The sequence below is a fragment of the Kordia jejudonensis genome, from assembly GCF_001005315.1.
GTDB lineage: Bacteria > Bacteroidota > Bacteroidia > Flavobacteriales > Flavobacteriaceae > Kordia > Kordia jejudonensis.
Genome location: NZ_LBMG01000016.1, coordinates 1 through 57,671 on the forward strand (window position 1 = coordinate 1; position 57,671 = coordinate 57,671).

Consider the following 57,671-nt stretch of genomic DNA (forward strand, 5'->3'; position numbering starts at 1 on the left):
TGTTTCCACATGTATACGCTTGAGCATCAATTACAGCATGCCACAGGAAGCTGGGCGAGCCTATTAGGTTTTGCAGCTTAATTTCATGTGTTGTTTCAGTAGCAACAAAACTAAACCACACATCTGTAAAGTTAGCATTGTTTCCAAAACATTGCAACGAGTTAGAATTTGTTGCATTTACCATTGTTGCAGAAACTACATTGTTACACGTACCGTCACATACAGGAACGTTGATTGCGTTTACACATGTATCATTTTCAAGAAATCCGCAGTCTGTACTAAAATTAATTCCTGTATCAACATTAGTCCAATTGGCAGTACTGTATGCAACATCATCCACTTGTACACAGGCTAAATTTGGTGTATTTGTAGCGAGAAAGAAAGAAAGGTTAGAGTTATTACCATTTTGCATATTTACACTTGTTAATAAAGAACTGTCTTGGCATAAAAAGCTTATAAGATTTGTATTATTGGATGCATCTAAAGTTGTGAGTTGACTTCCAGCAATATTCAATCTTTCTAGTGCTAAATTAATCGACAAATTAATGGTTGTTATGGGACAATTTACAATACTTAAATTATCTAGCATTAGGTTATTTGACAAATCGATACTTGATATTTGCGTAAAACCAACATTTAATGTTTCTAAGTTTGTGTTAGCAGTCACATCGACACTTGATACTTGATTATTATTATTAATTTCCAATTCTCTTAACATCAAATTTTGACTCACATCTATAGAAGTGAGTTGATTATTCCAAGCTTCTATATCTTCTAAAGCGGCATTTTGTGTGAGGTCTAAACTCGTTATTTGATTGTAGTATATATCTAATTTTCTAATAAGTACATTTTGAGTAATATTTAAAGTTGATATGTTATTATTATTTATTCTAAAATCCTCTAATGCTACGTTTTGCGTAATATCTATACTTGTTAATTGATTGTTTGAAGCATATAGCGTTCTTAATGCAGTAAAATCTTCTATTCCAGTTAAGTCAGCAATGTTATCATTTGACACATCAATTCCAGTAATTGAATTGATATTTGCGGTGGTTACGTAATTATCCAATATTGTATCATATCCTTGATTAATTAGGTATTGTTCAAAATTATCATCTGGCACGAAGGTTTGCCCAGGAATTGTTATTTGGTGTTCCTTTAAACAAAACGAAATATCTCTGTACGAATCTTCTACATTACCAGCCGCCGTACCAGAGTTAATTATAAATACCCAATCATAAATTTGAATAATCAATTCATCTCCTACGTCCCATCCTGATAAGATGGTATTGTCTGGTGCAATTGTATCTGCACAGGTAATTTCATTTCCTGCGGTATCTCTAATAATAATTCCTGGATTTTCTGTGAGTCCCGTCCATGACAAAGCATTTGTTGTTGCTGTCCATGTAAAAAACTGATCATATCCTGTATTTGCGCCATTACACGTTCCGTCTAGTCCGCTATCTGTCGTTCCATCCGAGCTAAAAAACAGTGTGGTTTCAGTACAGTCGTCTGCAAGAGCCGTAGGTGTTATAGGAGTTGCTCCTGAGAGTATATTATTTGTTGGTGTTTCGTATTCTCTCAAGCAAAATGTAAGTGCATCATAGTGATAATTCTCATAGTTAAATAGTTGAATAATTAAGTCTTCTCCTATTTCCCAACCACTAAGTTTCACAGGATCTCCTTGATTTGTTACAATGCATCCATACTCTACACCTGTCGTGCTGCGAACTGAAATCCCTATGTTGTCTGGATTTTGTCCCCAAAGTAAACCTCCAGAAGTTGCTGTCCATGTAAAAAATTGGTCTACACCAGTATCGTTACCAACACAAGTATCCATTCCACTGTCTGTTGTAGTGTATGTATTTGTATTTAGAAATAGAGTTTGATTGTTTGTAGTTATGGTACAATCGCTTCCTGCCAAACCTGGTACGATTGGAATTGCGCCTGCAGGTAAATCATTATTTGGAGTTGAGAATGATTTTTCTTCTAAACAGAATCGTGCATCTGCAATTCCTGAAAAACCTTCTGATTTATATATTTGAATAATTAGATTATCTCCTACATTCCATCCAGTAAATATTCCATCATTGTTATCTAATGCTTTAGAACAATCTATAATTTCATAAGGCGCAGTTGCGTTTCTAATAATCATTCCTGCTCGTCCCACAAAAGAAGGCGTGCTGTATTTTAAACCGTTGGTTGTTGCTGTCCATGTAAAGAATTGATCTATTCCTTCAAAATCACCATTTAGACATCCGCCCAAACCGCTATCTGTAGTTCCCGAATTTGTAAAATCGAGATCAAATGTATATCCACTACTTGGACAACCTGTTCCTGCTACCGAAGGAACTATTGGAACAGCTAAAGCAATGGTATTTGGAGTTGCTACATTTGGCACACAAGAAACATTCATATCTACCGTACCTGTATCCGTAGAGTTGTATCCTGTAATGGTAATATAATATGTTGTTGTTCCGTCAGATTCAAAGGTTCCGTAGGAGCGAAATCCTGGTCCGCATACAGCATCATTAAAATCATTAGCCGCTACTAATGTCAAGTTTCCTGATGTTCCTGTATATACTAAATATGAAGTATCATATCCTGATGCACATAAATCTAAAGTTACAGTTTCTGGAGTTCCTGAACCTGTGTACGAATACCAAATGTTTGGAGCATCTAAATCTACCGCTTGCGGAGTAGTAGCATCTGGTGCGTTGTCTTCATCAATGGTTGCTGTAATTGTAGTAGCGGTGTAATTGTTTCCGCAAGTTACTGAAATGGCATTTGCAAAATTATCATTTACAGGTTGCGCTACTGTTTTGTGTATCCAAAAGATGTTTGTAAAAATTAGAAATGTAAGTAGTAATTTTAATCTCATTTAAAATGATTTAATTGGTTCGTTACAATGCATATAAAATCTTATCTGCTAAAGTAAATTAGAAGTTAGCATACATTGAGTTCATAATTTTTCATAGTGTAAAATGGCGTATTGAACAAATGTGCTCAGGGGAGAGATTTGCTGTTGCGAAAATACCTAAACTTCATTAGTTTTTATGTATTACAGCGATTAATTTACTCGTAATTTACAAATATCGATTGCTTATTTCATAGAAGAGTCGTTTCATACGTACATGAAACGACTCTTCTACTAAACAAATTGGCACGAACTTTACCGAATGTTTACTTCTTTTGTGATAATATCATTGTCTAAGTTTACTTTTAGAATATAAATACCTTCACTTAAAAATTCTGTAGCTATTTGAATACTATTTTTATTAAATGTTGTGTCCATCGCGATGTTAATTCTTCTTCCATTGATGTCATATAACAATGCTTCATTAAAGTTTTTCCCTTGATTCCACTTGATGGTAAAGATTCCTTCATTCGGATTTGGAAAGACTGCAATATTTGCAACGTCATCAACTTGATTTTCTGGAACACTTAATGTCAATTCAGGATTGAATAGTGTGTTTAAGTATCCATAAATCATCATAGTTTGCACCGTATTTTGATGAATGGTAAATTCTGATTGCAAGAAGTATACACGCGCGTCTAAGTTCATTTCCATATATGGCCAATCGTCAATTGGTGGCGACATGATGAAGTCTTCTTTTTTGTCTAAACTGTGTGTATATAATGGAATTCCTGGAATGGCATTTCCAGCGTTATTAATTGCCGCATCATGTAATGTTTCTCGCGAATAACGTTCGGCGCCAAATACATCCGCTCTTGTAATGTATACTTTGTTTTCAGGATTTCCGCCCAACATCATATCATTGCTTGATAGTATTTTGTTTAATAAGGTTTGATCTCCTGTATGATGATACGACATAATTTGCGGAATGACTTGCGGTGTTGAACCCGTAGTACCAAGAATTGGCGGTTGATATTGTGATTTGATGAATCGGATTGGTTTCATGGTAATATCATTTGTTCCCCAAACATCGCTCCAGTAATGAATTGCTTGAATTTGTGTGTTTTTTAGATTGATGGCATCATTGTCAAAGTTGTTCCATTTATCATTCGGAATTAAGCTGAAAATCCAATTTGCTAATGCTTCATCATGTATTTGATATTCGTATAGAAAAGTTGTAGCCGTTGTGACAACTGTATTGTTTTTGTAATAGTCTAAATATTCTTGTCCGCCCGTAACACTGTACAAAGCAGAAGCTGCCATTAGTTTTAAGTCTTTTACTTTTCCTGCATATCCAATTCCTTGAAAAAGCTGTTCCAAGTCTGTTGCTGTAGCGTTGTTATTTGCCCAAACATATGCAGCGATAGCTTCACTTTTGTATAAATCTGCCTGATTGTTTGGATCGCCAGCAATGTCTAACGCAGCTGAAAATAATGCTGCTGCGGTAGCATATGTATAGGAAGCCGCAGGATCTTCTTTGTAGACATACCACATTTGTTCCGATGAAGAATTGCCAGAACCATCATTGTACGAAGGTCCGTAATATCCGTTTGTTTCTTTTCCGCCACAGATGCCACCAGTTGGCCCTTTTGTTCGTTTGAAAAAGTCTAACGTCCATTGCACTTCATCCAACACATCTGGAACTCCATTATTACTTTCTGGAATGTTCAGTTGTCCGTCTAAAAATCCGCCAGGTGCCAATTGATAGAAAAGCGATGCATAAATTGGTAAGTTAAGATGTTGAATATACACATCAAAGTCGCCCGCGTCAAAATGTCCGCCACTTCCCCAAGGCATTCCGTCAGGTGAAGTCATCCACGCTGGTTGATTTGTTGGGTTTATGAATGAAGTTGCCTGCGCTGGTAATTGTACAAAGCTTTCTTGATCGCCATTTATATTGTCCATGCGTCTGTAATTGGAATAGGTAATTTGAAAATTATCAACTCCTGGTGTGTGATCTACAGGTTTTAGAAATGGCGCATATTCATTGCCACGATCAAATCCGCTACGTTGGTATAATAAACTATTGGCAACTGATTTGTAAATTTGGTCATAGGCTTTGTTTGATATTTTGAATGGAAATGAACTTCCAATACCTTCAATTACAATTTTGTATTCTTCATTTTCATCTACAGGAATTGTGTTTCCTACTGCTGAGAATTCAAATTGCCACATGGGCGAATTGTACCAATATTTAGTCGCAAAGTTTTCTGAATAATCCGCTAATGTGTTTGGCGCTTTGAATTGTAAACCATCAGTTCCTGTTCCGGTGTATATAATTTGATTGTCTGAAACCCGCACTACATGACCTGTTGCGCCTTCAAAACTTGAAAAGTCTTCAAAGTGACTGTTGCTAAAATTATTTTTTCCTAACCATTGTGAAATGTATGCAAATTTTTCTGTCGCACTCGGAATCATTCCAACTTGATTGACATGAATACTTTCAGAAAAGTTAGCGAATGCATCAAAAGTTAAGGTGTACGAACTTTGTTGTGTATTGATATTGGACACATTTACGGTGTATGTTTTGCCGTTTTCCATCGGATTTGGCAATCGGACATATACATAATAGTCTTGCAACGCTACTTGTTCTTTTGCTTTAAAGAATGTTGCCGTAGCTTGTTGCGCTGTGTTGTAAAATGTATCATCGGTACTTGTAATGCTGAAATTGGCAGGCAGTAACGCTTGCGCTTCGTCAATTTGACCGTAATAGACAGCATTTGGCGCACTGTAAAAGTAGAATTCATCAAAGTTTGTGAAATCTTTTTCGCCTTCATCAAATCGTAATAAAATGGTGTTATTACTAACAGGCGTTATGGACGTAAGTTGCTGTGAAAATATTAAGATGGGAAATAAGCAACTTATTAGATATGTAATATTTTTCATAGGCTTCCTTTTTCTATTAAAGATACGAATTGTTTAAATCCGCAAGAATAGAATTGGGAATTTTTTAACCAAAGTATTTGATTATCAAACCTATAAATAAAATTTATGATGTATATTCTAAAACGGTTGGTTGTGGTAAAAACAACTCTATTAAGAATACCAAACTGTCTCTGGATATGATTGTAATGGAGATTAAAATGGTACTGAGTAGTATTGCGACAGCTAAGTTATTTTTTTTCAACTCGCCTACTTCATCTACATGTTTTGTGAGCGATTTTGCCAACATGAACGAACTGAAATGAATTAATCCTGCTAATAAGAATCCTACAAATAATGATAAGGAAGAGTATTTTAAGATTTCTACAAATAGGTTTTCTTTGGCATGAATTTTCAACATTTCTATCGCACTGATTATTGACGGAATGATGCCACTTAGCAAATATCCTGTACTGAATATAATTCCTGAAAAGAAGATACTTAGTGCCAAGTTGGAATCGTTTAGGTTTTCTTCTTTTAGTTTGAAAATTTTGATCAATACTTTGTATGAGATAAAGAATATGATGATGGCAAGCACAATGGACAATACCAATTGACTAAGAGCAAGATAAAGTAGTTCTGTATTCATGAGATTTCTTTTTTTAATTGACTAACACAAAGTCCCAATAACGCAAGCTTGATACGTCTTTAGGTAGATATCCTATTGGACAACCTTTGGCAGTAGTTTCTACGAAATAATATTTTTTTCTGTTGTATGTTTTGTATTTTCCTCGTGCAGGCACATTGATTCCTAATACCGAATGTTTGTATTCATCACTGTTTAGAATGGCAACGTCATAATTAAATTTTGATAGCAATACGAAAAGTAAAACCGTCCGCGAATCGCAATCGCCTTTAAGGTTTGAGCCAAATTCTACAGGCGCAAATATTCCTAAACGCACATTTCCCACACATGGATAGTCTTCATTTCCATTGCATGGCACCGTTTTTATGTAATTGTATTGAATGTTTTGAATGCTGGTAATGATGAATTCGGCAAATTTTTTCCTGTTCATCCTTTTTTCTTGCTGAATTTTACTGAAGGATGTGTACAAATGTTCTAATAATGGCGCATCATGAGTTGCCATATGTTTGTAAAATTCTCCCCAATTGAAGTTACGCGTTATTGTGTATGCCAATCGATTTCGTTTTGATTTGGGCACATTGTCTTTTTCAATTTTGAAATTCATCCGATACCGATCGCCGTCGAAGTCTTTCCAATTCATTTTATTGATAATGTATTCCACTGTTTTTTCTCCTTCCGTAGTTGTGACAACTTCCGTTTTTTGAGTGTCATCTTCTACTTTAGTGGAATCGTCTTCAATGACATATCCTGCATTTTTCATCAGAATTGTCATGATGACTGAAAATAGGATGATAACACCTACTGTTCGTAAGAGATTGTAAAGAATACTTTTGAAAGCACCTGCATTTGATACTGAATTTTGCATTGCTTTTTTCCAGAGATATCGCACTATAAAGAAGCCGCAGATTGTAATTACTAATAAAGACATGCCTTCTATTTTGACTTCAGTTGCCAAAAAGAATATCACAATTCCCAAAAAACCTGTAACTATCAACGCCAAACAACCCGAAAAGAGTTTTTGTATGGCTTTGACGCATCCGTGCGGTTTTTTTTGTTCTGTCATAATGTGTTAAAGATACTATCTTTTTTGAGTTTTGAAAATACAATGAATTACTGATTTTTGGACTGGAAAATTTACAGCTAGAATTGTATGAATTTGTATTCCAATTAATTACGGTAAAACCATAATTGAGCTATTAAATTTTTTTATAACTTTCTGTAAACCAATACATTCAGAATTATGAAAAAAAAGAATTTAAAAAATTTAGTGTTACGCAAGCAGTCGGTTAGTAATTTAAACCATGTTTCTGGTGGAACTGATGTGGCACAAACTGTTGTAGATATTATTACAACATTGACCAAAATTACACGTGAGTTTTCGTATTGTCCGCATGTAAGTTGTGGCTGTCCAGATCCGACAATACCAGCATTAACCGAAGGTATTTTGACCTGCAGACGAACTGCTTGTGACGAATTGACCTGTGTTACTTGCGCATAAATACAAAAAAACCGCTTACGAATTCGTAAGCGGTTTTTTGATATATAACTTAATGTGTTATTTTATTTTGAATGCTTTGTCTTGCGGATAGTAAGCAACTTCTCCCAATTCTTCTTCAATGCGCAATAATTGATTGTATTTCGCCATTCTGTCTGAACGTGAAGCAGAACCCGTTTTGATTTGTCCTGTGTTTAACGCAACTGCTAAATCAGCAATCGTATTGTCTTCTGTTTCTCCAGATCTGTGTGACATTACCGAAGTATATCCTGCATTGTGCGCCATATTTACGGCTGCAATAGTTTCTGTAAGCGTCCCAATTTGATTTACTTTGATTAGGATAGAGTTTGCTGTATTGTTATCAATTCCTCTTGATAAACGCTCAACATTGGTTACAAATAAATCGTCTCCGACTAATTGTACTTTGTCTCCGATTTTCTCAGTTAGGTATTTCCAACCTTCCCAATCGTTTTCATCCATTCCATCTTCGATAGAAATTATTGGATAGTTTGCTGCTAATTCTGCTAAGTAATCTGCTTGTTCTTTAGACGTTCTCACTTTTCCAGTACTTCCTTCAAATTTGGTATAGTCGTATGCGCCATCAACGTAAAATTCTGCCGCAGCACAATCTAACGCAATCATAATTTCATCGCCAAGTTTGTAACCTGCATTTGCAACTGCTTTTGAAATAGTGTCTAAAGCATCTTCCGTTCCGTCTAATGTTGGTGCAAAACCACCTTCATCTCCAACAGCTGTACTTAAACCTCTGTCGTGTAATACTTTTTTTAAGTGATGAAAGATTTCAGTTCCCATTTGCATCGCATGTGTAAAGTTTTCCGCTTTTACAGGCATGACCATGAATTCTTGAAACGCAATTGGTGCATCAGAATGTGAACCTCCGTTGATGATGTTCATCATTGGCACAGGAAGTGTGTTTGCCGAAACGCCGCCAACATATCTGTATAATGGCATTCCAAGTTCGTTTGCCGCAGCTTTTGCCGCAGCTAATGAAACACCTAAGATTGCATTGGCTCCTAAGTTGCCTTTGTTTGGCGTTCCATCTAAATCGATCATAGCTTTGTCGATATGATTTTGCTCAAATACAGAAACACCAATTAAGGCTTCTGCGATCGTTGTATTTACATTTTGAACAGCTTTACGAACTCCTTTTCCCATGTAAGCGTCTCCGCCATCTCTCAATTCTACAGCTTCATGTTCTCCTGTGGAAGCTCCTGAAGGCACAGCGGCTCTTCCTAAGATTCCATTTTCAGTTACTACATCTACTTCAACAGTTGGATTTCCTCTTGAATCTAATATTTGTCTTGCGTGAATGTTTATAATTCTGCTCATTTCTTTTTTTCTTTTTATTTCTTCTAGGCTAATTTACGAAACTAACGCTAGTTTTTTATGGTTGTGCATCGCTTTTATGGATATGTTAGCAATGCTGTATTTTTGGTTCTTTTTTTAAAATGCGAAAACGTTTTCCCTGAGAAATACCGCAACTACTTTTTGCTCAATAATTGAGATTCATAGCGTTTTAAGGCTTGACTCCCTATTTTATTTTGAATTTCTTGCCTACACTTCATGAACTTATGTTACCGTGATTTGCTAAACAGTATAATATTTTCTGTGGATTTGAATGCATACGCTAACGATTTGTTCATGAACGATTTGGACGCATCATAGTTTACCAAAGCCGTTGTATTCGGAACTTTTAGTTTCCATGAACCAGAATTTGTCAGTTTTCCTGGTGTAATCATCGCCACTTGTCCGTACAATTCTGACACATCTATTGCAATCGTTGCGTTTCCATTGTTTGCGGCTTCTTGTGCTTTGTTTAATGCTTCTTGATCATTTGCATTTCCAAGTTGTATCCAGTTTTCGGATCTTCTTACGATAGACTGAATACTGTCATATAGTATATAATCGCCATTTGTATTTTTAAAATCATCAATAGTATAGAATTCAGAAATCATTTTTGTAATACTGTTTCGACAATCGTTTCTGTCTGTTGCATTTGCTTTACAGTTTTTGAAATAGGCAATTGTGGTAGCCAAGAATTGTTCTTTGTCAACCGAAAGTTTTGCATTTGCAGTTTCTGTAGTTGTAGCCTTTTCTGTTTTCGTAGTTGACTTTTCAGGTTTTGTATCATTTTTACATGATACTACACATATGAATGTCAATATTAGAATAATGATTCTGTTCATCCTTATATAGTTTATATTATAAGATTCTCTAAAAATTTTAAAAACGTCATTCTGAATTTAATTCAGAATCTCATCATACTGATTTTCAAAGCTTATGTGAAACTGAATCAAGTTCAGTTTGACGAAAATTATACTTTTTAGATAGCCGTATTAAACCGTTTTTACTTTTTTAATGTTTTCAATGAATTGATCAAATAAGTATTCTCCATCGTGCGGTCCAGGACTTGCTTCTGGATGGTATTGTACTGAGAAACAGTTTTTATCTTTCACACGAATTCCTGCAACCGTATTATCATTTAGATGTACATGTGTTATTTCTACATTTGCATTGGCTTCCGTTTCTTCTCTGTTGATGGCAAAACCATGATTTTGAGAGGTAATTTCTCCTTTTCCTGTCAACATATTTTTTACAGGATGATTGATTCCTCTGTGTCCATTGTGCATTTTATACGTTGAGATTCCGTTAGCAAGTGCAATGATTTGATGTCCTAAACAGATTCCGAATAATGGTAAATCGCGTTTGATGACTTCTTTTGCGAATGTAATTGCGTCGCTTAATGGTTCTGGATCTCCTGGTCCATTAGATATGAAGTATCCATCAGGATTCCATGCGCTCATTTCTTCAAAGGTTGCATTGTATGGAAATACTTTGATGCAAGCATCACGCTTTGCAAGATTTCTAAGAATGTTCTTTTTACAACCAATATCTAACGCTGCAATTTTTACGGAAGCATTTTCATCTCCATATATGTATGGCTCTTTTGTAGATACTTTTGAAGCTAGTTCTAATCCTGCCATACTTGGTACCTTCGCAAGTTTTGCTTTGAGTTCGTCAATGTTATCAACATCTGTCGAGATGACTGCATTCATAGCTCCATTGTCTCTGATGTAGCTTACCAATGCTCTGGTATCAACATCTGATATTGCGAAAAGGTCATTTTGATCTAAGAATTCTTTTAGTGAACTATCAGCCGCATCACGTGAGTAATCGTAACTAAAGTTTTTACAAATGAGTCCAGCAATTTTAACGCCATCCGATTCCATTTCGGCAGTAGCCGTACCATAGTTACCGATGTGTACATTTGCCGTGACCATGAGTTGTCCGTAGTATGAAGGATCGGTAAAGATTTCTTGATATCCTGTCATTCCAGTGTTGAAACATACTTCTCCATATGCAGTTCCAGAATTTCCGATTGCTTTACCGTAAAAGATAGTTCCATCTTCAAGTAATACTATTGCTTTTTGTCGAGTTTGGTATTTCATATCTAGCTATACAATTTAGTTGTGTTGTGTTTTATATGAATTAATTGTTGTGTTGTATTGTTACTATAGTGTTGTTGTGTACTTTTCCAGTGATTTTATATCCTAGTGAAAGTATATTATTTTTGAACCAATCGTTTGATACTATGTCGTTGTGTGATAATATTTCGAGAATTAGAATTGGTTTGCATCGCTTGATGGTATTGATTGCACCTTTGAGCGCAGGAATTTCAAATCCTTCTAAATCGAGTTGAAGTATTGAAATATTTCTGTCTTCGGGAATCATACTGTCTAATGTTTCTATTTTGATTGGTACAAATTTACCATTTTCTGAATCAATTATTCTACTTGCGCCGCCTAATCGTCTTCCGTCTGCGGTTTCTATTTGTAATTTTACTTCAGATTTGACTTCTCCGAGTCCGACTTGCTGAAGATGTACATTGTTTAGATTGTTGAGTAGGATGGTAATTTGCGCGCATCGGAAGTATTCTAAGCTTGGTTCAAATGTCCAAACTTTAGCAGTTTCGGAAATGTTTTTTGCGATACCTGGAAGAAAGTCGCCAAAGTATGCACCTGCCTGAATAACATCTCCATTTCCGCAGTGATCTACAATGTACTGAATGGTTTCAGGTTCGTATACTTTTCCTTTTAGGATTTCTTGCACGACTGATTCTTGCTGTGCTGAGAAAGGTGTGCAATAACCGCCATATTTGTTGTAGGCAATTGTTGCATCTAATGTAAATTCATCTTTACTTAAAGAAGCTGCATGAACTGGTTTGTTAACGTATCCTTTTTTTAGGATTTTCCGTTTTACAAACTTTTTCAGCTTTTTAGGAATTAATGATTTTACGAGTTTGATCATTTTTTTGTAATTCGTTTTTAGGCTTTTAGAATTGAGTTTCTTTACTACAAAAAAAAGGATAAACTCAGAAAGTTTATCCTTTTTATATGTAATGAATTGAAAATCATTATTCTTCTTCGTTAGAAGCTTTAGTTTCAACTGGAGCAGGAGTTGCAGCTTTTTTACCACCTCTTCTACTACGTCTAGTTGTTTTCGCTTTTTTCTCAGTGTTGTACGTTTCGTTGTAGTCCACTAATTCGATTAATGCCATTTGCGCATTATCTCCAAGACGATTTCCTAACTTGATTATTCTTGTGTAACCACCTGGTCTATCAGCAACTTTAACAGCAACATCTCTGAATAATTCAGTTACTGCATATTTGTTTCTTAGTTTACTAAATACTAAACGACGATTGTGTGTAGTATCTTCTTTCGACTTAGTTACTAATGGCTCAACAAATTGCTTTAATGCTTTTGCTTTTGCTACTGTAGTGTTAATACGCTTGTGTTCGATTAATGAACAAGCCATATTTGCTAACATCGCTTTTCTGTGCGCTGTTTTTCTACCTAAGTGATTTACTTTTTTTCCGTGTCTCATGACATTTGTTTTTGACCGCTATCTTGCTACGACTCGTTTGAGGAGCAAATTATAGTGGAATTTTGAATTAATCTTTGTCTAATTTGTATTTTGATAAGTCCATTCCGAAACTTAATCCTTTAACATTTACTAGTTCTTCTAGTTCAGTTAATGATTTTTTACCGAAGTTTCTGAATTTCATTAAATCATTTTTGTTGTAAGATACTAAGTCTCCTAATGTATCTACTTCTGCAGCTTTTAAACAGTTTAATGCTCTTACAGAAAGGTCCATATCTACTAATTTTGTTTTTAGTAGTTGACGCATGTGTAATGATTCTTCATCATACGTTTCTGTTTGTGCAATTTCATCCGCTTCTAGAGTGATACGCTCATCAGAGAATAACATAAAGTGGTGGATAAGTGTTTTTGCTGCTTCAGTTAAAGCTTCTTTAGGATGAATAGATCCATCAGTAATGATTTCAAAAACTAATTTTTCATAATCAGTTTTTTGCTCAACACGATAGTTTTCTATGCTGTACTTAACATTCTTTACAGGTGTGTAAATAGAGTCTGTAAAGATCGTTCCTAATGGAGCGTTTGATTTTTTGTTTTCTTCGGCTGGAACATATCCTCTACCTTTTTCGATAGTGATTTCCATGTTTAGGTTTACTGAAGCATCCATGTTACAGATAACTAGATCTGGATTTAACACTTGGAAACCTGAGATAAACTTTTGGAAGTCACCTGCGGTAAGTTGTTCTTTACCTGAAACAGAAATTGATACAGATTCGTTATCGATATCGTCTATTTGTCTTTTAAAACGTACTTGTTTTAAGTTTAAAATAATTTCTGTTACATCTTCTACAACACCAGAAATCGTTGAAAATTCGTGATCAACTTTGTCCATACGAACAGAAGTAATCGCAAAACCTTCCAATGATGATAGAAGTACTCTTCTTAATGCGTTCCCGATTGTTAGCCCATAACCAGGTTCTAAAGGACGAAATTCAAATTTGCCATCGAACTCAGATGAGTCAATCATGATAACTTTATCGGGCTTTTGGAAGTTTAATAATGCCATATTAAGAATACTTTCTGATTATTTATTATTTAGAATATAATTCTACTATTAACTGCTCTTTAATATTTTCAGGAATTTGAAGTCTTTCTGGAGCAGTAACAAACGTACCTTCCATTTTTTCTCCGTTCCATGTAATCCACTCGTATACGTGGCTAGCGTTAGCTAAAGATCTTGAAACAATTTCTAAGGATTTAGATTTTTCTCTAACTCCTACAACATCACCAGGTTTTAAGCTGTATGAAGGAATATTTACTTTCTCTCCATTTACTGTGATGTGACGGTGCGATACTAATTGACGCGCTCCGCTTCTTGTTGGTGCGATTCCCATTCTGAAAACTACGTTATCTAAACGAGATTCACATAATTGTAATAATACTTCACCCGTAATTCCTTTGCTTCTATTTGCTCTATCGAACAAGTTTCTGAACTGACGTTCAAGGATTCCGTATGTGTATTTTGCTTTTTGTTTTTCCATCAACTGAACAGCGTATTCAGATTTTTTTCCTCTACGTCTGTTATTTCCGTGTTGACCTGGAGGATAATTTCTTTTATCAAAAGATTTATCATCTCCAAAAATTGCTTCTCCGAATTTACGAGCAATTTTAGTTTTTGGACCAGTATATCTTGCCATTTCTAATAGTTATTATGAGAGTGATTATGAATTAAGGCTTTCTCCTTCGATAATCGTTAATCTCTCAATGAAAATTAAATTAATTATACTCTTCTTCTTTTTGGAGGTCTACATCCATTGTGTGGTAATGGAGTAACGTCGATAATTTCTGTTACTTCAATTCCTGAATTATGGATTGTTCTGATAGCAGATTCTCTACCATTTCCTGGACCTTTAACGTAAACTTTTACTTTACGTAATCCTGCTTCGTGTGCAACTTTAGATGCTTCTTCTGCTGCAGTTTGCGCAGCATATGGAGTGTTCTTTTTAGAACCTCTAAAGCCCATTTTACCAGCAGATGACCAAGAAATCACATCTCCTTTTTTGTTTGTAAGTGATATAATAATGTTGTTGAAGGATGCAGTTACATGTGCTGCTCCAACTGACTCAACGATTACTTTACGTTTTTTTGTACTCTTGCTAGACTTTGCCATACTTTTTTAGTATTAAGATTTTAGTAGTTAGTAGTTAGATTCTTTATAATTAAATAAATAGTTCTCACTACTCAATACTAATTACCAACATCTATTTTAATTATTTAGTTGCTTTCTTCTTGTTAGCAACAGTTTTTCTTCTACCTTTTCTTGTTCTAGAGTTGTTCTTCGTTCTTTGACCTCTTAATGGAAGTCCAGATCTATGACGAATTCCTCTGTAACAACCGATATCCATTAAACGTTTGATGTTTAATTGAACTTCGGAACGTAATTCACCTTCAATTGTGTATGTTCCTACAGCTTCACGGATACGACCAATTTCATCATCGTTCCAGTCTGAAACTTTAGTGTCTTCACTTACTTTTGCGTTAGCTAAAACTTCTTTAGCTCTGCTTCTTCCGACTCCAAAGATGTAAGTTAATGCGATAACTCCTCTCTTATGCTTTGGAATGTCTACTCCTGCGATTCTTGCCATAACTATCCTTGTCTTTGTTTAAATCTAGGATTCTTTTTATTGATTACGTATAATCTCCCCTTACGACGCACAATTTTGCACTCGGGACTTCTCTTTTTTATTGATGCTCTTACTTTCATTAGTTTATTTATTTAATGATTGAAAATTAAAAGATTAAAAGATTTTTTCTCAACGAGTTATTCAATCTTTCAATTCTTGAATCATTTAATAGATTAATATCTATAAGTAATTCTTGCTTTTGTTAAATCGTATGGGCTCATTTCAAGTTTCACTTTATCACCAGGTAATAATTTGATATAATGCATACGCATTTTTCCTGAAATGTGAGCTGTTACGATATGCTCGTTTTCTAATTCTACACGGAACATTGCATTTGATAATGCTTCTATAATTGTTCCGTCTTGTTCTATTGCAGCTTGTTTAGCCATAATTATGCAACTACTTTACGGTTTTTACCAGTTTTCATTAAACCATCATAATGTCTGTTCAACAAGTATGAGTTTATTTGTTGCATAGTATCGATGGCAACTCCTACCATAATTAGCAACGATGTTCCACCAAAGAATAATGCCCAGCTTTGTTGTATACCTAATATATTACCAACGATTGATGGAAATATAGCGATCAATGCTAAAAAGATTGATCCTGGTAATGTAATTTGTGACATTATCTTATCTAAATATTCTCCTGTTTCTCCTCCTGGACGAATTCCAGGGATAAATCCACCACTTCTTTTTAAGTCATCTGCCATTTTGTTCGTAGGAACTGTAATTGCAGTATAGAAGTAAGTGAAAATTATAATTAAGAAAGCGAACAATACATTATACCATAATCCAAATACATCTTGGAAGTTAGCCTGCATCCATTGTCCTACAGTAGAATCGGTTCCTAAACCTTTTCCTATTGCAGAAGGTACAAACATTAATGCTTGTGCAAAGATGATTGGCATTACACCAGATGCGTTTAATTTTAATGGGATAAATTGTCTTGCTCCGAAGATATTTTTCTCGTATCCACCACTAGCAGTTCTTCTAGCATATTGTACTGGTATTTGACGAACCGCCATTACCAATAATACACTTGCCATGATAATTGCTAACCAGATTACAATTTCTATAAGAATAAGCATTGGCTTACTTGCATTTGAAGCAAGTTCTTGAACAAACGCTTGTGGCATGTACGCTATAATTCCTACCATGATTAATAGTGAGATACCGTTACCAATACCTTTGTCTGTAATTTTTTCTCCTAGCCACATCGCGAAGATGGTACCAGTTACAAGAATGATTACAGAAGGAATGATAAAGTCAAGTCCTTTACCCATTAAGAAAGCTTCATCAGGAACTCCTAATGCGCCTAATCCCCATAGGTAGAAAGGTGCTTGTACCAAACATATTACAATTGTTAACCATCTAGTGATTTGCGTAATTTTTTTACGACCACTTTCTCCTTCTTTTTGGAGTTTTTGTAGATAAGGAATTGCAATTCCCATCAATTGAACTACAATTGAAGCAGAGATGTATGGCATAATTCCTAAAGCGAATACAGATGCTTTAGCGAAAGCTCCACCTGTAAACATGTTTAGGAGGTTTCCGATTCCACCACCTTGAAAGTTACCGGCGAAATCTGCGCCAAGTTTTGTATAGTCCATACCTGGAAGACTTACTTGCGCACCGAAACGATACACGAGTAAAAGTCCTAGAGTTATTAAGATTTTATTCTTAAGTTCCTCTATGTTCCAAATATTTTTTATTGTGTCAATAAAATTTTTCATGCTTCTTTGTAGAAATTATAAAGTTACTGCTTCTCCTCCTGCTGCTTCGATAGCTGCTTTAGCTGAAGCTGTAAATTTGTGAGCGGTAACTTTTAATTTTGCTTTTAGTTCACCTCTTCCAAGGATTTTTACTAAATCAGTTTTTCTAGCTACTCTATTAGCTACTAATGTTTGTAAATCAACAGTATCTGTGATTTTACCTTCGTCTACTAGTTCCTGTAATCTATCAAGATTTACACCTTGATATTCTTTACGGTTAATGTTTGTAAATCCAAACTTAGGAACACGTCTTTGTAAAGGCATTTGACCACCTTCGAATCCAATTTTCTTTGAATAACCTGAGCGAGACTTAGCTCCTTTGTGACCACGTGTTGCCGTACCACCTTTTCCAGAACCTTGTCCTCTACCTACTCTTTTGTTATTACTTTGAACTGAACCGTCAGCTGGTTTTAAGTTACTTAAATCCATAACTAGTTGTTATTTTTAAGCTTCTTCAACAGAAACTAAATGTTTAACTTTATTTACCATTCCAAGGATGTTTGGTGTAGCATCGTGTTCTACAACCTGACCGATCTTTTTAAGACCTAGCGCTTCTAGTGTTCTCTTTTGATTTTGAGGACGACTAATTTTGCTTCTTACTTGTGTTACTTTAATTTTTGCCATTTTATCCTTGATTTATCCTTTAAATACTTTTTCTAAAGAAATTCCTCTTTGTTTTGCAACAATACCTGCGTCTCTTAATTGTAATAAAGCATCAAATGTTGCTTTTACTACGTTATGAGGGTTAGATGATCCTTGAGATTTAGATAATACATTGTGAACTCCGACAGCTTCTAATACTGCACGTACTGCTCCACCTGCAATAACTCCTGTACCTGAAGATGCTGGCTGAATGTATACTCTTGCTCCACCATATTTACCTTTTTGCTCATGTGGTAATGTTCCGTTTTGTAAAGGAATACGAACTAAGTTTTTCTTAGCGTCTTCAATTGCCTTTGCAATTGCTGTAGCAACGTCTTTTGATTTTCCTAAACCGTGTCCTACAACACCGTTTTCATCTCCAACAACTACGATAGCTGAGAAACCGAAGGCTCTACCACCTTTAGTTACTTTGGTTACACGTTGTACTCCTACCAAACGATCTTTTAATTCTAATCCACCTGGCTTTACTAATTCTGCGTTTTTGTATTTCTGATACATAGTTTCTTAGAATTTAAGTCCTCCTTCTCTAGCACCTTCTGCTAATGATTTTACTCTTCCGTGGTATAAGTATCCACCTCTATCAAATGCGATTGTTTCGACACCAGCTTTGAGCGCTTTTTCAGCAAGTGACTTCCCTACTAAGGCAGCAACTTCCGTTTTTGTTCCTTCAGCTTTGATATCTTTATCACGTGATGAAGCAGCAGCAATTGTTTTACCGTCTACATCATTAATGATCTGAGCATAAATTTCTTTATTACTTCTAAAAACAGCTAATCTTGGTCGTGCTTCTGTACCGCCAACGATTTTTCTTATTCTGTTTTTAATTCTTTGTCTTCTTTCAGTCTTTGATAATCCCATAGTTAATTATTAAGCTGATTTACCTGCTTTTCTTCTTAATACTTCTCCAACAAATTTAACTCCTTTTCCTTTGTAAGGTTCTGGCTTACGGAAAGCACGGATTTTAGCAGCAACTTGTCCTACTAATTGTTTGTCGTAAGAAGTTAATTTTATAATTGGGTTCTTTCCTTTCTCAGATATTGTTTCAACTTTCACTTCAGGAGCTAAGTTCATTACAATATTGTGAGAGAATCCTAAGGCTAATTCTAGTCTTTGTCCTTGATTACTTGCTCTGTAACCAACTCCAACTAATTCTAACTCTTTTGTGAACCCATTAGATACACCTTCAACCATATTGTTGAGTAATGCTCTATATAGACCATGTTTTGCTTTATGATCTTTGCTTTCAGATGGACGTTCTAGTACTAATTGACCTTCTTCTTGTTTGACAGTGATACCGTCTATTTGTTGTGTCAATTCTCCTAATTTACCTTTTACGGTTACCTGACCTTCTTTTATATCTACAGTAACTCCTGCTGGGATGCTTACTGGGTTTTTACCTATTCTTGACATTTTCGTAAGTCTTTTTTATTAGTAAACGTAACATAAAACTTCTCCACCAACATTTTCACGTTTAGCTTGCTTTCCTGTCATTACTCCGTGAGAAGTAGATACGATTGCAATTCCTAATCCGTTTAATACTCTTGGAAGTTCGTTAGCACCAGCATACTGACGTAAACCTGGTGTACTGATTCTCTGAATTTTCTTAATTACAGGCTCTTTCGTCATCTTATCGTATTTTAAAGCGATTTTGATGCTTCCTTGAACTGAGTTATCTTCAAACTTGTAGCTTAAGATGAAACCTTGATCAAATAAGATCTTAGTGATTTCTTTCTTTAGCTTCGAAGCTGGAATTTCCACAACTCTGTGTCCTGCTCTACTAGCGTTTCTAACTCTAGTTAAGTAATCCGCTATTGGATCTGTATACATATTTATGAATTTGCGGTTTTGGTTTTCGAATTGTTATCGAACCTGAAACCAATTTATAATTTTACCAACTTGCCTTTTTAACTCCAGGAATTAACCCTTTGTTAGCCATTTCTCTGAACATTACACGAGAAATACCGAATTGACGCATATACCCTTTTGGTCTTCCTGTAAGTTTGCAACGATTGTGCATACGAACTGGAGAAGCATTTTTTGGTAACTTTTGTAATGCTTCGTAATCTCCAGCTTCTTTTAAAGCTTTTCTTTTCTCAGCATATTTAGCAACCGTTTTTGCTCTTTTTACCTCACGGGCTTTCATTGATTCTTTAGCCATAATTAATTCTTTTTAAAAGGTAATCCTAATTGAGTTAATAATGATTTAGCTTCTTTATCGGTTGAAGCAGAAGTTACAAATGTAATATCCATTCCTGCAATTCTGTTCACTTTATCGATATTTATTTCTGGGAAGATAATTTGCTCAGTAATTCCTAAGTTATAATTACCTCTTCCATCGAATCCATTAGCTTTGATTCCTCCAAAATCTCTTACACGTGGTAAGGCTGAAGTAGTCAATCTATCTAAAAATTCGTACATCTTCTCTCCTCGTAACGTAACTTTTGCACCAATTGGCATTCCTTTACGTAATTTGAAAGAAGCAACATCTTTTTTAGATATTGTAGCAACTGCTTTTTGTCCAGTGATTTTTGCTAACTCGTCTGTAGCATGATCAATTAATTTCTTATCAGCTACAGCGCCACCAACACCTCTACTTAAAACTATTTTTTCAAGTTTTGGTACTTGCATTACGTTATTGTAACTGAATTCTTCTGTAAGAGCTTGGATAATTCTATCCTTGTACTCTTGTTTTAATCTTGGAACATACCCCATAGCTATATTACTTCATTAGATTTTTTAGAAAATCTCACTTTCTTGTCACCTTCCATTCTGTATCCAACTCTTGTTGTTTCTCCTTTTGAAGTTAACAAAGATAAGTTAGAAACATGAATAGGCGCTTCTTTTTCAACTATACCACCTTGAGGATTTTGAGCACTTGGTTTCGTGTGTTTCTTAACCATATTCACTCCCTCAACGATAGCTTTATTCTTTTCACGAAGTACAGTAAGCACTTTACCTTCAGATCCTTTGTGATCTCCAGCAATTACTCGTACTGTATCTCCTGATTTTATCTTTAGTTTTGTCATCTTAATAATGTATTAAAGTACCTCTGGTGCTAGTGATACTATTTTCATGAATTGTTTATCACGAAGTTCTCTTGCAACTGGTCCGAAAACACGTGTACCTCTCATTTCCCCAGTAGGGTTTAAAAGAACACAAGCATTATCATCAAATCTGATATAAGATCCATCTGGTCTTCTTACTTCTTTCTTAGTACGTACAACAACTGCTGTAGAAACTTGTCCTTTTTTTACACTTCCGTTAGGAGTTGCATCTTTTACAGTCACAACAATTTTGTCTCCAACTGAAGCATAACGTCTTTTTGTTCCACCTAGAACACGAATAGTTAATACTTCTTTAGCTCCTGTGTTGTCTGCTACTTTTAATCTTGATTCTTGTTGTACCATAATTACTTAGCTCTTTCAATGATTTCAACTAATCTCCAACATTTGGTTTTACTCAATGGACGTGTTTCCATTATTTTTACTGTATCACCAATGTTACAATCGTTCTGTTCGTCGTGCGCAACATATTTTTTTGTTTTTAACACGAACTTTCCGTACATAGGATGCTTTACTCGTTTTACTTCAGAAACCACGATTGATTTCGTCATTTTATTGCTAGTAACAACACCTATTCTCTCTTTTCTTAAATTTCTTTTTTCCATCTGTCAGTAGAATTCAATTTATTGCAATTCTCTTTTAGTTAGTTCAGTAGCTATTCTAGCAACTGTTCTTCTCGCAAATCGCAACTGAATTGGATTTTCTAGAGGAGAAATTGAGTTAGCGAATTTTAATTCAGCGTAGCTCTTTTTAGACTCCTTCAATTTCTCTTGTAACTCAGCTACAGATAATTCTTTAATTTCTGATTGTTTCATAACTTATTAAATTAAGCTTCGAAATCTCGAGCTACAATAAACTTAGTTTTAACTGGTAATTTTTGAGCTGCCAAGCGTAATGCTTCTTTAGCAACGTGCATAGGAACTCCTCCTACTTCAAAAATTATTCTTCCAGGCTTTACAACAGCTGCCCAGTATTCTGGAGCACCTTTACCTTTACCCATACGTACTTCTAATGGCTTCTTTGTAATTGGTTTGTCTGGAAAAACCTTGATCCATAATTGACCTTCTCTTTTCATGAAACGAGTTGCCGCTACACGGGCTGCTTCAATTTGACGAGATGTCAAAAAATTTGCATCTAATGATTTGATACCAAACATACCGTTAGAAAGTAAGTGACCTCTTCCAGAGTTCCCTTTCATACGCCCTTTCTGTACTTTACGATATTTTGTTCTTTTTGGCTGTAACATTTTTCTTTTACTTTAAAAAATTACTTTCTACGACGAGATTTTCCTTTTCCACCTGAATTGTTTCCACCTTTTCCTGACTGTTTTTTAGTCATTCCAACTAATGGAGATAATTCTCTTTTTCCGTAAACCTCACCTTTCATTATCCATACTTTAACTCCTAATCTACCGTAAGTAGTGTGAGCTTCATGTAATGCATAATCGATATCTGCTCTGAAAGTTGATAAAGGAATACGACCATCTTTATAAGATTCTGAACGTGCCATTTCAGCACCATTCAAACGACCAGAAATCTGAATTTTGATTCCTTCAGCATTCATACGCATTGCAGCCGCAATTGCCATTTTAATAGCTCTTCTGTATGAAATTCTGTTTTCAATTTGACGTGCAACGCTAGCTGCTACCAAATTTGCATCAAGTTCAGGTCTCTTGATCTCAAAAATATTGATCTGTACCTCTTTACCAGTAATCTTCTTAAGCTCTTCTTTTAACTTGTCTACCTCTTGACCACCCTTACCAATAATGATACCTGGGCGAGCCGTCGTGATAGTAACGGTTACAAGTTTAAGCGTACGCTCGATGATTACTCTAGAAACACTAGCTTTAGATAAACGAGCATGGATATACTTTCTGATTTTATCGTCCTCAGCAAGTTTATCTCCATAGTCATTACCTCCGTACCAGTTAGATTCCCATCCTCTGATGATACCAAGGCGATTTCCGATTGGATTTGTCTTTTGTCCCATACTTCCTATCTTAACTTTGTGTGTTATTATTAGCTCCTAACACCAATGTAACATGGTTGGAACGTTTTCTAATTCTATGTGCACGACCTTGAGGTGCTGGACGAAGTCTTTTTAACATACTTCCACCATCTACTCTGATCTCTTTTACAAATAATTCAGCTTCTTCAACGCTTGCATCTTCGTTTTTAGCTTGCCAGTTTGCGATTGCAGACAGTAACAATTTTTCTAAACGACGTGATGCTTCTTTTTGGCTGAATTTTAATATATGAAGCGCTATTTCTACTTTCTTACCTCTTACTAAATCCGCTACTAAGCGCATTTTTCTTGGCGAAGTAGGGCAGTTATTCAACTTTGCAAAGGCTATGCTTTTCTTAGCCTCTTTGATTTGCTCTGCTCTTTCTCTTTTACGAACTCCCATAGCTTCTTATTATTTTTTTCCTTTATTTTTCGCACCAGCGTGACCTCTAAATGATCGTGTTGGTGAAAATTCTCCTAATTTATGTCCTACCATGTTTTCTGTAACATAGACAGGAACGAACTGACGACCGTTATGCACAGCAATAGTTTGCCCAACGAAATCTGGAGTAATCATAGATGCTCTTGACCATGTTTTGATCACAGCTTTCTTTCCTGACTCAATATTTTGTTGAACTTTTTTATCTAAACTATAGTGAACGTAAGGTCCTTTTTTTAATGATCTTGCCATGTCTTATTTCTTTCTACGTTCTATGATATACTTATTACTTGCTTTCGTCTTAGATCTTGTACGGTATCCTTTAGCTGGAATTCCGTTTCTTGATCTTGGGTGTCCTCCAGAAGATTTACCTTCTCCACCACCCATTGGGTGATCAACAGGGTTCATTACTACTGGTCTAGTTCTTGGTCTTCTACCTAACCATCTTCCTCTACCTGCTTTACCAGATACTAATAACTGGTGGTCTGAGTTAGAGATAGCTCCGATTGTCGCTAAACAGTTAGCCATTACCATTCTAGTTTCACCTGAAGGCAATTTGATTGTAGCGTATTTTCCATCACGTGCCATTAATTGAGCAAAAGCTCCTGCGCTACGAGCCATTACAGCTCCTTGCCCTGGACGTAATTCAACACAAGAAATAATAGTTCCTAAAGGAATGCTACTTAAAGGCATTGTATTTCCGATTTCTGGAGCAACTTGTTCTCCTGAAACAACAGTCTGACCTACTTTTAAACCATTTTGAGCGATGATGTAACGTTTTTCCCCATCAGTATACTGAACTAATGCGATGAAAGCCGTTCTATTTGGATCATACTCAATTGATTTAACTTCAGCTGAAACTTCTTTTTTGTTTCTTTTGAAATCGATGATACGATATCTTTTCTTATGACCACCTCCGATGTAACGCATGGTCATTTTTCCTGAATTGTTTCTACCACCAGACCTCTTTTTCGGTGCAAGTAAACTCTTTTCCGGCTTATCAGTAGTGATGGCATCGAATCCATTGACTACTCTAAAACGCTGAGCTGGTGTAATTGGTTTTAATTTTCTTACTGACATTTTTTGTCTTTACTTATATATTGCTATAAAAATCAATAATATCTCCTTCCGCTACATCAACTATCGCCTTTTTCGTTGCGTTAGTTTTTCCATGCTGGATTCCAGTTTTGGTGTAACGTACTTTTCTATCAGGTCCGTAATTCATAGTACGAACTTTCTCTACAGAAACCCCATAAGTAGCCTCTATAGTTTTCTTAATCTCAACTTTGTTAGCATTTACATTTACCAAGAAAGTATAACGATTATTTAACTCACTATCAGCGGTAGCTTTTTCAGTTACAACTGGCTTAATTAAGATGCTCATTTGGTTCCTTATTTACTTAAATTTGACTCAATTCCTTCTAATGCACCTTCAAAGACAACAACGCTGTTTGCATTGACAATTTTGTAAGTGCTTAATTCTGAGCTAGTTAAAACCTCAGAGGTTTTCAAATTACGTGACGACAAATATACATTATTATTTGAATCACCCAACACAAATAGCGATTTTTTACTATCTAACCCTAAAGCTTTCAATACATTGATGAAATTTTTAGTCTTAGGAGCGTCAAAATTAAAGTCTTCAATTACAATGATAGACTCGCTTTTTGCCTTTAATGTAAGTGCTGATTTTCTAGCTAATCTCTTTACATTTTTGTTTAACTTCTGAGCATAACTTCTTGGTCTTGGACCAAAAACTCTACCTCCACCTTTGAAGAGTGGATTTTTTATACTACCTGCTCTCGCGGTACCAGTACCTTTTTGTTTTTTAATCTTACGAGTACTACCAACGATTTCAGCTCTTTCTTTAGCCTTATGCGTTCCTTGTCTTTGATTTGCAAGATATTGCTTCACGTCTAAGTAAACTGCATGATCATTTGGCTCAATAGCGAAAACAGCATCAGAAAGGTTTACCTTTCTACCTGTTTCTTTTCCGTTTATATCTAAAACTGCTACTTCCATTACTTCTGAATGATTACATAAGCGTTTTTGTGTCCAGGAACACATCCTTTGACAACTATTAAGTTCTTCTCAGGAACAACTTTTAAAACTCTTAAATTTTGAACTTTCACTTTATCTCCACCCATTCTTCCTGCCATGCGCATTCCTTTGAATACACGTGCTGGATACGATGCAGCTCCAATAGATCCTGGTGCTCTAAGACGGTTGTGCTGACCATGTGTTGCTTGTCCAACTCCAGCAAATCCGTGACGTTTTACAACACCTTGGAATCCTTTACCTTTAGAAGTTCCAGCTACATCCACAAATTCACCTTCTTCAAAGTGATCTACAGTGATACTGTCTCCTAATTTGTACTCTTCTTCAAATCCTTGGAATTCAACAACTTTATATTTAGGCGAAGTACCTGCTTTTTTAAAGTGACCGTTAGCCGCTTTAGAAGCACGTTTCTCTGCCTTGTCATCGAAACCAAGTTGAAGAGCTTCATACCCGTCAACCTCATTGGTTCTGACTTGGGTAACGACACAAGGACCTGCTTCGATAACTGTACATGGAATGTTTTTTCCATTTTCGTCAAAGATGCTAGTCATGCCGATTTTTTTTCCGATTAACCCAGACATAATTTGATTTTAGATTTTGGATTCAAGATTTTACTCTTTAGTCCGTTAGTATTAATTACTATTAAAAAAATTCAGGGCAAAAATACCTTTCAACCCTGAATTGCATTTTTTCCGTTTTTCCTTCGCACGCAGCTCGGGACATGTTTACTTTCCTCGGAAGAGGAAATAAAATTCTTTTCTAACTTTTAGCTTCAAAGCGATTCCAACCTTCGCGGGAATGTGATATTTCTAACCTTTTTCTTCGCTTCGTTTTAAAAAGCTAAGAAACTCGATTCTCACATTGAGATTCCCGCCTTCGCGGGAATGTGATATTTCTAACCTTTTTATTCGCTTCGCTTTAAAAAGCTAAGAAACTCGATTCTTACATTGAGATTCCCGCCTTCGCGGGAATGTGATATTTCTAACCTTTTTATTCGCTTCGCTTTAAAAAGCTAAGAACTATCACACCTTAATCTCTACTTCAACACCACTTGGTAATTCAAGTTTCATAAGTGCATCAATTGTCTTAGAAGAAGAACTATAGATATCTAATAATCTCTTGTAAGAACTTAACTGAAATTGCTCTCTTGATTTCTTGTTTACGTGTGGAGAACGTAATACAGTAAAGATTTTTTTGTGTGTTGGTAATGGAATTGGTCCAGTTACAACAGCCCCAGTAGTTTTTACTGTTTTTACGATTTTCTCAGCCGACTTGTCAACTAAGTTATGATCGTATGATTTTAATTTTATTCTAATTTTTTGACTCATTTTCTTAGTTTTAAGCAGTTACACCTTTTGATTTAGCAATTACTTCTTCAGAAATGTTAGAAGGAGTTTCTGCATAATGAGAGAATTCCATCGTTGAAGTTGCTCTACCAGATGACAATGTTCTTAATGAAGTAACATAACCAAACATTTCCGATAATGGAACTGTAGCTTTTACTACTTTAGAACCAGCTCTATCAGACATATCAGATACTTGTCCACGACGACGGTTAAGGTCACCTACAATATCTCCCATGTTTTCTTCTGGAGTTAATACTTCTAATTTCATGATTGGCTCAAGGATTTTAGCTCCTGCTGCTTTCGCTGCTGCTTTGTAACCCATTTTAGCTGCCAATTCGAATGATAATGCATCAGAATCTACAGGGTGGAAAGATCCATCCTTTAAAACAATCTTCATTGAATCCATTTCGAATCCTGCTAAAGGACCATTCAACATTGCTGCTGCAAAACCTTTTTCTACAGAAGGAATAAATTCTTTAGGAATACGACCACCTTTAATTTGATCAACAAATTGCAAACCAGTACCTTCGAAATCTTCATCCACTGGACTCATTTCAAAAACAATGTCTCCAAATTTACCACGTCCACCAGATTGCTTCTTATAAGTTTCTCTATGTTCAGCTAATTTTGTTAACGCTTCTTTGTATTCAACCTGAGGCTCACCTTGATTCACTTCAACCTTGAACTCACGTCTTAAACGATCTACAATAATATCTAAGTGAAGTTCTCCCATTCCTGAGATAATAGTTTGACCTGAAGCTTCATCAGTTTTAACTGTAAATGTAGGATCTTCTTCAGCTAATTTACCTAAAGCAATTCCTAATTTATCAACATCAGCTTTCGTTTTAGGCTCAACCGCGATACCAATTACTGGATCAGGGAAGTCCATAGATTCCAAAATAATTGGATTCTTTTCATCAGAAAGTGTATCTCCAGTTTTAATACTCTTAAAACCTACAGCTGCACCAATATCTCCTGCCTCGATATAATCGATTGCATTTTGCTTATTAGAGTGCATTTGATAGATACGCGAAATACGTTCTTTTTTACCTGAACGATTGTTCAATACGTAAGAACCTGCATCTAATCTTCCTGAATATGCACGGAAAAATGCTAAACGACCTACGAAAGGGTCTGTAGCAATTTTAAATGCTAATGCAGCGAAAGGATCTTTCACATCTGGCTTACGTGTGATTACATTTCCTGTATCAGGATCTGTACCTTTAATATCTTCTTTATCTAAAGGAGAAGGTAAGTAACGACAAACAGCATCTAACAAGAATTGAACCCCTTTGTTTTTAAACGCAGAACCACAAATCATTGGAATGATTGCCATATCCATTACAGCAGCTCTTAATGCAGCGTGAACTTCTTCTTCAGTGATAGAGTTTTCATCTTCCATGAATTTCTCTAACAAGTTCTCGTCATACGTCGCAACCTCTTCAATTAATAAAGCACGTGCTTCAGCAGCTTCTTCTTTTAATTCTTCTGGAATATCAATTACATCAAAAGTAGCTCCTTGCGTATTATCATGCCAAACAATAGCACGGTTTTTCACCAAGTCAACAATACCTTTAAAGTCCATCTCTTCTCCAATCGGTAATACAATTTGCACAGCGTTAGAACCTAACATCTCTTTCACTTGCTTACAAACCATAGAAAAGTTTGAACCTTGACGATCCATTTTGTTTACAAATCCAATTCTTGGAACTTTGTAGTTATCAGCTAGTCTCCAGTTCGTTTCAGATTGTGGCTCAACACCATCAACTGCACTGAATAAGAAAACTAAACCATCTAGTACACGTAATGAACGGTTTACTTCCACCGTAAAATCAACGTGACCAGGAGTATCAATAATATTAAAATGGTATCCTTTAGCATCTGCTGTTGGTTTTCCATTTTCTGTTGGAAACTGCCATGTACATGTTGTTGCAGCAGACGTAATTGTAATACCACGCTCTTGCTCTTGCTCCATCCAGTCCATTGTAGCAGCACCATCATGCACTTCTCCAATTTTATGACTTACACCTGTATAATATAATACACGTTCAGTCGTAGTGGTTTTACCTGCATCAATGTGCGCAGCAATACCAATATTTCTAGTATATTTTAAATCTCTAGCCATTTTTATAATAGTTGTGTATGATTAAAATCTAAAATGAGAGAATGCTTTGTTTGCTTCTGCCATCTTGTGCGTATCTACTCTTTTCTTAACTGCTGCACCTTCTTCTTTTGCTGCTGCTAATACTTCTGAAGCTAATTTTAACGCCATTGATTTCTCGTTTCTTTTACGAGAGTAGCTAATTAACCACTTCATTGCCATAGATACTTTTCTATCTGGCCTAATTTGCATTGGAATTTGGAATGTAGCTCCACCAACTCTACGTGAGCGAACTTCAACGTGAGGCATTACATTAGATAATGCATCTTTCCATAATTCTAAAGCTGTTTTTTCTTCGTCTGTTTTCTTTGAATCTACAATATCCATTGCGTCATAGAAAATCTTGAATGCTACAGACTTCTTACCATCCCACATTAAGTTGTTCACAAAACGTGTTACTAATTGATCATTAAATCTTGGATCTGGTAAAAGAGGTCTCTTTTTCGCCTTTCTTTTTCTCATGTCTTTACATTAAAAGTTTTTAATTACTTCTTTGGGCGTTTTGCACCGTACTTAGATCTACGTTGTGTTCTACCTTCAACACCTGCGGTGTCTAAAGCTCCACGAACGATGTGATATCTAACTCCTGGTAAATCTTTTACCCTTCCACCTCTAACTAATACTATCGAGTGCTCTTGTAGATTGTGCCCTTCTCCTGGAATGTATGCATTCACTTCATTACCATTTGTCAAACGAACCCTTGCAACTTTACGCATTGCTGAATTCGGTTTTTTTGGTGTTGTCGTGTAAACACGCGTACAAACTCCACGTCGCTGAGGACAAGAATCTAAAGCAGCCGATTTACTCTTCTTAGTTATTTTGGCTCTTCCTTTTCTTACTAATTGTGAAATTGTTGGCATCTATTATTAAATATATTTTGATGTTAAAAACCCTCTTTAGAGGGCGGCAAAGGTAAGTATTATTTCCAATTATTCAAATCTTAACGACTTAATTTTCAATAAGATTAATTTTTTAAAGCATTCTCACATAGTATTTCCTGTTTTTTTACGTTACTTTGACAACGTTTGCATTCACTTTTTTAAGCTTGAAAAAATCATTATTACATATCTTTAATACATTCTTTTTACTTTTTTGTTTTTCGTTTATGAACAGTCAAACATTAAATGTAAAAGGCAGCAATGCTGATGAACAAGTTATTATTGATGGTACGAATTATAAAAAATCGCACAAAAATATAAAATCTATTGTAGACGAACTCAAATCGCTTCAAAATGTGTTTTTTACTATTGGTTATTTTGACGCTTCATACTCTGAGCTACTAAAACTAAATGATTCTACTTATCAGAGTACTTTCAACCTGAATTCAAAATATACTTCTTTAAAGATTCACTACGATAAGGAAAAGATGAATTCGGCTATTCTTAAGGCCTTTAGTTTGGACTTTACCGATTCGCACTTAAATATTGCACCAGAAAACCTCACTCCTTTTTTAGAAGCTTTGGTTGCCGATTTTCAAAATACAGGGAATCCTTTTGCAGAAGTACAACTTAAGAACATCAAAAAACAAGAAGATATTATTGTTGCAGACTTAGATATCAAGGTCATTAAAAAAAGACGGTTGGATAAAATTATTGTTAAAGGATATGAAAAATTCCCAAAATCGTATGTCAAGAATTATTTGAGACTTACTTCAAAAGTGTTTAATAAAGAAGAAATTACTACACAGACAAAAAGAATAGATCAGCTACGTTTTGCTCGACAGTTAAAAGACCCTGAATTATTGTTTACCAAAGATTCAACAACCTTATATATATATGTAGAAAAAGTGAAGAGCAACTTTTTTGATGGATTTATAGGATTTAATTCAGATGAAGATACTGGAAATTTGAAACTGAATGGATATCTAGACTTGAAATTGATTAATAATCTGAATTCTGGAGAAGAGTTCAATATATTATGGAAGAACGACGGAAACAAGCAAACTAAGTTTTTGGCAGATTTAAAAATTCCATATGTTTTTAATTCTCCAATTGGTATTAATGCCGCGTTGGATATTTTTAAACGCGATTCCTTGTTTACTATTATCAATACTACGTTTAAAACTTTTTATCAAATTAACCAAAACAATCAAGTTCATTTAGGAATACAACAAACAGAATCTAACAATCTTTTAGACGACAATTCGAATACCGCCATTGACGATTATAAAAGTTTTTTTACGACAGCTGGTTACACATATAATGTGCGAAATAATAATTACAGCATATTCCCTAATAAAACGACTGTACAACTTGAAGGTTTGCTTGGAAATAGAAAAAACAATGCTGAGAAAAACGAACAGAGTAAAGTTTCATTTGTTGCAAATCATCTTTGGGAATTAAATGCTCGAAACTTCATTTATGTAAACAACACTTCCGAAGCTTTATTTTCTGACACTTATCTTACCAATGAAAAATTACGTTTTGGAGGAATTCAATCTATCCGAGGATTTAATGAAAATAGTTTAGAAGCTACCTTATATAGTACAATAAACACAGAATACAGATATATTTTGTCTCGCAATTCGTATGTCCATTCTATCATAGACTTTACGTATTTTCAAGATGATCTTACCAATACAACTGCAAAATTATATGGTTTTGGCTTTGGACTTGGGATACGTTCAAAATCTGGATTATTGAAAATTAATTATGCTGTTGGAAAAACTGACAATACCAGCATTAAACTATCTGAATCTAAGGTTCATATAAGCTTATCCACTTCCTTTTAACAAAGACTTAAACATATTTTTTATTGTTTTTAAGTCACTTTTTTCTTCAAAAAAATAGGAATATTAACATATTATTAGGATTTTTGGAATAGCTAATTCAAATAATTAACACAATGAGAACAAAGTTTAATGGAATATTGACGCTACTTTTAGCGTTAATGGTGCAGCTAGCGCTTGCACAAGAACAAACAGTCTCTGGTACTGTTTCCGACGAATCTGGCCTTCCGCTTCCGGGAGCTAGCGTTGTAATCAAAGGAACGAATACAGGAGTCTCTACTAATTTTGATGGAGTTTACAACATTAAAGCTAGTAAAGGACAGACTTTAGTATATAGTTATATTGGTTATGGCAAAAAAGAAGTTGTTGTCGGAGCTTCAAACAAAATTGATGTTTCTTTAGATCCGTCAGATAATCAGCTTGAAGAAGTGATTATTACTGCACAGGGTATTAAGAAAGAGAAAAAAGCCTTAGGATATTCAGTAGCAACTGTAGAAAGTAAAGACCTAGAGCAAAAAGCAGATACGGATATCGGTAAGATATTACGTGGTAAAGCTTCTGGGGTACGTATTACTGGTTCTGGAGGTGTTTCTGGTAGTGGTTCTAACATTATTATTAGAGGGCAATCTTCTATTACTGGTGGAAACCAACCTTTATTTATCGTAGATGGTGTTCCTTTTGACGGATCATCTGGAGGTGCAAACCAATCGGCAAGTTCAGCTAGTTTCCAATCTGGTAACGTAAGTAGTAGATTTGCGGATATTGATCCTAACAACATTGAGAGCGTAAGTATCTTAAAAGGATTAAGTGCAACTGCTCTTTATGGTGGTGAAGGACGAAATGGAGTAATTTTAATTACTACAAAAACAGGAAAAGACGCTAACAAAAAAATGGAAGTTACTGTAAATCAGTCTGTTTTCTTTAACAGTATTGTATTACCAGACTACCAAGATACTTGGGGTAACGGTTTCCAAAATGTTTATGGAGCATTCTTCAGTAACTGGGGAGCACGTTTTGATAGTCAAGCGACTATTGACAACGCATTTAGAACTTCAATCTTAAACAACTTTGGTGTTGAGCCATCTGTGCTATTCCCAAATAGACCTGAACTTGACTCACCAACTGTTGCTTACAGACCTTATGATAGTCAGGAAGATTTCTTCAAAACAGGAACAATTGTTAGTACATCTGTAAATGTTGCTGGAGCGTTTTCTGATAAAGGTAGTTTCAATGCATCTTATGCACATGTTGACGACCAATCATTTATTCCAAACAACGGATTACGAAGAGATAATTTCTCTGTTGGTGGAAACTTTAAAATGTCGAATAAATTAACTGTTTCTGGTAAAATTAGTTTAGCAAAAACAGACATTAGAAGTCCATTTACTGATGCTTCAACAGGTAGTGATGTAACTTCATCTACTGCTGGTACTGGAGGTATTGCTTCTATCTGGAACATTCTTTATTTACCACGAAGTGTAGATATCAACTTACCATCACAACATCCAATTACTGGAGAAAGTGTTTGGTATAGAGGTGGAAACGACCGTACAAATCCAGCTTGGGTATTAAACAATACACAAGATAAAAACAGTACTGACCGTGTATTCTCTAACTTTGTTGCTTCATACGAAGCTTCTGACTGGTTAACATTAGCTTACAGACTTGGTATTGATAGTCAAAATACAAGATCAAGACGTGTTATCAACAAAGGTTCTAACGATGGCCTTCATCCAAATGGATACTTACAAACAACTTCTGAAAGATTTACAATTTGGGATCACTCTTTATTAGTTTCGATCGACAAAGAAATCTCTGAAGATTTTGGAATTCAAGCAACGCTAGGTACTACAACGAAGCGTCAAATATTTGAAAGAGATGGTTCTGAAAGTAGAGATCAAATCGTATTTGGTTTATGGAATCACTTAAACTTTAGTAACTCTAGTACTATTATTGAAGGTACTGTATTTGCAGACAACAATCAAACATACCAAACATTCAGCGAACAAAACAACGTTGCTGCTTATGTTTCTGCAACACTTTCTTATAAGAACTTCTTATACTTAAACACATCATTACGTAACGAATGGAACTCTACATTAGAGCAAGAAAACAGATCTCAGTTTTCTCCTGGTGTAAGTATGTCTTTCATTCCTACATCTGCTTTCCCAGAAATCAGATCAGATGGCGGCTTAAACTTCTTAAAGTTAAGAGCTGGTTACGGTACTTCTCCAGGTTTCCCTGGACCATACAACACAAGAAGTGTTATTTCGTTAGTACCTAACATTTTCCAAACTGCTGGAGGAAACGGAACTGTAACAACAGGTATTCCTAACTTCTTACCAAATCTTGATTTAAAACCTGAATTATCAAAAGAATTCGAAGTTGGTTTAGAAGCAAGATTCTTAAACAACAGAGTTGGAATTGACTTTACTTACTATAGCAGAGATACTGAAAATCAAATTATTCAAAGACCATTGGCTCCTGAAACAGGATACACAAGTACATTTACAAACATTGGTAATGTAATCAACAAAGGTTTTGAAATTGGATTTGATTTAACTCCTGTAAAAACAGAAGATTTCGAATTTAAGTTAACAGGTAGCTTTACACAAAATGATAGTGAAGTTAAAGGACTTGATGAAGGAGAACAAATTCAATACGGAGGTATTTTCTCTACAACACAAAATGCGGCAATTAACGGACAGCAATTAGGTGTAATTGTAGGTGGAAGAGTTTTAAGAGACGAAGACGGAAACCGTTTAGTTGATGAAAACGGATACTGGATACAAGATCCTACAAACGGTGTTATTGGAGATCCAAACCCAGATTGGTTTAGTACTGTAAACACAGGTTTTACATGGAAAAACTTATCGGTTAACATGCAATGGGAATATCAACAAGGTGGAGACATCTATGCGACTACAGTAGGAGCACTTGTTGGTAGAGGACTTGTTGAAGACACTGATTTTGACAGAACACAAAGTATTGTATTACCAGGTGTACGTCAATCTACAGGACAACCAAACGATATTCAAATAACTTCTACGGAAGCTTACTTTAACAATATTGGTTTTGGTATTGATGAACTATTAATCTATGATGCTTCACACATAAGACTAAGAGAAGCTTCTATAAGCTACAGATTGCCAAAGAAATGGTTAGACAACACTCCTTTCGGGAATGTATCATTTACGGTTTCTGGTCAAAACTTATGGGTTAAGGCATTTAACACTCCTGATAGTGTAAACTATGACCCTGAACTTAACAGTTTAGGAGTTGGTAACTCTCAAGGATTCGATTACTTAACTTCTTGGAATTCTAGAAGATACGGTATGAGTATAAAAGTAACATTCTAAAAAAAATGACAATGAAAATAAAAAATAACAAATTATTTTGGTTGCTAGCGCTAATACTTGTATTCTCTTGTGAAACAACAGAATTAGACATACTAGTTGACCCAAATTCACCAGCACCAGATAGCTTGAATGAAGACGGAAGTTTGAACCTCATTCAATTCAATTTATCTGCATTCTTCGCGGAAGCGACAGAGGCCGGTGGAGAAGCTGTACGATTAGAGTACATGTTTGACACTTACGAAGTAAACTTTAACAACGCAAATGCTAACACTGGAGGCATGTGGCGTATTGGTTATGCTGACATATTAAATGAAGTTCAGGCTTTAATTCCAATTGCTACAAATAGTGGAAGACACCGTCATATTGGTGTTGCTAGAATTATCAAAGCATACACAATGATGACCTTAGTAGATTACTTTGGTGATATCCCTTATACGGAAGCACTACAAGGTGACATTGGAACAGTATTTCCAAGCGCTGATCCTGGATCAGATGTTTACGATGCTGCTTTCGCTGAATTGGACTTAGCATTAGCTGATTTTGCTAATATTGATGATCTTACACCTGCTTTCAATGATTTATTTTACGGGGAAGACGATAGCGATGACATGCCTAAATGGACTAAGTTTTTAAATACACTTAAACTTAAGTACTATTTAAACAGAAGACTAATCGATCCTGCTGGTGCAACTGCTGGAATCACTTCAATATTATCAGCTGGAAATATCATTACATCTAGTGATGATGACTTCAAGTGGGTTTCTGGAACTTCATTAAATCCACAAAGTAAGCATCCTTACTATGTTGAAGAATATGAAGCTGCCAATACTGGTGAGTACATTCCTAACTACTTAATGTGGGCATTAACACTTGAAAAAGGTGCTGACGATCCTCGTTTAAGATATTACGTGTACAGACAAGTAAATGCATTCCCAACAGATCCAGCTACGTTAGACAACGAAATTGACTGCTGGAATGATCCAAGACCTGCTACATACGCACCAATTGATGCAATGCAAGCTGTTCCATTACCTTTCTGTTCTTTATTTGGACGTGGCGATGGATACTGGGGAAGAGATCACGCAGAAAACGACGGTATTCCACCTGATAACACAAAAAGAACTACATTTGGTGTGTATCCTGTTGGTGGTCGTTATGATGACAATGACGCTACAAGAATTAGAAGTGGACAAGGACTTGCTGGTGCAGGAATATGGCCAATTATGATGGATTCTTTCGTATATTTCATGAGAGCTGAAGCTGCTTTATATTTAGGAACTTCTGATGACGCTGGTGCAATGCTAGAGCAAGGAGTTAGAGCTTCTATGAATACAGTAATCGGATTTTTACCAAACCCAGGAGATTTCAATAACACTTCAGATGCTACAGATATCGACGATTACGTAAATGGCGTAATGGCTTCATACATGGCTGCAACTAGTGATGATGAAAGAATGGCTATTATTGGAAAAGAATACTGGTTAGCAATGTACGGAAATGGAGTTGAAGGATATAACCTATACAGAAGAACTGGAGCACCTACCAACTTACAACCTACATTATTGGGTACTGGTGGTTTCCCAAGATCTTTCTTATATCCTAACAACACAGTGGATAGAAATATAAATATCACTCAAAAACCTGGATTATCAGTTCAAGTTTTTTGGGATAACAATCCAGCAGGATTTATTCAATAAAAAAGTAAATTATGAAAAATAAATTATTAAAATCGTTTTTAGTACTTGGTGCTATGACTTTAGCGTTTAGTAGCTGTAAGGATGACGAGACATTTCCTGTCAAGTTTGACGAACTGATCAATTCTGGAGTGCCTTTCGCTTCAGAAATAACGACCAACGGATCTACAAATGTAAATAAGCTAGATCCTGCAAGTTCAAGCTTCTCTAAAGACTATCAACTAGTTTCTCCTGCTGGAGGAACAGACATTACTAAAGTTGAAGTTTTTGTTAGCCTGACTGGAGAAAACATTAGTGCTTCTGAAGCGTTATTATACACTACAGAAGCTTCAAGCTTTACTTCTGCTGCAGATGCACAATACCCAGAAGTAAACATAGCTTTTTCTGGATCTGACATTATTTCTGCTTTAGGAATTAATGCTTCAAGTTTAGAAGGTGGAGATACATTTAATTACAGATTAGCAATTTCAAATGCACAAGGTACATTTTCGGATGTAAGTGCAAACTTTGACAATCAGTCTGCTGATCACACATTCTCTTCAACAGTTGTTTGTATTGCACCACCACCTCCAGGTGTTTGGACAATAGACATGCATGATTCTTATGGAGATGGATGGCAAACTATCGGAAATAGCTCTGCTCCTATTACTATTACATTAGATGACGGAACTGTTTTTGAAGTTGGATTATGTACTCCATACGAGCCAAACACATTTGACTGTATCAACGAATCAAATGATGGAACTGACACTATTACAATTCCAGTAGGAACTGAAAGTGCAGATTGGTTCTTCCCAGGAGATAACTACGGAGAAATTTCTTTTGAAATTTATGCTCCAAGTGGAAACCTAGTTGCTGCATACACAGCTGGATCTGCTGCTGGACCAATTGCATTAAACTTATGTAATGAATAAATAGATTTTACCTATATAAAATCAATTATAAAGCAAGCTGCCTGTGAATTTTATTCATGGGCAGTTTTTTTTTAGTCCAATATTCTTTACTTTTCGACCATAAAATCAATTATGGTTTTTTAAGATTACAAAATACTATGAGAAAATACCTTTTACTAAACCTCTTATTGTTGGTTTCATTATGTGTAAAATCACAAAACACAGTAGGAATCATCACTAATAATCCAGGCACTTTCGATGGATATACACTATATGCACCTGCTGGACATACGGAAACGTATTTAATAAATAATTGTGGCGAAATCGTAAATCAATGGACTAGTACTGTTGCCCCAGGAAATGCAGTATATCTTTTAGAAAACGGAAATTTGCTTCGAGCTGGAAGAATTGCAAATGCCGATGTGAACTTCGGAGGTGTTGGTGGAAAAGTAGAATTATATGATTGGGATAGCAATTTACTTTGGGAATACACATACTCATCTACGCTAGTTTCACAACATCATGACGTATTTCCCATGCCCAACGGAAATGTTCTTATGTTAGCTGTAAATACAATGACACAAGCTGAAGCTATTCAAGCAGGAAGAAACCCAGCTGATTTAGCGCAAGGAAAACTTTTCAATGAACAAATACTAGAACTACAACCTGTCGGAGCTAACGGTGCAAACATTGTGTGGGAATGGAATGTAAAAGATCATCTCATTCAAGATATTGATCCTTCAAAAGATAATTTTGGCACAGTTGAAGATAATCCACAATTGCTCGATATAAACTTTTTAGGCAACTCTGCTGGAAATGCAAATTGGCTACATTTCAATTCTATTCAATACGATGAAAGATTAGATCAAATTGTAATAAGCTCAAGACTTTTAAGCGAAATATACATCATAGACCACAGCACAACTACAGCTGAAGCAGCCACAAATTCTGGCGGAATTAGAAACAAAGGAGGCGACTTTTTGTATCGTTGGGGAAATCCGCAAGCTTACAAAAGAGGAACTCCAAGTGACCAGAAATTATTTGGTCAACATTATCCACATTTTATTGCTGATGGACTTGATGACGCTCGAAAAATCATAGTATTTAACAATGGATTTACGCGTGTTCCAAGTGTTTCTCAAATAGATATCATCACACCTCCAGAAGATAGCGAAGGTGTTTACACATATGTTTCAGGCACTGCATATGGTCCTTCCAACACAGATTACACCTACAAAGATCCTGTAGAAACAGATTTTTATTCCAGAATACTATCAAGTGCGCAACGCCTTCCGAACGGTAATACACTTATTTGCGATGGGGATGATGGATACTTTTTTGAAATTACACCTAACGAAGAAATCGTTTGGGAATATGTAAATCCTGTAACACCAACGGGAATTCTATCACAAGGAGATGATCCAACCGCTTCTCCTAATTTAACTTTTAGAGTTTTGCGCTATGCAAGCGATTACCCAGCATTTACAAACAGAACGTTAACACCTGGTGCACCTGTAGAACAAAATCCAGATTTAATGGGATGCACAATTTTAGGTACAGAGGAAGTTACAGAAGAAATTTTTTCTTTCGCTCCTAATCCAGTAAAAAACACCTTCACAATACATGGAACAATTGATAAAGTAGAAATCTACAATATCATGGGCAAACTAATTAGCACTTCTTATGAAAACACGGTTGATTTAAGTAACCAAAAATCAGGAATGTACATTATGAAGGTTTTTGCTAACAAAAAAGTAACAACTGCCAAAATAGTAAAAGAATAAAAAGCTGTAATTATTGTGTTTTAAGTAGCTATTGGTTTTCAGACACCAATACAGACGATTATTTTGGATTTTCGACCATAAAATCAACGTCTTATAAAATCCAAAAACACAAAACATTTGCTTAATACAGAGTATTTTATCAAATCATTAAGATTTTTAACAAATCTATATAATTATGATAATAAACTACATTTTACGAGCGCAGCACCTTCATTTTTAAGACTGTAACAGTTTATTTCACACCAAAAGAAGTCTTCTTTTTCAAAAAAACTTAGGATTTAAAATGATTTTTAAGAAAAAAAAATTGGATTATTAACATAAAATTAGGATTTTTGGCGATAGCTAATTCAAATAAATTAAAAAAATGAGAACAAAGTTTAGTGGAATTCTAACGCTATTCCTAGCGTTATTTGTGCAAATTCTGTTTGCACAACAACAGACTGTCTCTGGAACAGTAACCGATGATACCGGCTTACCATTACCAGGAGCAACTGTTTCAATCAAAGGGACATCTAAAGGTATAACTACTGATTTTGATGGTAAATTTTCTATTAAAGCTGATAACGGACAAGTACTTGTCTTCAGCTATATAGGATATAAAGCTAAAGAAATGACAGTATCTGGGACTACCGTTAATGTACAATTAGAATCAGACAACACATTAGGAGAAGTAGTAGTCGTTGCGTACGGTACTGAAAAGAAATCCAATGTGGCATCTGCCGTTTCTGTTGTACAATCTGAGTCGATTGAACAGGTACCAAATGCCTCTATTGACCAAATATTACAAGGACAAGCAGCAGGTTTGAACATCCAAACAAGTTCTGGTCAGCCAGGAGCGAGTGGTACTATCTTATTAAGAGGTAGAAACTCGATCAACGGTAATCAAGAGCCATTATTCATTATTGATGGTGTACCAGTAGATGAGGATAACTTTAGAAGTTTAAACGCGAATGACATCGAAAATGTATCTATTTTAAAAGATGCATCTGCTTCTGCTCTTTATGGAAACAGAGGGGCGAATGGTGTGATTATCGTTACAACTAAAACTGGTAAGAAAAATGGTGGAACTAAAATCCAGTACAGAACTCTTTACGGTTTATCTACTAACATTAACCCAAATTTTGAGCTAATGAATTCTAGACAATACCTAACTTACCAAAGACAAAGAGGTTTAAACAACTTCTCTGACACACAGATTAATGCACTATCTACACAGACAAATACGAACTGGACAGATCTTTTATTAAGAACTGGTACTACTTTATCACACGAGGTTAACGTAACTACAGGTGGAGAAAATGCAAGAAGTTATTCTTCTTTAGGATACTTTGAGCAAGAAGGTATTACTCTACGTAGTAACTTAAAGCGTTTCACTTTTAGAAATAACACAAACGTTTCTTCTTCAAATGATAAATTTAATTTAAGTACAAACTTAACAATTGGTTATAGTGTGAATGATACTGCTGCCAACCCTGGAAGTGGATCATTAAACAACCCGTTCATTAACGCGTACATTGGTAACCCTGCTTTAAATCCTTTCAACCCTGATGGATCATTAGACTTAACAGGAGACGGAACAACAGGATTCCAAAACTCACCAATCGTAGCATTGAACCAAGCAACATTAAACACGTTTGTTGAAGACGAATTAAAAATTGTAGGTAGAATTGCATCTTCATTAGAAGTAGCGAAGAACTTAACAGTTGGAAATTCAATTGGTATGGACTACCAACAATTCAATCAGTTAATTATTACTGATCCAAACAGTTTACGTGGTTTAAACAATGATACAAACAACCCTCCAGCTGCACTTATTAAAGGTTCGCAAGCTGAGGCATTTAGTAGAGACGTATTATTCAACGTTAACACATACTTAACGTATAAGAATACTTTCAACGATGTTCACAATGTAGAAGCTTCTGCATTCGTAGAATATGTAAAAGGACATTCTGATACATATGGTTTTGAAGCTTTCGGTTTAAATTCTAAATTACCTGGTTCAGGTGCTGGTTTTACTTCTGGTAACACAACTGAAGGACCTAACAATGACTTATACAACTATATCCCAACAGCTTTTTCTACTACAGAAGACAGAGGTTTATTCTCTTACTTTGCAGTAGCTAAGTACAACTATGATGATAAATTTGGAGTGCAAGCTAACATCAGACGTGATGCTTCTTCTCAGTTTAGCAAAACAAACAGATGGGGTACATTCTGGGCAGCAGCTGCTTTTTGGAATCTTCATAGAGAAAAGTTCATGGAAGATGTTGAATTCATCAACAACTTAAAGATAAGAGCTAGTTATGGTAAATCAGGTAACGATAGAATTGGTAACGCATTTAGCGCATTCGATTTAATTGGTACTACAAACAACCCAGGAAACTACAATGGATCTGGACAAGGATACCAAGGTACTAACGGATTCTGGACTACTCAGTTAGGAAACCCTGATTTAAAATGGGAGACTACTGTAAAAGCAAACATCGGTATTGATTTTGCAATGTTCGAAAACAGATTAAGTGGTAACCTTGATTTCTACCAAACAACTACAGAAGATTTATTCTTGAACAGACCTATTTCTACAATCTCTGCATTTAACAACATTAGTGCAAACGTTGGTGAAATACAAAACAAAGGTATTGAATTAGCGTTAAGCTATGATATCATTAGAAGCAATGACAGAAAAGGATTAAACTGGTCTGTTAATGGAAATATTGCATACAACAAAAACGAAATTACAAAACTTGTTGGTGATGGTTTAATTGAAACAACTCGTACTGCTCTAGCAGAAGGAAATCCATTTGGTACTTTCTACGCAGTTCGTTGGGCTGGTGTGAATCCTGCTAACGGTTCGCCATTGTACTTTGATGCTGATGGAAACATTACTGATCAATACAATGCAGACGATCGTGTACTTCTTGATGAAAACCAAGATCCAAAATTTGTTGGTGGTTTCGGAACAAACATCTCTTACAAAGGTTTTGCATTAAATGCATTATTTACATATGCTATGGATCAATATAGATACAACGGTAGTTTAGCAGTAGTTGAGGATCCTACTTTAGTAGGTATCTCTAACCAATCTACTTCTATCTTAAGAGAATGGCAACAAGCCGGAGATATCACTGATATCCCATCTTCTGCTTTTGGTTCAACAAGACTTTTATTAACTGATCGTTACATTGAAGATGCATCTTTCTTACGTTTAAGAAATGTAACATTATCGTATACATTGGACAAAGACATGTTAGGAAATACAAAATTATTTTCAAGCATAAGAATGTATGTTCAAGGACAAAACCTTTTAACTTGGACGAAGTGGAGAGGATTTGATCCAGAATCAAATGTAAACTCAACTTTCTTTGAATTCCCAACACCTAAGACATGGACATTAGGATTAGATGTTAATTTTTAAAAAAAAAGAAAATGAAAAAAATAAATTTATCAATTTTAGTATTATTAATGTTAGTCGGGACATATTCATGTAACGATGCATTAGACATTTTTCCTGAGGATGATATCCCAGAAGAAAATGCTTACACCAGTGTTCCTGACCTAGTTCTTGGTATGAATGCGGTATTTGCAAATTACTCACCAGAAGCTAATATTGACTTCTCTTCAATCTTAACAGATGATACGAAAGTAGGAGAAGATAATGGTGGACAACGTATTAATGAGCATAACTTTCTTATTACAGCGAACACTTTTAGAGCTACGCAAATATGGACTGGAAACTATGCGTTAATTAATAGTATTAACCGTGTAATTGCAGCTGCAGGATCTATTACTCCTCAAAATGCTGCTGAGCAAGCTACTTACGATAACATCTTAGGAGAGTGCTATGCATTGAGAGCTATTGCTCACTTTGACTTATTATCATTCTACTCGCAAGATTACAATTCGGCTACTGAATCAGTACCTTACATTGATTATGTTGTTGTATTAGAACAACCTGCTAGAAATACTGTAGGTGAAGTTTTAACTGGTATTCAGGCTGACATTACAACTGCTCAAGGACTTATTGATCCTTCTATTAGTGATGTAACTAGAATTACTCAAGATTTCTTCACAGCATTAAGAGCTAGAATCGCTCTTTATACAGGTGACAATGGAACAGCTATTACATTATCTCAACAATTAATGAATAACTATCCAATTGCAAACCAAGCACAGTACATTTCTATGTTTGATGATGAGGATAACACTGAAGTAATTTTCAAAGCTGACCGAGTTGTTGGAGATCCTTTAGCTGGTGGAATTTGGATGTTTAGTAACAATGGTGGTTCTTTTATTGAAGTATCTAATGAATTAGTAAGCATTATACCTCCAGGAGATGTTCGTAATACAACTATCTGGACTAACTTGGATGCTACTTTTAATGCAGATACTCAAGAACGTGTAAACAAATATCCAGGATCTGGAGGTAACAGATACCTTAACGATATCAAAGTTTTCCGTTCAGGAGAAATGCTTTTAATCAATGCTGAAGCTAAAGCTAGAACTACTGATTTCGGTGGTGCAGCAACTATGATTCAAACATTAAGAACTGCAAGAACTGGAAGTCCAGCTGCTCTTCCTTCTTATGCTAACTTAAATGAAGCTATGGAAGACATCTTATTCGAAAGAAGATTAGAATTAGCTTTCGAAGGACACCGTTTCTTAGATATCAAAAGAACTCGTGATATTACAGGTACTGGGATCGTAAGATCTCAAACTCTTGAAGACTGTGGTGGTGCTAGTGGAACATTTAACTGTGATCTTGCAGCTAATGACCATAGATTTACACTTCCTGTACCAGCTGCTGAATTAGATGGTAATGCTAGTATGACTCAAACTCCAGGATATAACTAAATAATAAAAAAAAATGAAAAATTTTATAAAATTATTTATCGCATGTGCATTCTTGGTGTCATGTGGTGATTTCGAAGAAGTAATATATGACGGTGTCAATGGACAAACGTTGTCTTTCTTTGATGCTTCTTCTTCTGCATTAGAAGTTGAAATTAATCAAACAAACACTGTTAACGTAAAAATAGGTGTAAGTACATTATCTACATCTGACAGAACTGTATCTGTATCTGCTGACGCTGCGTCAACTGCTGATCCAGCTATGTATTCTTTTAGCTCTACTGTTACTATTCCTGCAAATGAGTATTTTGCAGAATTAGCAGTAACTGGTATTGATGAAGGATTAACAACAACAGCTAAAACATTAATTCTTAATCTTGAAGATTCAGCTGACATTACTGGAAGCTCAGCTTCTCACACTGTTTCTATCGTAGAAATTTGCCCAATCCCTGCTACATTTGCAGCTGGAGCTTATACATTAGATTTCGTATCTGGTGGTATCGGAGCTGCTGGTTTTGCACCTGCATTAGGTACTGGAATTCCTGTTGATTTAGTTGTCGGAGGTTCATCTACTGAAAGAACATTTAATGTAAAGTGTTACCCAAGTTTTGGATTTGCAAATCCTCCAGTTGATTTTTCTTTCAACTTAGTATGTGGTACAACTGTATCTAACGGATTACTTGATGGTCAAGCTTCAGGTGTTGGTTGTGGTGGATCTATTGCTTTCGGACCTGCTCCATCTAATGGAACTTACACGGTTGGTGATGATACAAATATGACAATTATATTTGCAGAGGATACAGAAGAAATCTGTGGTTCTGTAGCTACAACTACTTACACATTAACTAAAATATAAATAACTTGTTATGAAAAAAATATTAAAAACTTTCATCTTACCACTAATTTTAGTGTTTGCATATAGCTGTGCATCAGATGATGATGGAAGATTTACTTCCGATCCAGAATTTGGATGGATTGAATTCCCAAGTGCATCAACTACACAGTCAGTAAATAACGAATTAACGCTTATTACTGTACCTTTTGTAACGACTGCTCCTATCAACAAATCTGATATTACAGTTTCGTATACAATTACTGATGTAGTAGGATCAGCTAGTGATGCTGTTTCTGCTAGTGGTTCTGCAAAAATTCTTGCGAACACAAACACAGGATTAATTGAATTAAATGTTTTACCAACTGCAGCAACTGCTTTAGTAGCTTCAGATATTACATTTGATATCGAAATTACTTCTGCTGGTGGTACTGATGTTGGATTACCTGATGGTTCTTCAACAACTACACATACTGTAAACTTAGTATGTGACCTTACATTAGACTTAGGTGGAATGTATAGCGTTACTACTAACTACGGATTCCATGATTTCTTACCTAGCTTCAACCCTCATACTGAAGTTACTGAAATCATTGATAACGGTGACGGTACTTTCTTCATCCAAGATTTCTCAGGAGGTCTTTACAATGGAGGTCCTTACACAACTGCTTATGGAACTGGAGCAACAAGTTTTGATGTAACATTCAGCAACTCTTGTAACAAAATCCAGTGGACTGATCAAGGTGATCCATGGGGAGCTGTTATTCCTTTAAATGGTGGAGTTAATGAAGTAGACGTAGCAACTGGTGTTGTAACTATTTCTTGGTTCTGCGAAGGATACGGAGAAAATGGTGTATCTGTGTATACGCCACTATAGTAATAAAAATTTATTACCATACATATACAAAAAACCACCCATTTGGGTGGTTTTTTATTTTATATTTGTCCCATGCAAAATAATAACACACAAATATTTGGCATTAGAGCCATTATAGAAGCGATAAACTCAGGAAGCACTATCGATAAGGTTTTTATTCAAAAAGGTCTTAGAGGAGATCTATTTAGTGAATTAGACCAACTTCTAAGAGCAAATGCTATCAGTACTTCATTTGTTCCACCAGAAAAGTTAAATAGACTTACTAAAAAAAATCATCAAGGTGTTATTGCGCTAGTTTCTCCTATAGAATTTCATGATCTAGATACATTAGTATTAAATGTAATTGAATCAGGAAAAATACCAACGTTTTTAATCTTAGATCAACTAAGCGACGTACGTAATTTTGGTGCTATTATTAGAACTGCCGAATGTACAGGTGTTGACGGAATCATCATTCAGAAAAAAGGTGGCGCGCCCGTAAATGCAGATGCCGTAAAAACATCCGCCGGTGCTATTTTTAAAATGCCAATCTGTAAAGTAGATCATGTAAAAGATGCAATTTATCACTTACAAAGCTCAGGAGTTCAAATTGTGGCTGCAACAGAAAAAGCGCAACATACGTTGTACGATGTCGATTTTACAGTTCCAACCGCTATCGTAATGGGATCCGAAGGAAAAGGTGTTTCTCCTTCTATCTTAAAAATTGTAGATGAACAAGCAAAGTTACCAATGCTTGGCGAAATTGCTTCTCTAAATGTCTCTGTGGCGTGTGGTGCATTTTTATATGAAATTGTAAGGCAACGACAATAGAATTTTATTCTTCTTCGTTTGTCTTTGGACTTTCAACATATATATAGTTTACCTTTATTGGAGGTAACGATTCTTCTATTTCATCTGGCAATGTTTCTATAAAGTTTCCGTTTTCATCAAAATGTCGCATAAATGGATCTTCTTCTGGAACGAATTCCTCCTTTTCCCATTCGTATACATTTTTGGTATATATAACTGGAAGAAAAACAGCTAGCAGAAAACCTGTGATAAAACCTCCTAAATGTCCTTCCCAAGAAATCTTCTCTTCTATCGGAAACAAATACCACAACATTCCACCATATAAAAACATAATGACTAACGAAAGTGCCACAAAGCGGTAGTATTTGGTAATGATTCCTTTAAAAAATATAAAACTCATCAAAACATATATAAAACCGCTGGCTCCAATATGATTTGCTTGTCTACCAATTACCCAAGTTATCAAGCCTGATCCTAGCAACCCTATTAAAAAAATTGTCCAACGTTGCGATCTGTAAAAATAAATTACAGCAGCACTCAATAAAAACAACGGAATGGTATTATTCCATAAATGTCGCATACTTCCATGGATAAAAGGGCTAAATAAAACACCACGAAGTCCTATAACACTTCTTGGATACACTCCATAATCGTTAAATCGGAAACCAAATCTGACTTCTGCCCAAAATACAAACCAAATTAAAAGTACAAACAGAAAAGGTAGTAAAACTACTTCTGGCGTAAATACAAAAGGATGTTGTTTTTTGGATTGCATATAAAATTTTAAATCAAGTAGTCAAAAAATTAGCCAAGATGAATTCGCCTGAAAAATTGTCACTTCATTACGAATATCTTACTTTTATACTATGAATGAACCATTAGCAGAACGCATTCGACCAAAAACGTTGGAAGACTATATAAGTCAGGAACATCTCGTGGGAGAAACTGGCGTATTAACACGTCAAATACAAAAAGGAATTATTCCTTCACTCCTACTTTGGGGACCACCAGGAACTGGAAAAACAACGTTAGCAAACATCATTGCGTCTACTTCTGATCGTCCATTTTACACACTAAGCGCAATAAGTTCAGGCGTAAAAGATGTGCGTGAAGTAATTCAACGTGCGAAACAAGATGGTGGTTTGTTTACAACAAAAAATCCGATTTTATTTATTGATGAAATTCATCGCTTTAGCAAGTCACAACAAGATTCTTTACTCGGTGCTGTAGAGAAAGGTTGGGTAACGCTTATTGGTGCAACTACTGAAAATCCTAGTTTTGAAGTTATTCCTGCATTATTGTCGCGTTGTCAAGTATATATTTTAAATCCCTTTGGAAAAGAAGATTTAGAACGGTTGCTAAAACGTGCCATTGCGGAAGACACAGAACTTTCGAAAAAGAAAATTACGCTAAAAGAAACCGAAGCTTTACTAAAACTTTCTGGCGGCGATGGACGCAAATTGTTAAACATCTTTGAACTTATCATCAATTCGGAAGGTAGTGAAGAAGTTACCATAACAAATGAACTTGTATTGAGTCGTGTGCAAAAAAACACAGTTTTATATGACAAAACTGGAGAACAACACTACGACATTATTTCCGCTTTTATCAAATCGATTCGTGGAAGTGATCCTAATGGCGCTGTATATTGGTTGGCCAGAATGATTGAAGGTGGCGAAGATGTAAAGTTTATTGCTAGAAGAATGCTCATTTCGGCAAGTGAAGATATCGGAATTGCCAATCCGACAGCATTGGTTATTGCTACAAATACGTTTCAAGCTGTTTCTATTATCGGATACCCTGAAGCACGTATTATTTTAAGTCAATGTGCCGTATATTTAGCCACATCTGCAAAAAGTAATGCTTCGTATATGGCCATAAAAAAAGCGCAAGCTGTTGTAAAAGAAACAGGCGATTTATCTGTTCCATTACATTTGCGAAATGCGCCAACTAAGCTGATGAAAGATTTAGGATATGGCGAAGATTACAAATATTCTCACGATTTCAATAACAACTTTGTAGCACAAGAATATTTACCCGACGAAATTACAAACACTAAAATCTACGATCCAGGAAGCAATCCGCGTGAAAAAAGCCTCCGTGATTTTTTAAAAAATCGTTGGAAAGATAAGTATGAGTATTAATTTTGTGTTTTGTATAGAATAGAAAGCATATGTTACTTTGCATGAAATTTCTACCTTCCTAAATCGAGTTCAGAAAATTTATCGATAACACAAATTGTAACTTTTAGCACTACGTTTTCAAAACATAATCCTATCTGCCAATATTAAAATTTTACATTTAATACAGAAACTTGATTTCCAGTTCTAGATACATTAGACAACATCCATGTTCCATTTTTTTTGTACACAACAGCGTCTTTTCCTTGCACAAGATATACATCGTTAACGCCCGTTTTTAATAACACCATAATCACTTTTGGTGTACTATCAACCAATTGGTATCCGTTTTCCAAAGGTTGTGCATACAATACAGCACTTTTTACGTTTGTTGCTGGTGCAGTATCGACAGTTAGTACTTCTTTAATCGTAACCGTTTCTTGTACATCAGACACAACTTCTTTTTCCACCTCTTTTACAGGTGCCGTAACTACTTTTGTCACTGTTCGTTCTACAACAGCTTTAGGTTTTGTTACCGCAACTTCCTGTTTTTCTGGCTTGTATGAATATCGTTGTGATGTTACATCTTTAAATGCGTTGCGGATACTTTCATTATGTGCTTTTTCGTACGCCTTTATTCGAGATGTTCCAAATTTGGTTTCAAATATAATCTTGTTTGCACAATTCTTTAATAGAAGCTTTGTTTTGGTGGTAAACATGTTGGAATCTTCATCAATATCAACATATAACGCCATACATCTGTTCTCGCCTAAATCTTCTGGAAATTCTTCGGAATCATACAATACTTCAAATCCTTCTTTTTTAAATAGAAAACGTACTAACGAGTTCACTCGATATTGATCGTGTTTTTTCAAAAAACTAAACTCATAAGGAATTACTACATATTTGTAACCGTCTAATTTTTGCGAAAAAGAAGCGGTTGTAATGAATAGTACTATAATCGTTGCCAAGAAACGTTTCATAATAATCGTATTGTCTATTTAAGCTCCGAAAATAAGGATTTTCTAGGAATCCATTACTTTTTAGCTTCAGGAAAAATATAATTTAATCCCAGTTGTACAGATGCGGAGTTCGCTTTTGCTAAATTTTGATATTCTAGGAGATTGTCTGCCATGATATAAAAGTTGATATTGCCCAAATGCGAAGAAATTCCCAAACCTACATTTGTTTTCGAAAAAGAATCAACCGTGTACGTTACTTTTCCACTTAAAAAGTTAAAGATTCTTCGGTAATAAAAAGCGCTGAGTGCCAATTGTGGACTTCTAGGTCTTCCAATAGCATACATTTGCAAACCGACTTCATTTAAATAATCGCCATCATCAGCCGTACAATTGCATTCTTTCAATACTTTTTTTCCGTATTTATACGAAACAGAACTGTTTAATTTAGGCGAACGCCACGAAACATATTTTTTAGAAATGGTATCTAATTCAAATAAATCTTCGAAAGTTTCTTCAATTTCCTGCCAATATTCTTCTGCAGTTTGTCCTGATCCGTCGTTTGGAAATAATGGATTAACACCATTAAAAGTATATTGACCGTTCAATTCATACGTTTCTACATCTTTGGTATGATGAATAAAGCCAAGATCTTGAATACTTCCCGTAATTGTCCACTGTTCTTTAGGATGATACGTAAAACCAGCGTCTAAACCCAATCCTAAATTGCCACCAAAAAGTACACGTTTACGAAGTTCTTTTACCGCTTCACTACTTGTGTTTAAGTCTGTAAGCGACGTGATTCCCGAAGTTTGAAAAGCCAAATCTACATCAAAAGTATGATCGTAAAAATTTTCCGTGCCTTCTCTCGTCACAAAGCTTCCGCGATTGTTTGTCGATTTAAAATTTAAGAGACTAGAATATATTTTCCCGCGAAATCCATATGTCCATTTTTCGTTCAATTTTGTCATTAAACCTACGTGCAACACAGAAATCACCTCGCCTTTCGCATTCAAATCGCTTAAATCGAATACGCGACCAATGTTCGTTTGATTTCCTTCATAAGCCAAAACTGCATAATCTTTAGGAAAGTAAAAATGTATATCGGTTTCTTGATACAGTCCAAAAGAAAGGTATTTATTTTTTTTATAGGATGGACCAATGGCAAATCCGCCACTAAATATTTCTAATTGTTGATTTACCACAAAAAAATCATTTTTATCCATGCTGTACACAACACGTCTAAGTTTTTCATTAAAATCAATACCGTTATCGGCAAATAAATCATACACGCTTGTGCCAGAAGCGCCCGCATTTAGATGAATTTGTGATAGTAACGGAATTCCAATGTGCCACTGAAAATTGACTTCCGCACCTGGATTTAGTAATAATGATTGTGGAATATCAGTAAAATTATACAGCAGTTGTTTGTTCTGCGCCTGCACAAAACAACAAAAAACAAATACTATAATTATGCTGATTTTTTTCACTAAAATTATTGATTATTGTGTGTCTATTTCAAAAAAGAGAGTTGCTTTGGAGCGCATTTTTATAGTTCCAATACTCGTATCATCTAATGGAATCCCAGAAATACTTGGAAACATGGTTAAAATCAATTCCATACGTGTGGTATTTTTTAATTGATCAAGCAATGCATCTTCAAAAACTTCTGTATGTGTCTCTGTAACTTCACTGGTTGCACCAGCAGTGACCAAAATATCAAACATGTGCGTTACGTTTCCATTGACATCATACATAATAACATCTGCGCGAAATACGCGATCAATGGTATTGCGCACTTCAAAGAAAAATTCGGCTTTTACTAAGTTGTCTTGAATAAACTCTTCATTGAAAAAATCAAGTTCCAATTCGTCTTGTTCTACTACAAATGCTGTTCCTGTAGGTTCTTGAAATTGAGAAGCTGAAAAGTCGAAAAAGATCAAACTAGCTTCTAAAACTGGGGAAATTGACAAATCTTCCGCCTGTTCAAAATCGACATCTTCTACACAAGAAGTGGTCAGAATTAAAAGTAATAAAGGAAAAATTCGTTTCAACATGAAAAGTTCAGTTTTAAGATGATGTATGAATACCCAACGTTTGTATACAAAGCAATGGAAAGTATATTCTGTTAATATAACAACCGACTTATTAAAAAAACGACGCTTTATTCCTTTTATTACAGTATTTTTTCAATTTCAGTAAGATGTCGTACAATTGGACATAGCGAATGATCGTATTTTTTATCAAAATCTACATGAATCACGTTGATGTTTACTGCCAATGCACCTTTGACGTCTGCTTCAAAACTATCGCCAATCATGAGCGCATTTTCAGGTGCTACATTTGCCAATTGTAATGCGTGATTGAATATTTTCGAATTGGGCTTTTTGACATGTACACTTTCCGAATCTATAATGTGTTCGAAATAATCATAAATACCAGACGCTTTTATTTTTCTGCGTTGTACATCTCGAAAACCGTTGGTTATGATATGGAGTTTGTAATTGGCTTGAAGTTTTTCGAGTAATTCTTCTGTGTAATCAAAAAGATGATTGAAAGTTGATAAGTGTTTGATATATTCTTCCGATAAGTGATTGATCAATTCGTCTGAAACCTCAACTTCTAACTGTCCAAATGTTTTTGCCAAACGCTCATATCGCAATGCGGTTTTGGAAATTTTCTCTTCACGAAATAAGCGCCAATATTCCAAATTGATGGGTACATATATTGCTATAAAACGATCAAAATCTACAGGAACGTTACTTTCTGCTAATATTTTTTTGAAGGTTAATGCGGAGTTTTTCTCAAAATCCCACAATGTGTGATCTAAATCAAAGAAAATATCTGTGATATTATTCATTACTAAATTCTTTTAATAAATTGATATACAATTCTTTCCATGCGATATTGTTTTCAGATAAAACAACATTGTGAAATATTCCTATAAATGTACCATTTACTTTCTGAGTTTCCGAGAGCATTTCCATGATTTCATCGTTTGGTAATGTTGTTTCTAGTTTACCTGAGTACAACATACAAAACGGATGTACTTTAAGTGGTGTTTGAATTTCCATGCTAATATCATAGAAGTAAAATGGACTACAGGTACCAGCTCTGAAACCAAGCGTATCATGATAGCCCATGGAATAATCTTCCGTAAACTCTAAATCGATTAAGTTTCTATAAAATTTTGGCAAACTCAACATGTTATAATGCTGTCGCGCACGTTTCATAGGACGATTGATAATAGTGTTCAATCGCTTTTTTTCAATCTTTAATTTTTCGATATCTGAAAAAGAATCGTAGGACGCTAACAATCCAACTTTACTGTAATCGGATACATTTTTGATGAGTCGGATAAATTCATTTTTATATACTGAAATGTTATGATCATAGGTAGAATAATCGCCTATTTGGAAAAAATACTGCGCATTAGTTTTGTATGTTTTGTGCAATGCAACAAATTCTTCAAAATTATCATATGGATCATCTCGCATTCCTAATAATACTGCGGAACGATCTAAAAATCTTGAAAAGCGCAATCGGACGATATCAGTTAAGTAACCACCAAGCGTTCTAATGATTCCGCGTTTTTTGTAAGCATATGCAATAGGAATATTGATGACTGGATTGTACGAAAATGAACGTTGCTTATAATCGCTAGCATTAAAAGTTTCAAATCTATTTTCTAAGACTTTTTTAAACTTCTGACACCAAATATCAACGACTGGAATTCGTAAAAAATCGTGCTTAAAAGCTAAACTTTCCGATGCGGTATAACGTCCGTGTTCATCTTTTACATACGGTAAATATTCTTCATATCTACTCAGCATGTAAAAACTTGCTGCAAAAATATCATACGGAATGGTACTTTTTTCTCCTGTAACAAAGAAGCAAGGAACTTCTTCCCATTTCAAAACTTTAAATTCGACTTCTCCAACACCTTGTTCAAATAGCAAATCGTGGCTTCGTACAAAAAACTCGTCACCAAGCGGCTGTTTTGCGTACGACATTTTTACTTCATTGTGCGCAATAAACGTTTCAATTTTCGTGGTAAAATCGACAGGAATTCCAAGAATGCGCGTTATGAGATGCTTAAATGTATAGCGAAGTCTTGGTGTAATTTTTTGTGTGTATACTAGAAGCATGTAGAACTCATTTAAACTTTTATAATCAGTCTGAAATTTTCTAATATTCGCTCAAATTGCAATACGTATAACGCGTTCTTAGAGTAAGTTTTCATCTGCGAAACTAAAATACTCTTTTTCTGTGATAATTAAATGATCTAGTACTTTTATATCAATATTTTCTGCACCTGAACACAGTTTTTTAGTGATTGCTTTGTCTGCCGAACTCGGTTTTAAAGTTCCTGATGGATGATTGTGCACTAAAATAATTGCTACGGCACTCACTTCTAATGCGGTTTTTAGCACCAACCGTACATCAACCAAAGTTCCTGTAATACCACCTTTACTCAGGCATAGTTTTTTGAGTACTTTGTTTGAATTGTTCAAATAGATAATCCAGAATTCTTCATGCGGCAATTCGCCAATAAGCGGTTGCATCATTTCAAATACCATACGGCTTGATGTAATCTTTTTTAAGGTAATTTTTGCTTCTATTTGCCTTCGCTTGCCAAGCTCTAACGCAGCGATGATTGTGATTGCTTTTACCAAACCTACACCTTTGAACTTTTTGAGTTGATCTTCGGATAGCTTTGCCAGTTCATTCAAGTTTCCATTTACAGAAGCTAATATACGTTTGGAAAGCGATACGGCACTTTCATCTTTATTGCCCAATCGAATCAAAATTGCTAACAATTCGGCATCACTTAAAGCCGTTTTTCCTTTGTTTGCCAACTTCTCGCGAGGTCGATCGTCTTCTGACCAATATTTGATAGATTGTAGCTGCATATCTTCCATGTTGAATTACTTTTTTTAAAACTACTTGATTTTTTTCAACAAAACCGTTCATTTTTTGTAAGCGTTGCAAGAATTATATAAACGTTAATTTTCAGTAAATAAAATTCGTTTTTTACAAGGATTGCTGTACTTTTAGTTGCACTTAATTTTATTGTATTATGAAATCACTTTTTGATGAAACTACACTTTCGGAAATTCAAGGGAGAATTGAATCACTAACCGAAACTTCTGCGCCTTTATGGGGAAAAATGACCGTAGGTCAAATGTGTACACATTGCCAAATGCCATTGGAACTTGCCATGGAAAAACGGATGCTAGGAAGTGGAAAGAAACCTGGATTTATGAAGCGAATGCTATTTAAACTCTACAAACCGTTAATGTATAATGACAAACCTTGGAGTAAAAATTTGCCAACAGTCCGAGATTTTATCGTGAGCGAAACGAAAGATGTTACCGCCGAAAAAGCGAAGCTATCTAGTTTGGTTTCAGAATTTCATCAATATAAAGATAAGACTGAGTTTCCAACGCATCCTATGTTTGGAAAATTTACGCAAGAACAATGGGGAAAAATGCAGTACAAACATTTAGATCATCATTTAAAACAATTTGATGTTTAAAAATTATGAGTTATCCTCCAAAACAACATCAAGAAACAAAGTTTAGTGCTATTCTTGAAACCATCAAACACTATCCATTAGCGACATTAATTTCTGCTAAAGACAGTGAAATTTTTACAACACATGTCCCTTTAATTCATGATGCATCCGAAGGTAAATTTGGCGCGTTGATAGGACATATTGACAAGTTGAATCCGCATGTTGAATTGTTGCAAAATAACATTCCCTCGCAAGTAATATTTCACGGACCTGATTGCTATATTTCGCCACATGTATACAGTACAACACAATTGCCTACTTGGAATTATGTGAAAGTGCATATTTCGGCGAAAGCCACACGAATTCAAAAAAATGATGCTGTAATAGCTTCTATTGCGCATATGACTTCTGTTTTAGAAACTTCACAAGAGCCATATGTGTTGGACCAAGAAGATCCGAGAGTCCAATCATTGGCCAATTATATTGTTGGATTTAAGTTAGAAATTACCGCTTGGGAAGGAAAATTTAAACTTTCGCAAAATAGAATAGCTAAAGATAAAAACTTGGCAAAAGAAGCGCTGATACAAAAAAGCCGCAATGATATTACGGCTTTTCTTAATGGCATTTTAGATACGTAGTATTGGCACATACTACGTGTAATTACACTAAACTAAACTATTGCACATTATATGATACTAAACGTCTTTCCATTCTGTGTATGTCTTCAGTTGCAAAAGAGCATGTATTAAATACTTTTCCAATTCCGGGAGCATAATAATGTTTGTCTAGCCCAGGAAATAATGCTAAGGTCGGAACTTCTTTTGCATAAAGTTTCATCCATTCGCAATCAAAAGTACCTGCGGCTGTGGAAATCATTTCATTGCCTTCGCCGCGAGCTGTATATAGCTCAAAGAAGTTATCTGCTGTTAATAGAAACTCTTGATTATCGTATCGAGAGAATTCAACTTTACCTTCATCAGTAATAAGATATCCTAGAGAGTCACGAAAATAGAAAAATCTTTCTCCATTTGTAGCGCACAAAGCAGCATTGGTTTCGTTTCCTGAAGTACGAACTCTAAATTTAAAAAAGGTATTTCCATTGATCGATTCTGTATTTACAATTTTTACAGAATCAATAACACCTGTATCATTAAACACTTCCGACATTATATTTTCCCTTCGGTAATGTTCATATACCCAAGTATTTCCAACGGTTAAGGCAAAAAAGTTTTCTTCTGGTTCAGGAATTGTATTGTCGTCATTAGCACAAGACACACATACGAGGACTAGAAAAACTAGTAGTAATGGTTTTTTCATAATTAGTTGATATATTCGGTTTTAAAAAAAGTAATTATGAAGCTATAGTTTTTCGGTTTTATGGGTTAGTACAGTACCCAAAACGCAGCTTTTTAGGTTTTAGTGTATGCGTTGTAAAAATGCTTCCTTAGTTATCTTTAAAATCCCCGAAACAGAGCTAAGGTTTTCGATCTTTATCAACATAACAGGAAATGCAAAATAGGGCAACGCAGACTAATAAAAAGGATTTTCTCATAACTATTTTTAAATTGATTGTTGAAAAAGTAATGATGAGATATAGTGCGTTCGTTTTTGTGGGTTCTTACATTGGTAACGTACGTTTTTGCAATTTTAGTGTATGTGTTGTGTAAATGCTTCAAAATCTAATCCGCCATAATTCCCTGAACTCATAAGTAATAATGCGGTATTGTCTAAGGATTGACTGAATAGATATTTTTTGAATGCTGCCGGATCTGTGTAAATAATCAAATCGTCACGTTCAAAAGCGGTTGCAATTTGCTCTTTTGACACTTCATCCAATTGTTTTATCTCAACGGCATGTGGCGAATAGAACACAATAGCTTTATCTGCTGCATCTAACGCACCTTTGTATTCCTTTAAAAATTCTGCATTCAAACTGCTATACGTGTGCAATTCTAAACAAGCTAAAACCGTTCGGTCTGCATATTGTTCCTTTACCGCTTGTGTGGTTGCTTTTACTTTACTTGGCGAATGTGCAAAATCTTTGTACACTACCGTAGAATTGTGTTCGGCAATTTTTTCCAAACGTTTGCTTGCGCCCGTAAAGGTTGAAATAGCTTCGTAGAAATCTTCTTCGTCTACACCTATATGTTGGCAAATCCATTTGGCTCCAGCCAGATTATTCAAATTGTGTTTTCCAAATATTTCAATTGGCATAAAACCATCAGGAGTTTCTAATAAGGTTTCGCCATTTTCAATGGT

Annotated in this window: 63 protein-coding genes (1 of these 63 running past the window's edge); 14 read left to right on the forward strand and 49 right to left on the reverse strand. The window is 35.3% G+C overall.

From position 1 onward, the window contains the following. The 4 genes from AA089_RS10120 to AA089_RS10135 form a co-directional block, all read right to left on the reverse strand. A partial coding sequence (locus tag AA089_RS10120; RefSeq protein WP_046756832.1) for a leucine-rich repeat domain-containing protein occupies positions 1–2,881 on the reverse strand: 2,881 nt, incomplete at its 3' end. 291 nt (positions 2,882–3,172) lie between these two features. Next, positions 3,173–5,803, reverse strand: a complete 2,631-nt coding sequence (locus tag AA089_RS10125) for a glycoside hydrolase family 9 protein (protein WP_046756833.1) — start codon at positions 5,801–5,803, stop codon at positions 3,173–3,175. 103 nt (positions 5,804–5,906) lie between these two features. Beyond that, positions 5,907–6,428 (reverse strand): DUF350 domain-containing protein, encoded by a 522-nt coding sequence (locus tag AA089_RS10130; protein WP_046756834.1) that lies wholly within the window; start codon positions 6,426–6,428, stop codon positions 5,907–5,909. Between the two features lie 13 nt (positions 6,429–6,441). Further along, a complete protein-coding gene (locus AA089_RS10135; protein WP_046756835.1) occupies positions 6,442–7,488 on the reverse strand; it encodes a hypothetical protein in 1,047 nt (348 codons plus the stop codon). A gap of 177 nt (positions 7,489–7,665) precedes the next feature. Here AA089_RS10135 and AA089_RS10140 point away from each other — a divergent pair, with 177 nt between their 5' ends. Further along, a complete protein-coding gene (locus AA089_RS10140) occupies positions 7,666–7,923 on the forward strand; it encodes a hypothetical protein (RefSeq protein WP_046756836.1) in 258 nt (85 codons plus the stop codon). A 57-nt stretch (positions 7,924–7,980) separates the two neighbouring features. Here the strand turns inward: AA089_RS10140 and eno are convergent, their stop codons facing one another. The 36 genes from eno to rpsL all read right to left on the reverse strand — a co-directional run bounded on the left by eno (position 7,981) and on the right by rpsL (position 29,871). Next, positions 7,981–9,270 carry a phosphopyruvate hydratase gene (gene eno, locus AA089_RS10145; protein ID WP_046756837.1) on the reverse strand — a complete coding sequence of 430 codons (1,290 nt, stop codon included), beginning with the start codon at positions 9,268–9,270 and terminating at the stop codon, positions 7,981–7,983. Positions 9,271–9,515: 245 nt separating this feature from the next. After that, a complete protein-coding gene (locus tag AA089_RS10150) occupies positions 9,516–10,127 on the reverse strand; it encodes a hypothetical protein (protein ID WP_046756838.1) in 612 nt (203 codons plus the stop codon). A gap of 150 nt (positions 10,128–10,277) precedes the next feature. Next, entirely contained in the window at positions 10,278–11,390 is a 1,113-nt protein-coding gene (gene carA / locus AA089_RS10155) for a glutamine-hydrolyzing carbamoyl-phosphate synthase small subunit (protein WP_046756839.1), read from the reverse strand. A 40-nt stretch (positions 11,391–11,430) separates the two neighbouring features. Then, entirely contained in the window at positions 11,431–12,249 is an 819-nt protein-coding gene (locus AA089_RS10160) for an FkbM family methyltransferase (protein ID WP_046756840.1), read from the reverse strand. A gap of 106 nt (positions 12,250–12,355) precedes the next feature. Further along, on the reverse strand, positions 12,356–12,826 hold the full coding sequence (gene rplQ / locus AA089_RS10165) for a 50S ribosomal protein L17 (protein ID WP_046756841.1): 471 nt from the start codon (positions 12,824–12,826) through the stop codon (positions 12,356–12,358). Positions 12,827–12,893: 67 nt separating this feature from the next. After that, a complete protein-coding gene (locus AA089_RS10170) occupies positions 12,894–13,886 on the reverse strand; it encodes a DNA-directed RNA polymerase subunit alpha (protein ID WP_046756842.1) in 993 nt (330 codons plus the stop codon). 25 nt (positions 13,887–13,911) lie between these two features. Then, positions 13,912–14,517, reverse strand: coding sequence for a 30S ribosomal protein S4 (gene rpsD, locus AA089_RS10175; RefSeq protein WP_046756843.1), 606 nt, complete (start codon positions 14,515–14,517; stop codon positions 13,912–13,914). An 83-nt stretch (positions 14,518–14,600) separates the two neighbouring features. Then, positions 14,601–14,990, reverse strand: coding sequence for a 30S ribosomal protein S11 (rpsK, locus tag AA089_RS10180; protein ID WP_046756844.1), 390 nt, complete (start codon positions 14,988–14,990; stop codon positions 14,601–14,603). Positions 14,991–15,090: 100 nt separating this feature from the next. Next, positions 15,091–15,465: a 30S ribosomal protein S13 gene (gene rpsM, locus AA089_RS10185; RefSeq protein ID WP_046756845.1), complete on the reverse strand. Its 375-nt coding sequence runs from the start codon at positions 15,463–15,465 to the stop codon at positions 15,091–15,093. 2 nt (positions 15,466–15,467) lie between these two features. Then, on the reverse strand, positions 15,468–15,584 hold the full coding sequence (gene ykgO / locus AA089_RS24230; RefSeq protein ID WP_007094966.1) for a type B 50S ribosomal protein L36: 117 nt from the start codon (positions 15,582–15,584) through the stop codon (positions 15,468–15,470). 93 nt (positions 15,585–15,677) lie between these two features. Further along, entirely contained in the window at positions 15,678–15,893 is a 216-nt protein-coding gene (gene infA, locus AA089_RS10190) for a translation initiation factor IF-1 (protein WP_046756846.1), read from the reverse strand. A gap of 2 nt (positions 15,894–15,895) precedes the next feature. Continuing rightward, the gene (secY, locus tag AA089_RS10195) at positions 15,896–17,239 is read right to left on the reverse strand and encodes a preprotein translocase subunit SecY (protein WP_046756847.1); all 1,344 of its coding nucleotides are present in this window, start codon (positions 17,237–17,239) and stop codon (positions 15,896–15,898) included. 15 nt (positions 17,240–17,254) lie between these two features. Beyond that, a complete protein-coding gene (rplO, locus tag AA089_RS10200; protein WP_046756848.1) occupies positions 17,255–17,707 on the reverse strand; it encodes a 50S ribosomal protein L15 in 453 nt (150 codons plus the stop codon). Positions 17,708–17,722: 15 nt separating this feature from the next. Beyond that, positions 17,723–17,902 carry a 50S ribosomal protein L30 gene (rpmD, locus tag AA089_RS10205; RefSeq protein ID WP_046756849.1) on the reverse strand — a complete coding sequence of 60 codons (180 nt, stop codon included), beginning with the start codon at positions 17,900–17,902 and terminating at the stop codon, positions 17,723–17,725. Positions 17,903–17,914: 12 nt separating this feature from the next. Further along, positions 17,915–18,439 (reverse strand): 30S ribosomal protein S5, encoded by a 525-nt coding sequence (gene rpsE / locus AA089_RS10210; RefSeq protein ID WP_046756850.1) that lies wholly within the window; start codon positions 18,437–18,439, stop codon positions 17,915–17,917. A 6-nt stretch (positions 18,440–18,445) separates the two neighbouring features. Further along, positions 18,446–18,799, reverse strand: a complete 354-nt coding sequence (gene rplR, locus AA089_RS10215) for a 50S ribosomal protein L18 (RefSeq protein WP_046756851.1) — start codon at positions 18,797–18,799, stop codon at positions 18,446–18,448. 9 nt (positions 18,800–18,808) lie between these two features. Continuing rightward, positions 18,809–19,351: a 50S ribosomal protein L6 gene (rplF, locus tag AA089_RS10220; RefSeq protein WP_046756852.1), complete on the reverse strand. Its 543-nt coding sequence runs from the start codon at positions 19,349–19,351 to the stop codon at positions 18,809–18,811. Positions 19,352–19,369: 18 nt separating this feature from the next. Beyond that, positions 19,370–19,768 (reverse strand): 30S ribosomal protein S8, encoded by a 399-nt coding sequence (rpsH, locus tag AA089_RS10225; protein ID WP_046756853.1) that lies wholly within the window; start codon positions 19,766–19,768, stop codon positions 19,370–19,372. A 61-nt stretch (positions 19,769–19,829) separates the two neighbouring features. Then, positions 19,830–20,099 carry a 30S ribosomal protein S14 gene (rpsN, locus tag AA089_RS10230; RefSeq protein ID WP_046756854.1) on the reverse strand — a complete coding sequence of 90 codons (270 nt, stop codon included), beginning with the start codon at positions 20,097–20,099 and terminating at the stop codon, positions 19,830–19,832. Between the two features lie 2 nt (positions 20,100–20,101). Then, positions 20,102–20,653: a 50S ribosomal protein L5 gene (rplE, locus tag AA089_RS10235; protein ID WP_046756855.1), complete on the reverse strand. Its 552-nt coding sequence runs from the start codon at positions 20,651–20,653 to the stop codon at positions 20,102–20,104. Positions 20,654–20,655: 2 nt separating this feature from the next. Beyond that, the gene (rplX, locus tag AA089_RS10240) at positions 20,656–20,967 is read right to left on the reverse strand and encodes a 50S ribosomal protein L24 (protein WP_046756856.1); all 312 of its coding nucleotides are present in this window, start codon (positions 20,965–20,967) and stop codon (positions 20,656–20,658) included. 12 nt (positions 20,968–20,979) lie between these two features. Then, positions 20,980–21,348 carry a 50S ribosomal protein L14 gene (rplN, locus tag AA089_RS10245; RefSeq protein WP_007094978.1) on the reverse strand — a complete coding sequence of 123 codons (369 nt, stop codon included), beginning with the start codon at positions 21,346–21,348 and terminating at the stop codon, positions 20,980–20,982. 2 nt (positions 21,349–21,350) lie between these two features. Further along, positions 21,351–21,608 (reverse strand): 30S ribosomal protein S17, encoded by a 258-nt coding sequence (rpsQ, locus tag AA089_RS10250; protein ID WP_046756857.1) that lies wholly within the window; start codon positions 21,606–21,608, stop codon positions 21,351–21,353. An 18-nt stretch (positions 21,609–21,626) separates the two neighbouring features. Next, positions 21,627–21,818: a 50S ribosomal protein L29 gene (rpmC, locus tag AA089_RS10255; protein WP_046756858.1), complete on the reverse strand. Its 192-nt coding sequence runs from the start codon at positions 21,816–21,818 to the stop codon at positions 21,627–21,629. Between the two features lie 11 nt (positions 21,819–21,829). Continuing rightward, positions 21,830–22,249: a 50S ribosomal protein L16 gene (rplP, locus tag AA089_RS10260; RefSeq protein ID WP_007094981.1), complete on the reverse strand. Its 420-nt coding sequence runs from the start codon at positions 22,247–22,249 to the stop codon at positions 21,830–21,832. Between the two features lie 20 nt (positions 22,250–22,269). Then, the gene (gene rpsC / locus AA089_RS10265) at positions 22,270–22,992 is read right to left on the reverse strand and encodes a 30S ribosomal protein S3 (protein ID WP_046756859.1); all 723 of its coding nucleotides are present in this window, start codon (positions 22,990–22,992) and stop codon (positions 22,270–22,272) included. A gap of 10 nt (positions 22,993–23,002) precedes the next feature. After that, positions 23,003–23,410 (reverse strand): 50S ribosomal protein L22, encoded by a 408-nt coding sequence (gene rplV, locus AA089_RS10270; RefSeq protein WP_046756860.1) that lies wholly within the window; start codon positions 23,408–23,410, stop codon positions 23,003–23,005. A 9-nt stretch (positions 23,411–23,419) separates the two neighbouring features. Further along, positions 23,420–23,698 carry a 30S ribosomal protein S19 gene (rpsS, locus tag AA089_RS10275; RefSeq protein ID WP_007094984.1) on the reverse strand — a complete coding sequence of 93 codons (279 nt, stop codon included), beginning with the start codon at positions 23,696–23,698 and terminating at the stop codon, positions 23,420–23,422. A gap of 3 nt (positions 23,699–23,701) precedes the next feature. Further along, positions 23,702–24,526 carry a 50S ribosomal protein L2 gene (rplB, locus tag AA089_RS10280; protein ID WP_046756861.1) on the reverse strand — a complete coding sequence of 275 codons (825 nt, stop codon included), beginning with the start codon at positions 24,524–24,526 and terminating at the stop codon, positions 23,702–23,704. Positions 24,527–24,539: 13 nt separating this feature from the next. After that, complete coding sequence (rplW, locus tag AA089_RS10285; RefSeq protein WP_046756862.1) at positions 24,540–24,830, reverse strand: 50S ribosomal protein L23; 291 nt, start codon at positions 24,828–24,830, stop codon at positions 24,540–24,542. Between the two features lie 8 nt (positions 24,831–24,838). After that, entirely contained in the window at positions 24,839–25,468 is a 630-nt protein-coding gene (rplD, locus tag AA089_RS10290; RefSeq protein ID WP_046756863.1) for a 50S ribosomal protein L4, read from the reverse strand. Continuing rightward, entirely contained in the window at positions 25,468–26,085 is a 618-nt protein-coding gene (gene rplC / locus AA089_RS10295; RefSeq protein WP_046756864.1) for a 50S ribosomal protein L3, read from the reverse strand. Before rplC ends, rplD begins: the two co-directional genes overlap by 1 nt. Before the next feature lie 441 nt (positions 26,086–26,526). Then, positions 26,527–26,832, reverse strand: a complete 306-nt coding sequence (gene rpsJ / locus AA089_RS10300; protein WP_007094989.1) for a 30S ribosomal protein S10 — start codon at positions 26,830–26,832, stop codon at positions 26,527–26,529. Between the two features lie 10 nt (positions 26,833–26,842). Beyond that, positions 26,843–28,975, reverse strand: coding sequence for an elongation factor G (gene fusA, locus AA089_RS10305; RefSeq protein WP_046756865.1), 2,133 nt, complete (start codon positions 28,973–28,975; stop codon positions 26,843–26,845). 21 nt (positions 28,976–28,996) lie between these two features. Next, positions 28,997–29,473, reverse strand: a complete 477-nt coding sequence (gene rpsG, locus AA089_RS10310; RefSeq protein ID WP_046756866.1) for a 30S ribosomal protein S7 — start codon at positions 29,471–29,473, stop codon at positions 28,997–28,999. A 23-nt stretch (positions 29,474–29,496) separates the two neighbouring features. Next, complete coding sequence (gene rpsL, locus AA089_RS10315; RefSeq protein WP_007094992.1) at positions 29,497–29,871, reverse strand: 30S ribosomal protein S12; 375 nt, start codon at positions 29,869–29,871, stop codon at positions 29,497–29,499. A gap of 245 nt (positions 29,872–30,116) precedes the next feature. On the opposite strand from rpsL, the gene AA089_RS10320 reads away from it, so the two are divergent. From AA089_RS10320 to rlmB, 10 genes are all read left to right on the forward strand, one after another. Next, entirely contained in the window at positions 30,117–31,742 is a 1,626-nt protein-coding gene (locus tag AA089_RS10320; protein WP_046756867.1) for a BamA/TamA family outer membrane protein, read from the forward strand. 113 nt (positions 31,743–31,855) lie between these two features. After that, positions 31,856–35,098, forward strand: a complete 3,243-nt coding sequence (locus AA089_RS10325) for a SusC/RagA family TonB-linked outer membrane protein (protein ID WP_046756868.1) — start codon at positions 31,856–31,858, stop codon at positions 35,096–35,098. An 11-nt stretch (positions 35,099–35,109) separates the two neighbouring features. Continuing rightward, positions 35,110–36,795: a SusD/RagB family nutrient-binding outer membrane lipoprotein gene (locus tag AA089_RS10330; RefSeq protein WP_046756869.1), complete on the forward strand. Its 1,686-nt coding sequence runs from the start codon at positions 35,110–35,112 to the stop codon at positions 36,793–36,795. Positions 36,796–36,806: 11 nt separating this feature from the next. Continuing rightward, positions 36,807–37,706 carry a hypothetical protein gene (locus tag AA089_RS10335; RefSeq protein ID WP_046756870.1) on the forward strand — a complete coding sequence of 300 codons (900 nt, stop codon included), beginning with the start codon at positions 36,807–36,809 and terminating at the stop codon, positions 37,704–37,706. Between the two features lie 137 nt (positions 37,707–37,843). Continuing rightward, the gene (locus tag AA089_RS10340) at positions 37,844–39,469 is read left to right on the forward strand and encodes an aryl-sulfate sulfotransferase (protein ID WP_046756871.1); all 1,626 of its coding nucleotides are present in this window, start codon (positions 37,844–37,846) and stop codon (positions 39,467–39,469) included. Positions 39,470–39,833: 364 nt separating this feature from the next. Further along, the gene (locus AA089_RS10345; protein ID WP_046756872.1) at positions 39,834–42,884 is read left to right on the forward strand and encodes a SusC/RagA family TonB-linked outer membrane protein; all 3,051 of its coding nucleotides are present in this window, start codon (positions 39,834–39,836) and stop codon (positions 42,882–42,884) included. An 11-nt stretch (positions 42,885–42,895) separates the two neighbouring features. Continuing rightward, positions 42,896–44,320 (forward strand): RagB/SusD family nutrient uptake outer membrane protein, encoded by a 1,425-nt coding sequence (locus AA089_RS10350; protein ID WP_046756873.1) that lies wholly within the window; start codon positions 42,896–42,898, stop codon positions 44,318–44,320. 13 nt (positions 44,321–44,333) lie between these two features. Beyond that, positions 44,334–45,173, forward strand: coding sequence for a hypothetical protein (locus AA089_RS10355; protein WP_046756874.1), 840 nt, complete (start codon positions 44,334–44,336; stop codon positions 45,171–45,173). Positions 45,174–45,183: 10 nt separating this feature from the next. Next, complete coding sequence (locus AA089_RS10360; protein ID WP_046756875.1) at positions 45,184–46,026, forward strand: hypothetical protein; 843 nt, start codon at positions 45,184–45,186, stop codon at positions 46,024–46,026. A gap of 72 nt (positions 46,027–46,098) precedes the next feature. Further along, on the forward strand, positions 46,099–46,836 hold the full coding sequence (gene rlmB / locus AA089_RS10365) for a 23S rRNA (guanosine(2251)-2'-O)-methyltransferase RlmB (RefSeq protein WP_046756944.1): 738 nt from the start codon (positions 46,099–46,101) through the stop codon (positions 46,834–46,836). Positions 46,837–46,840: 4 nt separating this feature from the next. On the opposite strand, the gene AA089_RS10370 is transcribed toward rlmB, so the two are convergent. Next, positions 46,841–47,590 (reverse strand): rhomboid family intramembrane serine protease, encoded by a 750-nt coding sequence (locus tag AA089_RS10370; protein WP_046756876.1) that lies wholly within the window; start codon positions 47,588–47,590, stop codon positions 46,841–46,843. Positions 47,591–47,681: 91 nt separating this feature from the next. Here AA089_RS10370 and AA089_RS10375 point away from each other — a divergent pair, with 91 nt between their 5' ends. Further along, positions 47,682–48,959 (forward strand): replication-associated recombination protein A, encoded by a 1,278-nt coding sequence (locus AA089_RS10375; RefSeq protein WP_046756877.1) that lies wholly within the window; start codon positions 47,682–47,684, stop codon positions 48,957–48,959. 143 nt (positions 48,960–49,102) lie between these two features. On the opposite strand, the gene AA089_RS10380 is transcribed toward AA089_RS10375, so the two are convergent. The 6 genes from AA089_RS10380 to radC all read right to left on the reverse strand — a co-directional run bounded on the left by AA089_RS10380 (position 49,103) and on the right by radC (position 54,816). Beyond that, positions 49,103–49,918: a hypothetical protein gene (locus tag AA089_RS10380; protein WP_046756878.1), complete on the reverse strand. Its 816-nt coding sequence runs from the start codon at positions 49,916–49,918 to the stop codon at positions 49,103–49,105. A gap of 53 nt (positions 49,919–49,971) precedes the next feature. After that, a complete protein-coding gene (locus tag AA089_RS10385) occupies positions 49,972–51,339 on the reverse strand; it encodes a DUF5723 family protein (RefSeq protein ID WP_241479994.1) in 1,368 nt (455 codons plus the stop codon). A gap of 57 nt (positions 51,340–51,396) precedes the next feature. Then, positions 51,397–51,951, reverse strand: a complete 555-nt coding sequence (locus AA089_RS10390) for a hypothetical protein (RefSeq protein WP_046756880.1) — start codon at positions 51,949–51,951, stop codon at positions 51,397–51,399. Between the two features lie 119 nt (positions 51,952–52,070). Then, a complete protein-coding gene (locus tag AA089_RS10395) occupies positions 52,071–52,754 on the reverse strand; it encodes a YjjG family noncanonical pyrimidine nucleotidase (RefSeq protein ID WP_046756881.1) in 684 nt (227 codons plus the stop codon). After that, positions 52,747–54,042, reverse strand: coding sequence for a polysaccharide deacetylase family protein (locus AA089_RS10400; protein WP_046756882.1), 1,296 nt, complete (start codon positions 54,040–54,042; stop codon positions 52,747–52,749). The genes AA089_RS10395 and AA089_RS10400 overlap by 8 nt, the downstream gene beginning before the upstream one ends. Before the next feature lie 78 nt (positions 54,043–54,120). Further along, positions 54,121–54,816 carry a RadC family protein gene (radC, locus tag AA089_RS10405; RefSeq protein ID WP_046756883.1) on the reverse strand — a complete coding sequence of 232 codons (696 nt, stop codon included), beginning with the start codon at positions 54,814–54,816 and terminating at the stop codon, positions 54,121–54,123. A gap of 158 nt (positions 54,817–54,974) precedes the next feature. On the opposite strand from radC, the gene AA089_RS10410 reads away from it, so the two are divergent. After that, entirely contained in the window at positions 54,975–55,433 is a 459-nt protein-coding gene (locus AA089_RS10410; RefSeq protein WP_046756884.1) for a DUF1569 domain-containing protein, read from the forward strand. A 5-nt stretch (positions 55,434–55,438) separates the two neighbouring features. Next, complete coding sequence (locus tag AA089_RS10415; protein WP_046756885.1) at positions 55,439–56,050, forward strand: FMN-binding negative transcriptional regulator; 612 nt, start codon at positions 55,439–55,441, stop codon at positions 56,048–56,050. 37 nt (positions 56,051–56,087) lie between these two features. On the opposite strand, the gene AA089_RS10420 is transcribed toward AA089_RS10415, so the two are convergent. Continuing rightward, the gene (locus tag AA089_RS10420) at positions 56,088–56,729 is read right to left on the reverse strand and encodes a hypothetical protein (protein WP_156168965.1); all 642 of its coding nucleotides are present in this window, start codon (positions 56,727–56,729) and stop codon (positions 56,088–56,090) included. 330 nt (positions 56,730–57,059) lie between these two features. Further along, on the reverse strand, positions 57,060–57,671 hold the 3' end of the coding sequence (locus AA089_RS10425; RefSeq protein ID WP_046756887.1) for a UDP-N-acetylmuramate--L-alanine ligase. It continues 744 nt past the right edge of the window; 612 of the gene's 1,356 nt are visible here — the last part of the coding sequence; its start codon lies beyond the right edge, outside the window — the gene reads right to left on this strand; the stop codon is at positions 57,060–57,062.

Bases quoted from the DNA above. Each gene is read 5' to 3' on its own strand.
- rpsK (WP_046756844.1), bottom strand. From the start codon at position 14,990: ATGGCAAAGTCTAGCAAGAGTACAAAAAAACGTAAAGTAATCGTTGAG.
- rplV (WP_046756860.1), bottom strand. From the start codon at position 23,410: ATGGGAGTTCGTAAAAGAGAAAGAGCAGAGCAAATCAAAGAGGCTAAG.
- AA089_RS10420 (WP_156168965.1), bottom strand. From the start codon at position 56,729: ATGAAAAAACCATTACTACTAGTTTTTCTAGTCCTCGTATGTGTGTCT.
- rpsN (WP_046756854.1), bottom strand. From the start codon at position 20,099: ATGGCTAAAGAATCAATGAAAGCCCGTGAGGTAAAAAGAGCAAAAACG.
- rplR (WP_046756851.1), bottom strand. From the start codon at position 18,799: ATGGGATTATCAAAGACTGAAAGAAGACAAAGAATTAAAAACAGAATA.
- AA089_RS10360 (WP_046756875.1), top strand. From the start codon at position 45,184: ATGAAAAAAATATTAAAAACTTTCATCTTACCACTAATTTTAGTGTTT.
- AA089_RS10150 (WP_046756838.1), bottom strand. From the start codon at position 10,127: ATGAACAGAATCATTATTCTAATATTGACATTCATATGTGTAGTATCA.
- rplB (WP_046756861.1), bottom strand. From the start codon at position 24,526: ATGTCAGTAAGAAAATTAAAACCAATTACACCAGCTCAGCGTTTTAGA.
- AA089_RS10370 (WP_046756876.1), bottom strand. From the start codon at position 47,590: ATGCAATCCAAAAAACAACATCCTTTTGTATTTACGCCAGAAGTAGTT.
- rpmD (WP_046756849.1), bottom strand. From the start codon at position 17,902: ATGGCAAAAATTAAAGTAACACAAGTAAGAAGCAAAATTAGTCGTCCT.
- AA089_RS10415 (WP_046756885.1), top strand. From the start codon at position 55,439: ATGAGTTATCCTCCAAAACAACATCAAGAAACAAAGTTTAGTGCTATT.
- rplP (WP_007094981.1), bottom strand. From the start codon at position 22,249: ATGTTACAGCCAAAAAGAACAAAATATCGTAAAGTACAGAAAGGGCGT.
- AA089_RS10125 (WP_046756833.1), bottom strand. From the start codon at position 5,803: ATGAAAAATATTACATATCTAATAAGTTGCTTATTTCCCATCTTAATA.
- rplN (WP_007094978.1), bottom strand. From the start codon at position 21,348: ATGGTACAACAAGAATCAAGATTAAAAGTAGCAGACAACACAGGAGCT.
- rpsC (WP_046756859.1), bottom strand. From the start codon at position 22,992: ATGGGACAAAAGACAAATCCAATCGGAAATCGCCTTGGTATCATCAGA.
- rpmC (WP_046756858.1), bottom strand. From the start codon at position 21,818: ATGAAACAATCAGAAATTAAAGAATTATCTGTAGCTGAGTTACAAGAG.
- AA089_RS10380 (WP_046756878.1), bottom strand. From the start codon at position 49,918: ATGAAACGTTTCTTGGCAACGATTATAGTACTATTCATTACAACCGCT.
- rpsG (WP_046756866.1), bottom strand. From the start codon at position 29,473: ATGAGAAAAAGAAAGGCGAAAAAGAGACCTCTTTTACCAGATCCAAGA.
- rpsD (WP_046756843.1), bottom strand. From the start codon at position 14,517: ATGGCAAGATATACTGGTCCAAAAACTAAAATTGCTCGTAAATTCGGA.
- infA (WP_046756846.1), bottom strand. From the start codon at position 15,893: ATGGCTAAACAAGCTGCAATAGAACAAGACGGAACAATTATAGAAGCA.
- AA089_RS10345 (WP_046756872.1), top strand. From the start codon at position 39,834: ATGAGAACAAAGTTTAGTGGAATTCTAACGCTATTCCTAGCGTTATTT.
- AA089_RS10170 (WP_046756842.1), bottom strand. From the start codon at position 13,886: ATGGCATTATTAAACTTCCAAAAGCCCGATAAAGTTATCATGATTGAC.
- rplX (WP_046756856.1), bottom strand. From the start codon at position 20,967: ATGACAAAACTAAAGATAAAATCAGGAGATACAGTACGAGTAATTGCT.
- rpsJ (WP_007094989.1), bottom strand. From the start codon at position 26,832: ATGAGTCAAAAAATTAGAATAAAATTAAAATCATACGATCATAACTTA.
- rlmB (WP_046756944.1), top strand. From the start codon at position 46,099: ATGCAAAATAATAACACACAAATATTTGGCATTAGAGCCATTATAGAA.
- rplQ (WP_046756841.1), bottom strand. From the start codon at position 12,826: ATGAGACACGGAAAAAAAGTAAATCACTTAGGTAGAAAAACAGCGCAC.
- AA089_RS10140 (WP_046756836.1), top strand. From the start codon at position 7,666: ATGAAAAAAAAGAATTTAAAAAATTTAGTGTTACGCAAGCAGTCGGTT.
- rplD (WP_046756863.1), bottom strand. From the start codon at position 25,468: ATGGAAGTAGCAGTTTTAGATATAAACGGAAAAGAAACAGGTAGAAAG.
- rplF (WP_046756852.1), bottom strand. From the start codon at position 19,351: ATGTCAAGAATAGGTAAAAACCCAGTAAGCATCCCAGCAGGAGTTACT.
- ykgO (WP_007094966.1), bottom strand. From the start codon at position 15,584: ATGAAAGTAAGAGCATCAATAAAAAAGAGAAGTCCCGAGTGCAAAATT.
- rplW (WP_046756862.1), bottom strand. From the start codon at position 24,830: ATGAGCATCTTAATTAAGCCAGTTGTAACTGAAAAAGCTACCGCTGAT.
- rpsQ (WP_046756857.1), bottom strand. From the start codon at position 21,608: ATGGAAAAAAGAAATTTAAGAAAAGAGAGAATAGGTGTTGTTACTAGC.
- AA089_RS10330 (WP_046756869.1), top strand. From the start codon at position 35,110: ATGAAAATAAAAAATAACAAATTATTTTGGTTGCTAGCGCTAATACTT.
- radC (WP_046756883.1), bottom strand. From the start codon at position 54,816: ATGGAAGATATGCAGCTACAATCTATCAAATATTGGTCAGAAGACGAT.
- carA (WP_046756839.1), bottom strand. From the start codon at position 11,390: ATGAAATACCAAACTCGACAAAAAGCAATAGTATTACTTGAAGATGGA.
- rplO (WP_046756848.1), bottom strand. From the start codon at position 17,707: ATGGATTTAAGTAACTTAAAACCAGCTGACGGTTCAGTTCAAAGTAAT.
- rpsS (WP_007094984.1), bottom strand. From the start codon at position 23,698: ATGGCAAGATCATTAAAAAAAGGACCTTACGTTCACTATAGTTTAGAT.
- AA089_RS10130 (WP_046756834.1), bottom strand. From the start codon at position 6,428: ATGAATACAGAACTACTTTATCTTGCTCTTAGTCAATTGGTATTGTCC.
- fusA (WP_046756865.1), bottom strand. From the start codon at position 28,975: ATGGCTAGAGATTTAAAATATACTAGAAATATTGGTATTGCTGCGCAC.
- AA089_RS10135 (WP_046756835.1), bottom strand. From the start codon at position 7,488: ATGACAGAACAAAAAAAACCGCACGGATGCGTCAAAGCCATACAAAAA.
- AA089_RS10355 (WP_046756874.1), top strand. From the start codon at position 44,334: ATGAAAAATTTTATAAAATTATTTATCGCATGTGCATTCTTGGTGTCA.
- rpsM (WP_046756845.1), bottom strand. From the start codon at position 15,465: ATGGCAAGAATCGCAGGAGTAGACATTCCAAAGCATAAGAGAGGAGTT.
- AA089_RS10350 (WP_046756873.1), top strand. From the start codon at position 42,896: ATGAAAAAAATAAATTTATCAATTTTAGTATTATTAATGTTAGTCGGG.
- eno (WP_046756837.1), bottom strand. From the start codon at position 9,270: ATGAGCAGAATTATAAACATTCACGCAAGACAAATATTAGATTCAAGA.
- rpsL (WP_007094992.1), bottom strand. From the start codon at position 29,871: ATGCCAACAATTTCACAATTAGTAAGAAAAGGAAGAGCCAAAATAACT.
- AA089_RS10160 (WP_046756840.1), bottom strand. From the start codon at position 12,249: ATGATCAAACTCGTAAAATCATTAATTCCTAAAAAGCTGAAAAAGTTT.
- rpsH (WP_046756853.1), bottom strand. From the start codon at position 19,768: ATGTATACAGATCCAATAGCGGATTACTTAACTAGAGTTAGAAACGCT.
- AA089_RS10340 (WP_046756871.1), top strand. From the start codon at position 37,844: ATGAGAAAATACCTTTTACTAAACCTCTTATTGTTGGTTTCATTATGT.
- rpsE (WP_046756850.1), bottom strand. From the start codon at position 18,439: ATGTATCAGAAATACAAAAACGCAGAATTAGTAAAGCCAGGTGGATTA.
- AA089_RS10390 (WP_046756880.1), bottom strand. From the start codon at position 51,951: ATGTTGAAACGAATTTTTCCTTTATTACTTTTAATTCTGACCACTTCT.
- AA089_RS10395 (WP_046756881.1), bottom strand. From the start codon at position 52,754: ATGAATAATATCACAGATATTTTCTTTGATTTAGATCACACATTGTGG.
- rplE (WP_046756855.1), bottom strand. From the start codon at position 20,653: ATGGGGTATGTTCCAAGATTAAAACAAGAGTACAAGGATAGAATTATC.
- secY (WP_046756847.1), bottom strand. From the start codon at position 17,239: ATGAAAAATTTTATTGACACAATAAAAAATATTTGGAACATAGAGGAA.
- rplC (WP_046756864.1), bottom strand. From the start codon at position 26,085: ATGTCTGGGTTAATCGGAAAAAAAATCGGCATGACTAGCATCTTTGAC.
- AA089_RS10325 (WP_046756868.1), top strand. From the start codon at position 31,856: ATGAGAACAAAGTTTAATGGAATATTGACGCTACTTTTAGCGTTAATG.
- AA089_RS10410 (WP_046756884.1), top strand. From the start codon at position 54,975: ATGAAATCACTTTTTGATGAAACTACACTTTCGGAAATTCAAGGGAGA.
- AA089_RS10335 (WP_046756870.1), top strand. From the start codon at position 36,807: ATGAAAAATAAATTATTAAAATCGTTTTTAGTACTTGGTGCTATGACT.
- AA089_RS10320 (WP_046756867.1), top strand. From the start codon at position 30,117: ATGAACAGTCAAACATTAAATGTAAAAGGCAGCAATGCTGATGAACAA.
- AA089_RS10375 (WP_046756877.1), top strand. From the start codon at position 47,682: ATGAATGAACCATTAGCAGAACGCATTCGACCAAAAACGTTGGAAGAC.
- AA089_RS10400 (WP_046756882.1), bottom strand. From the start codon at position 54,042: ATGCTTCTAGTATACACACAAAAAATTACACCAAGACTTCGCTATACA.